This is a genomic window from Desulfovibrio sp. JC010 (assembly GCF_010470675.1).
In the GTDB taxonomy this organism is placed as follows: Bacteria; Desulfobacterota; Desulfovibrionia; order Desulfovibrionales; family Desulfovibrionaceae; genus Maridesulfovibrio.
The window spans coordinates 1-56,676 of record NZ_VOIQ01000019.1 but is presented as its reverse complement, the minus strand read 5'-3'; the positions used below and the strand labels follow the sequence as shown (position 1 = coordinate 56,676).

The 56,676-nt window shown below is 49.2% G+C and carries 58 protein-coding genes and 1 pseudogene (1 of these 59 only partly in view); 36 read left to right on the top strand and 23 right to left on the bottom strand.

Going from position 1 to position 56,676, the window contains the following annotated elements:
- Nucleotides 1-136 carry the final stretch of a thioredoxin family protein gene (locus FMR86_RS18330; RefSeq protein ID WP_373682503.1) on the top strand. The gene continues 290 nt to the left of window position 1, outside the view, so 136 of the gene's 426 nt are visible here — the last part of the coding sequence; the start codon falls outside the window, past its left edge; it ends in the stop codon at nt 134-136.
- A 3-nt stretch (nt 137-139) separates the two neighbouring features.
- On the top strand, nt 140-847 hold the full coding sequence (locus FMR86_RS18325; protein WP_163352853.1) for a cytochrome c biogenesis protein CcdA: 708 nt from the start codon (nt 140-142) through the stop codon (nt 845-847).
- A gap of 65 nt (nt 848-912) precedes the next feature.
- Here FMR86_RS18325 and FMR86_RS18320 read toward each other — a convergent pair whose 3' ends face one another.
- Entirely contained in the window at nt 913-1,929 is a 1,017-nt protein-coding gene (locus FMR86_RS18320; protein ID WP_163352852.1) for a substrate-binding domain-containing protein, read from the bottom strand.
- 95 nt (nt 1,930-2,024) lie between these two features.
- The gene (locus tag FMR86_RS18315; RefSeq protein WP_163352851.1) at nt 2,025-2,657 is read right to left on the bottom strand and encodes a phosphatase PAP2 family protein; all 633 of its coding nucleotides are present in this window, start codon (nt 2,655-2,657) and stop codon (nt 2,025-2,027) included.
- A 468-nt stretch (nt 2,658-3,125) separates the two neighbouring features.
- On the opposite strand from FMR86_RS18315, the gene FMR86_RS18310 reads away from it, so the two are divergent.
- The 4 genes from FMR86_RS18310 to FMR86_RS18295 all read left to right on the top strand — a co-directional run bounded on the left by FMR86_RS18310 (nt 3,126) and on the right by FMR86_RS18295 (nt 6,351).
- A complete protein-coding gene (locus tag FMR86_RS18310) occupies nt 3,126-4,031 on the top strand; it encodes a hypothetical protein (protein WP_163352850.1) in 906 nt (301 codons plus the stop codon).
- Nucleotides 4,028-4,813, top strand: a complete 786-nt coding sequence (locus tag FMR86_RS18305) for a hypothetical protein (RefSeq protein WP_163352849.1) — start codon at nt 4,028-4,030, stop codon at nt 4,811-4,813. The genes FMR86_RS18310 and FMR86_RS18305 overlap by 4 nt, the downstream gene beginning before the upstream one ends.
- 10 nt (nt 4,814-4,823) lie before the next feature.
- Entirely contained in the window at nt 4,824-5,150 is a 327-nt protein-coding gene (locus tag FMR86_RS18300) for a hypothetical protein (protein ID WP_163352848.1), read from the top strand.
- A 100-nt stretch (nt 5,151-5,250) separates the two neighbouring features.
- A complete protein-coding gene (locus tag FMR86_RS18295; protein ID WP_163352847.1) occupies nt 5,251-6,351 on the top strand; it encodes a Fic family protein in 1,101 nt (366 codons plus the stop codon).
- A gap of 28 nt (nt 6,352-6,379) precedes the next feature.
- On the opposite strand, the gene FMR86_RS18290 is transcribed toward FMR86_RS18295, so the two are convergent.
- The 3 genes from FMR86_RS18290 to FMR86_RS18280 form a co-directional block, all read right to left on the bottom strand.
- On the bottom strand, nt 6,380-7,300 hold the full coding sequence (locus tag FMR86_RS18290; protein ID WP_163352846.1) for a hypothetical protein: 921 nt from the start codon (nt 7,298-7,300) through the stop codon (nt 6,380-6,382).
- Nucleotides 7,301-7,364: 64 nt separating this feature from the next.
- Complete coding sequence (locus FMR86_RS18285; RefSeq protein WP_163352845.1) at nt 7,365-8,015, bottom strand: hypothetical protein; 651 nt, start codon at nt 8,013-8,015, stop codon at nt 7,365-7,367.
- Nucleotides 8,016-8,219: 204 nt separating this feature from the next.
- Nucleotides 8,220-8,543 (bottom strand): helix-turn-helix domain-containing protein, encoded by a 324-nt coding sequence (locus tag FMR86_RS18280; protein WP_163352844.1) that lies wholly within the window; start codon nt 8,541-8,543, stop codon nt 8,220-8,222.
- 190 nt (nt 8,544-8,733) lie between these two features.
- On the opposite strand from FMR86_RS18280, the gene FMR86_RS18275 reads away from it, so the two are divergent.
- From FMR86_RS18275 to traI, 4 genes are all read left to right on the top strand, one after another.
- Complete coding sequence (locus FMR86_RS18275; RefSeq protein ID WP_163352843.1) at nt 8,734-9,270, top strand: AHH domain-containing protein; 537 nt, start codon at nt 8,734-8,736, stop codon at nt 9,268-9,270.
- On the top strand, nt 9,261-9,749 hold the full coding sequence (locus tag FMR86_RS18270; RefSeq protein ID WP_163352842.1) for a hypothetical protein: 489 nt from the start codon (nt 9,261-9,263) through the stop codon (nt 9,747-9,749). The genes FMR86_RS18275 and FMR86_RS18270 overlap by 10 nt, the downstream gene beginning before the upstream one ends.
- A 324-nt stretch (nt 9,750-10,073) precedes the next feature.
- Nucleotides 10,074-10,391, top strand: a complete 318-nt coding sequence (locus FMR86_RS18265) for a conjugal transfer protein TraJ (RefSeq protein ID WP_163352841.1) — start codon at nt 10,074-10,076, stop codon at nt 10,389-10,391.
- Nucleotides 10,388-12,016 (top strand): TraI/MobA(P) family conjugative relaxase, encoded by a 1,629-nt coding sequence (gene traI / locus FMR86_RS20635; protein WP_239057290.1) that lies wholly within the window; start codon nt 10,388-10,390, stop codon nt 12,014-12,016. The genes FMR86_RS18265 and traI overlap by 4 nt, the downstream gene beginning before the upstream one ends.
- A gap of 92 nt (nt 12,017-12,108) precedes the next feature.
- Here the strand turns inward: traI and FMR86_RS18250 are convergent, their stop codons facing one another.
- The 3 genes and pseudogenes from FMR86_RS18250 to FMR86_RS18240 form a co-directional block, all read right to left on the bottom strand.
- Nucleotides 12,109-12,333: a hypothetical protein gene (locus tag FMR86_RS18250; RefSeq protein ID WP_163352840.1), complete on the bottom strand. Its 225-nt coding sequence runs from the start codon at nt 12,331-12,333 to the stop codon at nt 12,109-12,111.
- A complete protein-coding gene (locus FMR86_RS18245) occupies nt 12,326-12,964 on the bottom strand; it encodes a ParA family protein (protein ID WP_163352839.1) in 639 nt (212 codons plus the stop codon). The genes FMR86_RS18250 and FMR86_RS18245 overlap by 8 nt, the downstream gene beginning before the upstream one ends.
- A gap of 208 nt (nt 12,965-13,172) precedes the next feature.
- Nucleotides 13,173-13,432 (bottom strand): annotated as a pseudogene (locus FMR86_RS18240) (YnfA family protein); the annotation flags it as partial.
- Between the two features lie 338 nt (nt 13,433-13,770).
- On the opposite strand from FMR86_RS18240, the gene FMR86_RS18235 reads away from it, so the two are divergent.
- The 4 genes from FMR86_RS18235 to FMR86_RS18220 all read left to right on the top strand — a co-directional run bounded on the left by FMR86_RS18235 (nt 13,771) and on the right by FMR86_RS18220 (nt 18,599).
- Complete coding sequence (locus FMR86_RS18235) at nt 13,771-14,004, top strand: FeoA domain-containing protein (protein ID WP_163352838.1); 234 nt, start codon at nt 13,771-13,773, stop codon at nt 14,002-14,004.
- A 3-nt stretch (nt 14,005-14,007) separates the two neighbouring features.
- Nucleotides 14,008-16,197: a ferrous iron transport protein B gene (feoB, locus tag FMR86_RS18230; protein WP_163352837.1), complete on the top strand. Its 2,190-nt coding sequence runs from the start codon at nt 14,008-14,010 to the stop codon at nt 16,195-16,197.
- 122 nt (nt 16,198-16,319) lie between these two features.
- Nucleotides 16,320-17,279: an ABC transporter substrate-binding protein gene (locus tag FMR86_RS18225; RefSeq protein ID WP_163352836.1), complete on the top strand. Its 960-nt coding sequence runs from the start codon at nt 16,320-16,322 to the stop codon at nt 17,277-17,279.
- Nucleotides 17,280-17,417: 138 nt separating this feature from the next.
- The gene (locus FMR86_RS18220; RefSeq protein ID WP_163352835.1) at nt 17,418-18,599 is read left to right on the top strand and encodes an OprD family outer membrane porin; all 1,182 of its coding nucleotides are present in this window, start codon (nt 17,418-17,420) and stop codon (nt 18,597-18,599) included.
- A gap of 56 nt (nt 18,600-18,655) precedes the next feature.
- On the opposite strand, the gene FMR86_RS18215 is transcribed toward FMR86_RS18220, so the two are convergent.
- Nucleotides 18,656-19,456, bottom strand: coding sequence for an ABC transporter substrate-binding protein (locus FMR86_RS18215; RefSeq protein ID WP_163352834.1), 801 nt, complete (start codon nt 19,454-19,456; stop codon nt 18,656-18,658).
- Nucleotides 19,457-19,701: 245 nt separating this feature from the next.
- Between FMR86_RS18215 and FMR86_RS18210 the strand changes: the two genes are divergently transcribed.
- From FMR86_RS18210 to FMR86_RS18185, 6 genes are all read left to right on the top strand, one after another.
- A complete protein-coding gene (locus tag FMR86_RS18210) occupies nt 19,702-22,725 on the top strand; it encodes a hybrid sensor histidine kinase/response regulator (protein WP_163352833.1) in 3,024 nt (1,007 codons plus the stop codon).
- Nucleotides 22,722-23,819 (top strand): HD domain-containing phosphohydrolase, encoded by a 1,098-nt coding sequence (locus FMR86_RS18205; protein ID WP_239057289.1) that lies wholly within the window; start codon nt 22,722-22,724, stop codon nt 23,817-23,819. Before FMR86_RS18210 ends, FMR86_RS18205 begins: the two co-directional genes overlap by 4 nt.
- A 93-nt stretch (nt 23,820-23,912) precedes the next feature.
- Nucleotides 23,913-25,061, top strand: coding sequence for a sensor domain-containing diguanylate cyclase (locus FMR86_RS18200; RefSeq protein ID WP_163352832.1), 1,149 nt, complete (start codon nt 23,913-23,915; stop codon nt 25,059-25,061).
- The gene (locus FMR86_RS18195) at nt 25,058-26,236 is read left to right on the top strand and encodes a PP2C family protein-serine/threonine phosphatase (protein ID WP_163352831.1); all 1,179 of its coding nucleotides are present in this window, start codon (nt 25,058-25,060) and stop codon (nt 26,234-26,236) included. Before FMR86_RS18200 ends, FMR86_RS18195 begins: the two co-directional genes overlap by 4 nt.
- A 13-nt stretch (nt 26,237-26,249) precedes the next feature.
- Entirely contained in the window at nt 26,250-26,807 is a 558-nt protein-coding gene (locus FMR86_RS18190; RefSeq protein ID WP_163352830.1) for a SiaB family protein kinase, read from the top strand.
- Nucleotides 26,808-26,817: 10 nt separating this feature from the next.
- Complete coding sequence (locus FMR86_RS18185) at nt 26,818-27,204, top strand: DUF1987 domain-containing protein (RefSeq protein WP_163352829.1); 387 nt, start codon at nt 26,818-26,820, stop codon at nt 27,202-27,204.
- Between the two features lie 124 nt (nt 27,205-27,328).
- Here the strand turns inward: FMR86_RS18185 and FMR86_RS18180 are convergent, their stop codons facing one another.
- Complete coding sequence (locus FMR86_RS18180; protein ID WP_163352828.1) at nt 27,329-27,676, bottom strand: hypothetical protein; 348 nt, start codon at nt 27,674-27,676, stop codon at nt 27,329-27,331.
- Nucleotides 27,645-28,043 (bottom strand): hypothetical protein, encoded by a 399-nt coding sequence (locus FMR86_RS18175; RefSeq protein ID WP_163352827.1) that lies wholly within the window; start codon nt 28,041-28,043, stop codon nt 27,645-27,647. The genes FMR86_RS18180 and FMR86_RS18175 overlap by 32 nt, the downstream gene beginning before the upstream one ends.
- Nucleotides 28,044-28,311: 268 nt before the next feature.
- On the opposite strand from FMR86_RS18175, the gene FMR86_RS18170 reads away from it, so the two are divergent.
- The 16 genes from FMR86_RS18170 to FMR86_RS18095 all read left to right on the top strand — a co-directional run bounded on the left by FMR86_RS18170 (nt 28,312) and on the right by FMR86_RS18095 (nt 41,628).
- On the top strand, nt 28,312-30,492 hold the full coding sequence (locus FMR86_RS18170) for a methyl-accepting chemotaxis protein (RefSeq protein ID WP_163352826.1): 2,181 nt from the start codon (nt 28,312-28,314) through the stop codon (nt 30,490-30,492).
- A gap of 232 nt (nt 30,493-30,724) precedes the next feature.
- Complete coding sequence (locus FMR86_RS18165) at nt 30,725-31,174, top strand: Fur family transcriptional regulator (protein WP_163352825.1); 450 nt, start codon at nt 30,725-30,727, stop codon at nt 31,172-31,174.
- Between the two features lie 308 nt (nt 31,175-31,482).
- Nucleotides 31,483-31,773 carry a FeoA family protein gene (locus FMR86_RS18160; RefSeq protein ID WP_163352824.1) on the top strand — a complete coding sequence of 97 codons (291 nt, stop codon included), beginning with the start codon at nt 31,483-31,485 and terminating at the stop codon, nt 31,771-31,773.
- Nucleotides 31,774-31,797: 24 nt separating this feature from the next.
- Nucleotides 31,798-34,326, top strand: coding sequence for a ferrous iron transport protein B (gene feoB, locus FMR86_RS18155; protein WP_163352823.1), 2,529 nt, complete (start codon nt 31,798-31,800; stop codon nt 34,324-34,326).
- Nucleotides 34,327-34,420: 94 nt separating this feature from the next.
- The gene (locus tag FMR86_RS18150) at nt 34,421-34,738 is read left to right on the top strand and encodes a hypothetical protein (RefSeq protein WP_163352822.1); all 318 of its coding nucleotides are present in this window, start codon (nt 34,421-34,423) and stop codon (nt 34,736-34,738) included.
- A gap of 88 nt (nt 34,739-34,826) precedes the next feature.
- The gene (locus FMR86_RS18145) at nt 34,827-35,654 is read left to right on the top strand and encodes a DUF4198 domain-containing protein (RefSeq protein ID WP_163352821.1); all 828 of its coding nucleotides are present in this window, start codon (nt 34,827-34,829) and stop codon (nt 35,652-35,654) included.
- A gap of 96 nt (nt 35,655-35,750) precedes the next feature.
- Entirely contained in the window at nt 35,751-36,563 is an 813-nt protein-coding gene (locus FMR86_RS18140) for a DUF6162 family protein (RefSeq protein WP_163352820.1), read from the top strand.
- Nucleotides 36,563-37,474 (top strand): metal ABC transporter solute-binding protein, Zn/Mn family, encoded by a 912-nt coding sequence (locus FMR86_RS18135; RefSeq protein ID WP_163352819.1) that lies wholly within the window; start codon nt 36,563-36,565, stop codon nt 37,472-37,474. Before FMR86_RS18140 ends, FMR86_RS18135 begins: the two co-directional genes overlap by 1 nt.
- Nucleotides 37,474-38,193, top strand: a complete 720-nt coding sequence (locus FMR86_RS18130; protein WP_163352818.1) for a metal ABC transporter ATP-binding protein — start codon at nt 37,474-37,476, stop codon at nt 38,191-38,193. Before FMR86_RS18135 ends, FMR86_RS18130 begins: the two co-directional genes overlap by 1 nt.
- A gap of 9 nt (nt 38,194-38,202) precedes the next feature.
- Nucleotides 38,203-39,108: a metal ABC transporter permease gene (locus FMR86_RS18125; RefSeq protein WP_163352817.1), complete on the top strand. Its 906-nt coding sequence runs from the start codon at nt 38,203-38,205 to the stop codon at nt 39,106-39,108.
- The gene (locus tag FMR86_RS18120) at nt 39,108-40,007 is read left to right on the top strand and encodes a metal ABC transporter solute-binding protein, Zn/Mn family (protein WP_163352816.1); all 900 of its coding nucleotides are present in this window, start codon (nt 39,108-39,110) and stop codon (nt 40,005-40,007) included. The genes FMR86_RS18125 and FMR86_RS18120 overlap by 1 nt, the downstream gene beginning before the upstream one ends.
- A 271-nt stretch (nt 40,008-40,278) precedes the next feature.
- Nucleotides 40,279-40,518 carry an HMA2 domain-containing protein gene (locus FMR86_RS18115; protein ID WP_163352815.1) on the top strand — a complete coding sequence of 80 codons (240 nt, stop codon included), beginning with the start codon at nt 40,279-40,281 and terminating at the stop codon, nt 40,516-40,518.
- Nucleotides 40,518-40,865, top strand: a complete 348-nt coding sequence (locus FMR86_RS18110) for a hypothetical protein (protein ID WP_163352814.1) — start codon at nt 40,518-40,520, stop codon at nt 40,863-40,865. Before FMR86_RS18115 ends, FMR86_RS18110 begins: the two co-directional genes overlap by 1 nt.
- Nucleotides 40,866-40,896: 31 nt before the next feature.
- The gene (locus FMR86_RS18105) at nt 40,897-41,229 is read left to right on the top strand and encodes a magnetosome protein MamC (protein ID WP_163352813.1); all 333 of its coding nucleotides are present in this window, start codon (nt 40,897-40,899) and stop codon (nt 41,227-41,229) included.
- 16 nt (nt 41,230-41,245) lie between these two features.
- Nucleotides 41,246-41,467, top strand: coding sequence for a hypothetical protein (locus FMR86_RS18100; RefSeq protein WP_163352812.1), 222 nt, complete (start codon nt 41,246-41,248; stop codon nt 41,465-41,467).
- 14 nt (nt 41,468-41,481) lie between these two features.
- Nucleotides 41,482-41,628, top strand: a complete 147-nt coding sequence (locus tag FMR86_RS18095; protein WP_163352811.1) for a hypothetical protein — start codon at nt 41,482-41,484, stop codon at nt 41,626-41,628.
- Between the two features lie 320 nt (nt 41,629-41,948).
- On the opposite strand, the gene FMR86_RS18090 is transcribed toward FMR86_RS18095, so the two are convergent.
- The 12 genes from FMR86_RS18090 to FMR86_RS18035 form a co-directional block, all read right to left on the bottom strand.
- Nucleotides 41,949-44,033 carry a heavy metal translocating P-type ATPase gene (locus tag FMR86_RS18090; protein ID WP_163352810.1) on the bottom strand — a complete coding sequence of 695 codons (2,085 nt, stop codon included), beginning with the start codon at nt 44,031-44,033 and terminating at the stop codon, nt 41,949-41,951.
- Entirely contained in the window at nt 44,034-44,777 is a 744-nt protein-coding gene (locus FMR86_RS18085; protein ID WP_163352809.1) for a FeoA family protein, read from the bottom strand. It lies immediately after the preceding gene.
- Entirely contained in the window at nt 44,778-46,913 is a 2,136-nt protein-coding gene (locus tag FMR86_RS18080) for a heavy metal translocating P-type ATPase (protein WP_163352808.1), read from the bottom strand.
- 11 nt (nt 46,914-46,924) lie between these two features.
- Nucleotides 46,925-47,281, bottom strand: coding sequence for a YtxH domain-containing protein (locus tag FMR86_RS18075; RefSeq protein WP_163352807.1), 357 nt, complete (start codon nt 47,279-47,281; stop codon nt 46,925-46,927).
- 21 nt (nt 47,282-47,302) lie between these two features.
- A complete protein-coding gene (locus tag FMR86_RS18070; protein WP_163352799.1) occupies nt 47,303-47,914 on the bottom strand; it encodes a magnetosome protein MamC in 612 nt (203 codons plus the stop codon).
- 33 nt (nt 47,915-47,947) lie between these two features.
- On the bottom strand, nt 47,948-48,613 hold the full coding sequence (locus tag FMR86_RS18065; protein ID WP_163352806.1) for a hypothetical protein: 666 nt from the start codon (nt 48,611-48,613) through the stop codon (nt 47,948-47,950).
- Between the two features lie 26 nt (nt 48,614-48,639).
- Nucleotides 48,640-48,951, bottom strand: coding sequence for a hypothetical protein (locus FMR86_RS18060; protein WP_163352805.1), 312 nt, complete (start codon nt 48,949-48,951; stop codon nt 48,640-48,642).
- Nucleotides 48,951-51,185: a cation-translocating P-type ATPase gene (locus FMR86_RS18055; RefSeq protein ID WP_163352804.1), complete on the bottom strand. Its 2,235-nt coding sequence runs from the start codon at nt 51,183-51,185 to the stop codon at nt 48,951-48,953. Before FMR86_RS18055 ends, FMR86_RS18060 begins: the two co-directional genes overlap by 1 nt.
- A 384-nt stretch (nt 51,186-51,569) precedes the next feature.
- Nucleotides 51,570-51,860: a hypothetical protein gene (locus FMR86_RS18050; RefSeq protein ID WP_163352803.1), complete on the bottom strand. Its 291-nt coding sequence runs from the start codon at nt 51,858-51,860 to the stop codon at nt 51,570-51,572.
- Nucleotides 51,861-52,005: 145 nt separating this feature from the next.
- Nucleotides 52,006-54,321 carry a zincin-like metallopeptidase domain-containing protein gene (locus tag FMR86_RS18045; RefSeq protein ID WP_163352802.1) on the bottom strand — a complete coding sequence of 772 codons (2,316 nt, stop codon included), beginning with the start codon at nt 54,319-54,321 and terminating at the stop codon, nt 52,006-52,008.
- A gap of 2 nt (nt 54,322-54,323) precedes the next feature.
- Nucleotides 54,324-54,518 carry a hypothetical protein gene (locus FMR86_RS18040; protein WP_163352801.1) on the bottom strand — a complete coding sequence of 65 codons (195 nt, stop codon included), beginning with the start codon at nt 54,516-54,518 and terminating at the stop codon, nt 54,324-54,326.
- A gap of 14 nt (nt 54,519-54,532) precedes the next feature.
- On the bottom strand, nt 54,533-56,676 hold a 2,144-nt coding region (locus FMR86_RS18035; RefSeq protein WP_163352800.1), incomplete at its 5' end, for a DNA topoisomerase.

The window sequence follows — 56,676 nt, the reverse complement described above, 5'->3', positions numbered from 1 at the left end:
AGGTTCCAAATACGGCATCCGGTCCATTCCTACCCAGATTTTTTATGATGCGCAGGGTAGGGAACAATATCGGCATGTGGGTTTCATGGACAAGAAGAGCATCGTTGCCAAACTGACTGAACTGGGCGTCAAATAAGCCATGGATCAATTTCTGATAGCTATTAATGAATGGATGGTCAGCGGCACGGCCTTAGCCGCTCTGGGGTGTCTGCTCTGGGGGATGGTCAGTGTGCTTTTTTCGCCATGCCATCTTGCTTCCATACCGCTTATTGTCGGCTATGTAGGCGGGCAGAATGAGCTGGTGGAAGGGCGCAGGGCATCTGTCTATGCCGGCCTGTTTACGCTTGGTCTGTTCATTACCATTGCCGTTATCGGTACAGTCTGCGCAATGCTGGGCAGGCTCATGGGCGATGTGGGGCCGTGGTGGACAATTATAGTCGGTGCGGTGCTCATCTGGGTGGCAATGGATATGCTCGGTCTCACCAGCTGCTCCATGCCCGGTAGCCTTATGGGCAGGCTCAAACTTAAGGGATACGCCGGAGCTTTTGTGCTCGGGCTGGCATACGGAATTCTTTCCGGCTCATGTACATTCGGTTTTATCGCGCCTATTCTGGCGATAATTACCGTGCAGGGTCAGGTTGCAACCGGGATTCTGCTGATCCTTCTTTTCGGCATCGGTCATTGTCTGCCTATTGCCGTTGCCGGAAGCTCCACTGCATTGGTCCGGCGAATGCTGGAAAGCAGCAGCTGGCAGCAGGGCGGAAATATCTTTCGCAAGCTGGCCGGGGTAACAATCGGCTGTCTGGGGTTATATTTTGTAGTCCGGCCATTCATGACGCTGATTTAGATCTGATAATAAAAAAGCAGCGCATCCCGCCAAATGGTGGAATGCGCTGCTTTTGCTTTTGAGATTTACATAGTGCGGTCTTTCAAGCCCAGTATTTCCTGAATTTTAGGCTGCGATAAATTTTCTTTGGTTACCAGATAAACTTCGGTCATTGTCTCTGCGGGAATTTTATGCCCTCTGGCAGCCATTGCCGCCTGTTCAACTGCAAGCCTTCCTATTTCGTACGGGTCCTGTGCGATGCCTGCGGCAATTACTCCATTTTTAATTTCCTGAACCATGTTCGGGTCGGGATTGAATGAAACAAAAGTGTAATCATTCATCTTGCCCATTTTTTTGAGGATATTGATTAATGTTTCGCAGCTGCTTTCGCTCATGCCGATAACAGCAGCGATTCTGGATTTTTTACGCAGGCTTTCTCTGTCGCCCCACATGGCAATACGGATTTTTGCCCGGTTGTGTTTTGCATGTTCATCTAAATAGAAAGATTTGGCGATTTTAATTTTTGATCCGGATTTTTCAAGCTGGTGTTTAAATCCGTCCACCCGCTGAACAACAGGTGAGTTGCCTCTTTCAAACATACCCAGAACAACAGAGCCTTTGCCTTTCAGCTTTTTATCCAGATACTGGGCGGCCAACTCTCCGCCATGAAAATTGTTGGAATGAATATAGCTTGTATTCTCACCGAAGGTAATGCGGGAAACCATCTGAATTACAGGTATTCCGTTGCGTATGGCTTCATCTATCACCGGTTTCATTTTCAAGCCGTGCAGCGGTGAAACAACAATGGCATCAACTTTGTTCTCAATGCACCATTCAACTTTTCTTTGCTGGGCCTTAAGGCTTCCTCCCTTGGGGCTGATCCAGAGAACCTTGACGCTGCCATCGTCAATTGCGGCTTTCCTGACACCTTTTCTAAGTAATTTCCAGAAGTCCAGATCAGGACGTTCCGGGATTACCGCGATACGTAATTTTTTGGATGCAGCACTGTCGGTTGCATCGGCAGCATGCGGAATCCAGAGGATCGATATGAGTAAAAAGAGTATGGTCAGGAATTTTATTCCGTTCGAATTGCGTATTTTCATCTTGGCTCCCTTGGAAGTTGGCGGGTAATTTGTAGGTTGAGTTTAACTCTATGCGGTTGTTCATTCAAGTGGGGCTGTGTGTCTATCTTTCGTTTTTAGTTGCGGCTGCTTTTATCCGACAGGGCGGATGCGAAAAGGTGCCAGCCGCAGACAGCAGTGGTTATACCGATTGCCGCTCCGAACAGGACATCAGAGGGGTAATGCTTGAGTGCAAATACCCGGGAAGCCCCCACAAGCACGGCCAGAGTCAGGGCCGGAACGCGAAGTCTCGGCAATATGAAACCAACTGCGGTCATAGATGAAAATATGCGCAGGGTATGCCCGGACGGGAAGGAATGGTGCAAATAGCCGCCCGACATGGGAAAGAATCCGTAGATCCCTTTTTCAAACAGCAGCGGCGGTCTGGCCCGACCGCAAAGTTCCTTGAAAGTATCACCGATGATCATGGCGCAGGCCACAGTAGCGCAAATATAGATGATGGATTTGGAGCGGTGTGTCAGGCCGTTTTTGATTCCGTCCCAGCTTGCGTAAACCAGTCCTGCCGCCACGAGCACATTGGTCACAAAGTGGTTGCTGAATTTTGAAACATTAACGGCCAGAGTGTGCCAGAAAGTATCCCGCAATTCATAGGCTACCAGCGAAATAGGGCGATCCAGAAAGAAATATCCGATGGATATTAACGCCAGTATAAGTCCTGCGTAGATGATGGGGGAGGGTGTTTTTTTCATGTTTGATTCCTTTAATTAATTATATTTCCATTACTTTGAATTGGAATCAAGCTTTGGGGGCAGGGTATAGAAATAAAGTTAATGTGGGACAGGATACATAGTTAAGGGTATTACCGTATGTTTCGTTTACTGATTATGATCAGTAGAAAATCCTTTAGGGCAACAAAAATCCCGGCCTTTCCAAGAAAGGTCGGGATTTTTTCTCGGGCGAAATGAAACGGTGGAGGCGGGGGACATCGAATTGATGGTGTATGATGTCGGGATGTATTGATTTTTTGTGTTTGAAAAATTGGTGTACTCGTGTGGGTACTCGTGGTGGAGGAAATTCTGAATAAAAATTTGGTTTTTTGTCCTATGTGGTTCGGTATTGGATTTTGGTGATAAAGGGTATATTTATGACGCTGACGTTCTTTCGGTTGGTTGGCTCAAAGTCGATTCGTATGCTTGATTAAATGTAGTGAGATTGTTTTGAAGAAAATATTTGTGATCACTAGCTCAAATGATCGTACAGTGGATTATCTTGTAGGTAAATATAGTGATATTTCTTTTTTTAGGCTAGATGTGGATTTGTTTTATGAATTTGAAATATCAATTCTAATTGATAGTATATCAATCAAATCTAAAAATGATCATTATGATTTCAAGCATTCAGATTCGATATATTATCGAAAACCTAGTCTTCCTGACCTAAGTCCTTTTTTAAGTAATGAATATCATGAATTTGCCTACAGAGAAATTTTTTCTGTAATTGATGGAATTATAGAATCACATACTGGAAAGTGTATAACAAAGCCAAGCATACTTAGAAGAGCGAATAATAAAATATATCAGATTGAAATTGCCCGTAAATGTGGATTGAGTTTGCCTTATATGGCAATAACTAATTCTATTTCTACTGTACAAAATGTATGTGCTACAAAATCGATAGTGAAACCTATCGCCTATGGTGAAGTTATACATTCTGATGAAAAGGAGTTTGTGCAAACTAATTTGTTTGACCATTCTATTCCTTTAGATCAACTCAAGTGCTGTCCTGCTTATTTTCAACATTTTGTTGCTAAGGATTTTGATGTACGAATTGTTTTTGTGGGCAGAAAGGCTTATTCATTTGCAATACATTCAACTAATCATATCGATTGGAGAAAGCCGGAAGCTAAGAATAAGTATTCTGTAGTAGAGCTACCTAATGATATTTATTCGAAGTGTTGTCAGATGCTGGATGAGGTAGATATGCAATTTGGCTGTTTTGATTTTGTTGTTAAAGATGATGAGTACTATTTTTTAGAGCTAAATGCGAATGGGCAGTGGGGATGGTTAGAGTTTGAAACAGGGATATGTATTTCAGATGAGCTGATAAAGGAATTAATGAAGTGAGCCTAGTCCAAAAAATTATTTTGATTTTGCTACGTGCAGTCCCATTCATTTCCTTCACTTGTGACAGTTGTTATGATGATTATAGGTTGGGAGCAAAGTTAAGAATCTCTTTATTAAGATTTTCCTTTGGCACTAAAATATATTACTTTTTTTCTTTTTATGAAAAAAAGTTTTCGCTTTTTAAGGGCCTAGCATTGGATGATATTAGCCCTTGGCCTAATTTGTCTAAATTTGATCAGGCCATTTCTGATTATCGGGAACATTCTAAAGGATTGGGTGATGAAGGGGTTGAAGTGGAGCTTGATTACATCAAAGATTCCATTGGTCTAGCTACAGATACCAAGAATCATTTCCATACAAAGGTATCTATATATCTCGTTATTCTTTCAATTTTTATCCCTCTGTTTATTAGTTTGTTGCCTAGTGCTTTTGGACGTAATTTCGATTCTGTTTGGGGTTTCATTTTTGCTGCACTATCAATGTATGGAGTATATTTTTTAGTAGGCATAATAAATATTCTAATTAAATACATGGCTTCCAAAAGCTATGAAAAGCCAACTTTCAAAGAACTGAAAACAAATCCTTCTAAGCAAAAGCTCTTAGAAATGTATTACGCACACAAAGTAATGAATGAAGCTCAGAATTATTGTATTTCAAATTATGTTTTAAATTTAGAGCAAAAAATATTTTGGTTTTTTATAACTGCGGCAGTCTCATATTTAGTTAAAAAAATATTTATAGCTGATTTTAACAACACATTTAATGTTATTTTAAATTTTTAGGAGATATATTATGAAGCCTTATATTATGAACTATTCACAGACAATAAAGTTGGCTCCTTCAAACCAAGCTAACTCAAATTATGAAACTACAGTAACAAAAACGATTGAAGGAACTGATCCAGATTTATACTTGAGTGATTCAACAGTTGAGACTCGGACAATTGAGCCTGGAGATCCTGATTTAATGTTTGCTGAAGGAACTATGCAGACCTTTACGGTTGAACCAGTAGATCCTGATATGTTTTTGTTAAGTCAGTATACTGAAATGCAAGGTCAAGATACAACTTGGATTACTGAGTCTCTTGAACCAAGTGATGAGGATTATTACACGAACTAGTGATATTTTGTTCATTGCCTTTGCGGTAAATAAAACTTACAATCACCGCAAAACCTGCGGCGAATAACACCCACATTCCCCGCAAACAAGGGCAAAAGCAATGTGGATACACGAACATCAAGACTGGCCGAACTTCTCATGGAACGCTGAAAAGCTCATTTCCAAACTGGCAGACGTGCGCCATCGGCAGGGCGTGCTGCTGGGTAAGATTGGTAATCTGGGCTTTGATCTGAGAAATGAGGCGGGCCTGAAGACTCTTACCAATGACATCGTTCATTCATCAGCCATAGAAGGGGAACTCCTCAATCCAGAAGAGGTACGGTCCTCTATTGCCCAGCGACTGGGAATCGACATTGCCGGACTGAAACCCGCAGGGCGGGATGTGGACGGCATAGTTGAAATGATGCTCGATGCCACGCAGCGATATGCGGAACCGTTGACCAAGGATCGGCTTTGTGACTGGCACGCGGCTCTTTTCCCAATGGGGCGCAGCGGCATCAAGCGGATTACCGTTGCAGACTGGCGGCCTGCGGAAGTTGGAGCCATGCAGGTTATTTCCGGGCCAATGGGACGCGAGAAAGTCCATTTTGAAGCACCGGATGCTGATCGCCTTGAAGATGAGATGGCAAAATTTCTGGAATGGTTCGAGAGCGAAGATGATACTGATCCGGTTCTGCGTGCCGGAATAGCCCACCTGTGGTTTGTTACCATTCACCCCTTTGAAGACGGTAACGGACGTATTGCGCGTACAATCGCGGATATGGCCTTGGCTCGTGCTGATGGCGCGGCAGAGCGGTACTACAGCATGTCCACGCAGATTGAGCTGAAGCGCAAGGATTACTATTCCCATCTGGAACGGCAGCAGCGCGGCACGCCGGAAATCACCAAATGGCTGGAGTGGTTTCTGGATTGCCTGAAAGAAGCCCTGATCAATGCCGAATCCACACTGAGCCATGTGCTCCATAAAGCCAGCCTCTGGGAACGGATCTCCCAGCAATCACCGATTAATGACCGTCAGCGGTCCGTGCTTGAGCGTATGCTCGACGAAAACTTCAAGGGATACATGAACTCTTCAAAGTATGCCAAGTTGGCCAAGTGTTCCACAGATACCGCTCTGCGTGACATTAAGGATTTGAAAGAGCGCGGAATACTGGTCCAGAACCCCGGAGGTGGGCGGAGTACTAGTTATCGGCTGAGCTAGTGTTTATGAAAAAATAGTATAACGCATTTTACTTCAAGCCATAATATTTTAAAGCGGCTTCTGTTATGAGGCTGTTTGCTGCGGTAAATCCAATTTTCCATGCACCTTTTGCCGCTTTGTCTAAGTTGGAAGTTAACCATTGTTTGGTTCTGGTACCAAGAGGTTCTTCTGTACTTTCTGGAGTATCATTCTGCATAATACCCGCTAATTCTGTAGCGTCTTTAGTATTGATTCCAGCATGTCTGAAATGATCAATTAAGGCTTGTATATCTCCCTCAGGAAGGTTGTTTGTTAGTGATGAATTTGTTCCTGAGACGGCATTTGTTACATCCCCATATATTATTTGTTGTGATATATGTGTAACTTTATTTGAGTCAACGTCCTTATTGCTTCGCGCTCCAAATGTTATGTTCACTGATTCCGGTACTGATTTTTCTAGTTCGATTGTTAATTCTAGTATTTTGTTTTTAACAGCTTGCTGTATGTTTGAAAGGGCAGAGCATGAAATCGAAGCGATGATCTCATTGCATGCATACCCTTCATATATTTTATTTTGCATTAGCAAAATTAAGTCTGAAGCATCTATACGCAATGAACCACCACCCTCTTTGCTTTGTTTAGCTAAATCGTCAATTGTGGCTATGCTTTCCCTAATGCTGTACTTTACCCAGCTTTCACCTGCGTATTTTTCGATTATATATGGGGCAATCTGAGCATTTTGAATACCAGAACCAAACGGTCCAGAAAATGTTCCTCGGTACGTTAGGTCAGTCGTTCTATATGGGGGGACTTCTACGTTTTTAGGATAACCTTCCGATTCATAATTAATCCAGTCTGCTAAGTCGTTACTCCCAAGTCGCGAAGCTAAAAATCTAAGTTTTAAAAGAATAGGACCTAGGTTTGCGTCATTCTGGACTATGGATTCCTGAATTTCATAAAGAAGTGTCATAATTTTATAGTATACCTTAGTTAGATGTCAGTGAGTATTTGGAGAAAATAAATTATGGTGTGGGCTACGAATGTTTTTTCTTCCAACTACTCAAATATTGATTGTAGCTTCGGTAAAGCAGGTAATTCATTTTATACATGTGATATACGGCTGTAGCTCCATTCAATAGTAGTTCATTTTTGTCTACATCCATAGGCCACATTACTTCTATTCCTCCTAAGTCTCCTGAGCCTTCGCCATATATTTCAAGTAAAAGATAATTTTTTACGATATTAAAAATATTGCTTTTTGAAGATGTATATTTTTTTGAAATTTTACCGCCTTCTCCACCTAGGCCCGCGTTTTCAATAAATGAACAATTTCCGCATTTGTCCAATTCAATCAAATGGGCCCAGAATTCGTCACTCATATACTGAAGACGATATGGGTGTACAAAACTGATATCAAGGTACAGTTTTCCGTCATACAGACCAAAAGTGAAGTCTTCTTCAAATTTCTTTGATCTAGCGGTGCCATAGTAGTATCTAGTATTCTCTGGGTTGCTTAAGTAAAACTCCCATTCATCTTTCACTTTTATGCTACTGACCCAAAGCTGGAGTATGGTTGCAAAGACTTGATCGATACTTCGCGTTGAGTCAGATTTTTCAAGGCCGTCAGCTGCGTTGTTATAAGCTGTTTGAAGAAGTTCGCCCCATTCCTGTTTCCAAATATCCATCACTGCCTACCTATTTGAATTTGATGAAAGATTTTCGCATGTCTGAACCTATAATCAATTTGGATGAAAATATATACCTGTTGCCCAAATAAAAAGGACTCACGTTTGGTTGACGCAAGTCCTTGAAATTTAGTTAAGCATATGCATTGTTTGGTAGATGTTTTGTTGCGTATCTACCTAGTTCGCTTTTAGTTCTGCCATCAATTATTTCAATATCTCAGTAACAAGCTTATGAAGAAATATAATTTGTTCATCGCTTGTTTTCCCGATCATCCACGCCAAATCTTCTTCGAGTTCTTTGCGCGTCGGTTTGATTGTGTCGAAGTCCAGAATGTCTTTGGCAGATACTTTCAGAGCAAGGGCAATCTTATTTAAAGCATTCACAGTAAGCTTGCTCGAACCTCTTTCTATTTCGCTGATATATTTATCATTTATATCAGCTTCACTGCCTAATTGGGCTTGAGTCAGCCCTTTTTTCTTACGTAGCTCTCGTATCCTTTTGCCAACTAATATCGAAATTTCAGCCATATATGACTCCTTGAATCATATAATGGCCGTGTCGTTGACTTATTAAAACATGCTAATTTTGGAAAAATAAAGCCATAAATTCTTGCTAATTCTTGAAAATGAGTTAGGAAAATCATGTTTTTAACTCATTAACTGCCTCCGTTGGGTTGATTTCATTATGTTAGTGCGAACAAAGATTCTATCTCTGGTCATGGCGGTTTTCATACTGCTTTTGACTGGCTGCGGCACAGTTGAAAATTCAAATGCAGATGTCCTATCGGTACATGAAAAGATAGCTAAATCGTTTGCTTCAGCAGCTAACAATACGGCGAATATTAAAATAAATTCGATAAGCCGAGGTCTAGGTAGAACCTATGGAGGATCGAGTGATGTTTTAAGGCGTAGGATTGGCTGCGATTTTATGAGAAACTATGCTGCACACCACATTATTCCCCTTCAGCTAAGAAACCATAGGGCACTAAGAAAAATTGGGATGGATATGGATGAAGAAGCAAACGGTATTGCTCTGCCAACTAAACCGGGGGTTGATCCAATTTTGCCTCTTCATCGAGGCGGGCATCCATTATACACTGCCGCTGTAAAGAATGAGCTTGATAAAATTCCTCCAAATGCTTCTGCGGCTAAAACAAGAGAACTAGTATCGAAGATTCAGTCCAATTTCCGTGAACGGCTTGAAGAAGGGGAGCCATTGCATGAAAAATATGGAGCAAAAGACCCATGGTACTAATTTATAGCGAAGTCCTTGAAAAAATAGACAAGACCCATTGGTTTAAAAATTTAGGTCAGCAGAACGACTTTTATACAAGTGCCGTTTCTTTGGAACAAGCTGTGGGCTTATGGAGGTCGGCTGAATTTGAAGAGGCTCATTCCGTTGCATGGGAGGCATTCAAGAGTAATATCCCTCGTGACAGAAAAGGGGAGTGGGCTAGATGTTTCTCAGAATGTAAAGACTCTTTGCTGAAGAGCCTTGGCAAGGCTCCTGGGGTGCATGAACTGCTATCTCAATGTCAGCAGGATATTGATGATTTTATTCTGCTACTGCCTCATATCGGAGCGATCGGCGAATCTCTGACAGAGAATGCAGATTTTAATTTTTTTACAAATCAACTCGAAGTTTATGACGCTGGGCATTGGGTTTGCGGTTGGTTAGGTGATCTGTATGAAGATGAATTTGTCTATCCGAAGTCCAATTTTATCGTGTTTTGATATTTTTTAAACCAATACTTTAGGTTTTTGTTTGGCGAGCAATTCTTAACACTGACTCATCCCTTTTTGCTGTATTTTAGTTTATTATGCTTTATTATCGTTTGTGATAGTTTACTATACGATATTATTGTGTATTTTTTTAATTTCTTGCCCAAATAAAGCAAAATCAATTATATACCACTGGCGTCCGAAGGCAGGACAGGTAAGGTAGGCCCACTTTTTCAAAGCGGCGTACCTTACGTCCTGCTCAACCTTGGGGTTGAGGGCACTTATTCGTCTTCGCTCAACGCAATTTGCAAAGACAAACAGCAGGAAGTGGAATGCGTGCCCAGTAAAAAACAAATCATTAAAGTCTACGTTTCCATAGAGGAATATGAGCAAATCTATGCAAGCGCAGAACAGTGCAGTTTGTCGCTGTCTGCTTTTGCCAAGGCCGTATGTCTGGGGCACGAAATTAAGAGCAGCACTGATCAGCAAGTCCGCCGGGAGCTTTTGAAACTTAATGGAGATCAGGGCCGTCTGGGTGGGCTATTGAAGATGCTGATTCTCGATGATGACGATAACCGAAATGCAGCCGAGAAACTGCTCAAAGAAATCGGTCAGATTCAAAAAGAGATAGTTCAGAAGGTGAGATCTATATGATTAGCCGCAGGGTTGCCTGTAAGCCGCAAAATGACAATTACCGGAGGCTGGCCCAATATATTGCTGATGCCAAGCACAAGGGCGAAAAGAGCCTTATGTCATGGTGTGCTGGTTGCTGGGCCGGTGATGATTACGAGTTGGCGATTCAGGAAGTGCTCGATACTCAGGATCTGAATAAACGAACCCGTAAGGAAAAGACCTATCACTTGATCGTGTCCTTCAGGCCGGAAGATGAGTCCGTCCTTACGCCTGAAAAATTTAAAGAGATTGAGCAGGAGTTTTCCAAGGTTTTAGGTCTTGAGGAACACCAGCGGCATTGTGGAGTGCATGAGAATACCAACAACCTGCATATGCACATCGCATACAACATGATTCACCCGGAGAAGCTGACCCGACATGACCCTTACCGGGATTTTCATAAGCGAGACCGGCTGCACCGTTATCTGGAACAAAAGTTTGGTCTGAAATCCGATAACGGCAGGCAAAAAGAATTGCAGCCCAAACGAAATAATGACCGTGCGGCTACTTATGAAGCCCATTCCGGCCAGCAGTCCTTTGATTCATATGTAAAGGAGCGCAAGGATTTTATTTTGGAGTCCTTGCGCTCTGCGCATGGGTGGCAGGAGTTTCATAAGTCATTGGCACAGATCGGTGTCGAGGTCCGGCTGCGCGGGAACGGCTGTATCATCAAAGACAGACATTCCAAAACGGCCATCAAGGCCAGCCGACTTGATCGTGATTTTAGTAAGCCCAAGCTTGAAGCCCTACTCGGCCACTATCAAAAGCCTGTAGGGTTCATGGTGAATGAAAAAGATAGGTACGTAGCCCGTCCTCAGCATAAACAGCGGGGTGAGCTTTATGCTGAGTACAAGACCGCTGTAGCCAAGAGGAAAAAGGTTTATGAGGCTTTGCGCGAAGAAGAGGATGGCCGCTGGAAGCAGATTAATTCTGATTGGGATGCCAAGGTCAAGGCCATAAGAAAAGACAACAAGCTGAGGCCCAAAGACCGAAGCCGGTTGATTGCTATGGCTACCAGTAGGAAAACGGCGGCTATGGAAGTTTTAAAAAGAGACATGGCTGAAAAACGTGCGGAGTTGCGCCAGCAAACACCTTTCAATCGTTGGAATGATTTTTTGAAATGGAAGGCTGAAAATGGTGATGAAACAGCTTTGCAGATTTTACGGTCAAAGAAGGAGCCGATTCATAGCACCCCCTCACCTGAATTTGCTGGCACGGCATCAAACGTTTCAGACCTGAAGATCAAGCAGAGCCAATTCAAATCAGATTCAAGCCTCGCTTGGAAAGACAAACGCAGGCTGCTGTCCATTTCCAAAATGCTCCAGTTGCAGGCAGAAGAGGCCAAGCGCGTAAACGATCCTAATCAACGTAGTCTGGATCAAATGACTTGGCGTGTGGATTCGTCTGGAAATATCCTCTACACGCTCAAGAGTGGAGCCATGGTTAAGGACAATGGCGATAAGATTTTCTTCAGCGTGAATGATTCAGGAGCAAGGCAGGTGGCGCAGGATTTTGCACGGGTAATGTTTGGGAGGAAGGCTGTTGTTTCAAGTAATATGATCGAGCGGGGGAGGGGATTGTCCCCCAGTCTGGGAAGTTTAATATAATTTCCCGTTGACAGATTCATCTGAGATGATTGGACGAGTGGCCTTCACTGTACATAAGAATAAGTAAATTTAGATAGAACCATTCAAAGATCTTAAAATATTTTTCGCCTGAAAATAACCACCGAAGCAATGGTCAGCCCGGCGAAAATCAAACCTTTGACGAGGGTTCCACTTTTGGAGGGGGCGTGAGCAGCTTGCTCCTGTTTAGACTTGGGAGCGTTCTCCACAAGATCAATTTCCGGGTTCGCAGCCTCAATTTCTGGCAGTGCAGACTCTTCTTTTTTGGGGAGCAGAGTTAATTTTGCTCGATTAGCCACGGTCCAACTCCTTTTTCAGCCATTTCCAGAAAGTTCGCACTTCGCCTGCCGCTTTTCCCTTTGCTTCGAATTCCGTCACCGTCCTGCCGTCGATAAGTGCATGACTGAACGCGGCCCTCTGGGATATGGCTGTGGGGGCTACATTCATACCATATGTTTCTAAGGCTTCACGTGCTTCCTGCACAATGGCGGTCTCACCGTAGCGGGTCGGGGGAGGACAGCAGTTGAGGACAATGGCACCGGGTTTGCCTACCTTGTTGGCAATGGATACGGAGTCGCCGATTGCTGCCAGATCGAGAATTGCCGGACGGCTTGGAATGACAATGAAGTCAGCCATGGAAGCGGCAATGGTTGCGTTCTCGGTCGAGTGCGGCGGGGTATCAATGATGAGGAATTCCGTTCCGGCTCCGGTGAGGGCTTCGATGTCTTTTTTCAGGCTTTGCGCAGTATATTTATGAACTTCAGGCAGAATTTTTGAACGGCGTTCACTCCAGACAGAAGAGCTGCCTTGAGGGTCGGTGTCTGCGATGACAACTTTACGGTTCCCCCCGGCTGCCACGGCAGCAAGGTGGATGGAAAGGGTTGTTTTCCCTGTTCCGCCTTTTTGCGCCAGCATAGTTATGATCTTCATTGCATCCCCCTGATAAAACGTATACTTGGGTCATTTTTCATGGAGATACCTTTTTCCCCTTCGGATCGCAAGTCTTCACGGAATAGAACCGTTCTTTTAAGTAATGCTAAACTGATTTATTCCTTTCAGATCAAAGAACAGCCTTTCCCCAGCCGCTGATAATAATGAGCATTCCCAGCAAAGCAACAATTCCCCCGACTATATCTGTTATTGACAGGGACATTCCGTCTACGAATTTAAGCCATGCAAGGGCGGTTGCCACATATACACATCCATAGGCAGCATAGACACGTCCGCTGGCTGCCGGGTGTAGGGTCAAAAGCCATGCGAAAACAGCCAGACTCGCGGCGGCGGAATCAGCAGCCAGACTGGGCCGTCCTTGCGCAGCCAGTAGTAGGGTAAAAAGCAGCCTATGATCTCGGCCAGCGCAGTAACAACAAAGAGAAGAAATGTTTTTGCTATCAGCATGGTAATCTTTTTTATCCTTCAATTGTTTTGTCTTCATTTGGCAATAATGAAAAGACTATTATCTGTCCGTGAAGCTTCTTGACAAGATCAGCATATTTAGTAAATGCCTGCGGTCGGTTGCATATTCAGGCATGGCAAACATTTTAGTGTTGTGAGCCGGGCAAAAATTGCTGACCGACTCTAATACCGGGTTAATCTTGATATTGTTTGCAGTAAACAAAGAAGATTCTTTATCTATGATTGTAGATATTGACATTCATTTTCATTTCAGTAATGTCCTCATGCATCATAGGTCGAGGGAATGTCAATTTTTTTGATAAAATAACAAAAGGATAGTTATGTCTATTTCACTCAGAAAAATGCCAAAAAATCAAAAGGGAATTGTCTCTTCTGTCAACGCCAGCGGTGAACTGGGACGCAGAATCAGGGATATGGGACTTGTTCCGGGAACCGAGCTGGTTGTCGTTGGCCGTGCGCCTCTGAAAGATCCGGTAGCCCTGCGCATGAAGGGATTTACCCTGACCCTGCGCAATAATGAGGCTGACTACATAACAATTGACGTGGAGAATTAATCCATGGCTAAGAAATATTATGTAGCCGTATCCGGCCAGCCCAACTGCGGCAAAAGTACCATGTTCAATGCCCTGACCGGGGCTACTGCCCGTGTGGGGAACTATCCGGGTATCACCGTGGACCGCACTGAAGGACATTATGAAAAGGGTGATTTCCGGGCTGATCTGGTCGATCTTCCCGGAACTTACTCTCTGACTTCCTATTCCATGGAAGAAGTTGTCGCCCGTGATGTGATTGTTGACGAGATGCCGGATGTGGTTATCAACATGCTGGATGCGACTTCTCTTGAGCGGTCACTCTATCTTGCGGTGCAGTTTATGGAAATCGGTGTTCCGGTGGTTCTCGGCCTGAACATGATGGACGAGGTGCGCAAAAAAGGCATCCGCATTGATTCCGAAAAACTTTCCGAACTGCTCGGCGTTCCGGTTGTGGAGTGCGTGGCCCGCAAAGGCGAAGGCCGCGACGAACTCATGGAGCACGTCAAGGAAGTCGCTGACAGGACTGGCGGCAAATGGACACCCATGGATATTTCCTACGGCCATGACCTTGATCAGGCCATTGAGGAAATGAGTGAGCTCATCAAAGAGAACAATTTTATGACCGACCGCTACAATCCGCACTGGCTGGCGGTCAAATATATTGAAGAAGATGAAATCATTCTTGAAAACGGCCAGAAAGTAAATCCTCAGGTGGCCCTCTTGCTGGAAAGCAAGGTCAAAGAAGTTGCGGAACACATCAAGAAAACCATGGACACTTATCCTGAAGCAGTGCTGGCCGACTACCGCTACGGGTTCATCAACTCACTGCTCAAGCAGGGAGTAATCAGCCGCGAAGACAACCTGCGTTTCGATAACTCCGATAAAGTGGATATGATCCTGACCCACAAACTTCTCGGCCCCCTGATCATGCTGGCGGTGATGTACGGTATGTTCTACATCACCTTTAACGTGGGTGCTATCCCGCAGGGCTGGGTTGAAGACGGTTTCGGCTGGATTTCCGGTGTGGTTGATACGCTCATGCCGGATGGACTCCTCAAATCCATGATTATCTCCGGGGCCATCGACGGCGTGGGCGCGGTCATGGGCTTTACCCCGCTGATCCTGATCATGTTCGCTATGCTCGTTTTTCTGGAGGACCTCGGCTACATGGCCCGCGTTTCTTATATGGTTGACCGGGTTTTCCGGGCCTTCGGCCTGCACGGCATGTCCATCATGCCCTTCATTATGTCCGGGGGACTTCCCGGCGGCTGCGCTGTTCCCGGAGTCATGACCTGCCGGACCCTGCGCAGTCCCAAGGAACGCATCGCCACCATCCTCACCGCACCGTTCATGGTCTGCGGAGCGAAAACCACCGCCTATATCCTCATTGTCGGAGCATTTTACCCTGATAACGCCACGGATGTAATGTTCGGTATTGTCCTGCTTTCGTGGGTGCTGGCCCTGTGCGTGGGCCGTCTGCTGCGCTGGACCGTGCTCAAAGGTGAGGCCACTCCCTTTGTCATGGAACTGCCGCCTTACCGCATCCCCACCCTGCGCGGGGTTGCCATCCATACCTGGGACCGTGTCTGGGAATACATCAAAAAAGCCGGGACCGTCATTCTGGCCATTTCTGTGCTCATGTGGGCTTTGATGACATTCCCGCAGCCGACTCCGGGTCAGGTGGCGGCTTTCGATACCCAGCGTGCGCAGGTCACCGAGCAGAGCAAAACATGGAGTGGGACTCCTGAAGAGGTAAAAACAAAACTTGATGACGCCCTTGCCAGGATCAGTAACAGAGAAGGCGAGGAAGCCCTGAAAAATTCCTACGCCGGACAGATAAGTGAGGCTATCACCCCTGTAACTGATCCCGCAGGATTTCCGTGGCAGGCCAACATCGCCTTTATCGGGGCGTTCGCGGCCAAGGAGGTTTTTGTCTCGACCATGTCAACGGCTTATTCTCTTGGCGAGGAAGATCCCGAGGACGCGACTTCGCTCAGTGCCAAGCTGGCGGCGGACCCGGCCTGGACACCTGCGGTCATCTGGTCGGTAATCGTCTTTCTGCTGGTTTACGTGCCATGCATGGTCACGGTGGCGGTAATCATCCGCGAAACCAATTGGAAATGGGGGCTGTTCTCGGTCTTCGGTTCACTCGGTTTCGGTTACGCTCTGGCTGTCATTGTCTATCAGGCTGGCACCTCACTCGGTTTCGGTTAAATCAAGAATGCTGAAAACCGCATGCTTTGCTTGGGCAGGGCATGCGGTTTTTCTTTATTTTGATGCACTACTATACTGTCTGATTGATTTTGAAAGTTAAATTCATTTGAAACGAGGTTAAAATGAGTAAAAAATCGTACAAACACGCAACTTTGTTCAGCCTGCTTATCGCAGGGCTGTTTATGCAACTGAGTGTAGTAACAGCCCATGCCGGACCTACCTACGCTCCTGAAAAAATCGCAGCGGTGATGGTCGGGGACCGTGTGGTTGATATTGCTCTTGGTCTGGGAGTTATTCCTCAGGCTATGGTGATCAGGGGATCACAATGGGAAAAGGGAGCACAGTTGAAACTGGCAACTGACATATTGGGTTGCCCACTATACGCAACTAAGAAAAAGCCCAAAGCCGTTGCCGCATATATGAAAAAGTATGGTTTGAAGAAAATTATTGTTGAAAAAAGTCCGCAGTTCTGCCTGCACAAGAAAAAAGTTAACCCTGTGAATATTGTTGGTTTGGTAGCCGACGTTCCCGGAGTGCAGGTTGAATATGTGGATTTTTCCCAAGGAGTAGCTTCAGCCATTAAGCAGATAGCTTTAATACTGGATAAAGAGCAGCTGGGAATTGACCTTGTCCAAAAATATGAAAAGGGCATGGAGTCAATTAAAGTTGCAAATCTTGGAAAGCGGGTGCTTGTGCTCAAAGGGCTGAACATGGCTTCAGGCAAATATTTTGTTCAGGTTGAGGCCCCCGGAGGATACTCTGACCACTACATACTTTCCAAACTCGGTTGCGAAAACATTGGCGCAAAAATTTTCAGTAAAAAAATGAAGGTAAGTAAAGGTTTTGCGACCAAGAGAAAATTTACCGATCTCGATCAGGCCAATCCCGATGTTATTGTCATCACCGGTGATGCTGATGCCGTTCAGCGGGCTATAGCCAAGGCCCTAAAGGACAAACCGTCCCTTGCTGAAGTTCCGGCAATTAAGAATGGGGCCGTAATATGCCTGCCCATGTACGTTGATTCCAGTGTGTTGGAGTATCCGAAAATATTCAGACAATGGAAGAACGCGCTGTCCATGTAAAAAAAAATCTGTCCCTATATCGCACAGGTATGAGAAATGACAATGAAATTAAAAACGATACAGTTAATACTATTGATTCTGCTATCGAGCATGGCCTTCCCCACATTGGGATCAGCGGAAACCGACGAGGATTCCTCCATGACAAAATACGGCAGCCTCAAAGCCAATTTCAGGGCCTATTATCTGACCCACCGGGACAAGGAAGGTGAGTTTTTTGACGCCAACATTTCCGAGTCGCTGGCCCTTGGCGGCAGCCTTGAATACGAATCTCCCAAGTTCGGGGATATTTTCAGCTTCGGACTGACCGGATACGGGGTTACCCCGGTGGGCGTCTTCGACCAGAAAGACCGGGGCGGCACGGAATTGCTGGACGACAACAATGAAGGCTACGCCGTACTCGGTAAGGCTTACGCCCTGCTCGAACATTGGGATTCTTACATTAAAGTTTATCGGCAGGACCTTGAAACCCCGCTCATCAACGGTGACGACGACAAGATGGTCCCCAACCTGTTTGAAGCCTATACCGCCGGAACCTCCCTTCTCCCGGATGTAAATTTTACCCTCGGTTATGTGGATAAAATGAAGGCCAAAAATTCGGATGTTTTTAAAAGCATGACCAGGCTGGCTGATGATGACGGAGTGCAGTCCCGGAACAGCGGTGTAATCATGGCAGGTCTTGAATGGACTCCGGCAGAATTTATCTCTACTCAGATTTGGAACTACAATTCCCCGGACTACATTAACATGGCCTTTGCCCAGATCGACCTGACCCACAGCATTAATGACGACCTTGAGATACACGGTTCAGTCATTGGGCTGGACCAGCGCAGTTCAGGTTCTCAGGACGGTGGAGACTTTAATTCCGCTGAGTTCGGGGTGCTGGCCGGATTTGTCTGGAAGGGCTTCGGCATAGATGTGGGTGGAACATTTGTGGACGACACACGGGACATTACCTGCCCCTGGGGCGGTGTGCCTTTCTTCACCTCCATGACCATTGCCGACAATGACCGCGCCGGAGAGCAGACTTTCTTTCTCGGAGCATCTTACGATTTCAGCGAAATCGGGGTGGACAATCTTAACGTGGCGGCCATGATTACCTTGTCTCAGACCCCGGATTCAGGACCCAACGCATCCCCGGATCAGAACGAATATGACTTTGAAATAGATTACGCATTCGACGGTGCGCTTGATGGGCTTTCCCTGACCAACCAGTACGCCTACCTTGATCAGGATGAGGGGCAGGGCGGCCAGGACGGTATGGAAGTGCGTTTGAAGTTTGAATATGAGCTGGATATTTTTAATAAATTACTTGCGAAATAAACCAATATTTAAATGGGTTGAAAAAGGCGCATCCTGATTTCAGGGTGCGCCTTGATTTATTCTCCCTGCGGCATGACCAGTTCAAGGGGAAAACCGTATTTTTGTGCCAGCCGGTCAAGAAATCCTGTTGATTTCAGCTGGCGCAGATTTGTGTTGAAAATATCAACCAGCTTATGCGCTTCAGGGTATTTTCGCGAGACCATGAGGTGCATTTTGTTGTTGCTATATGGGGTCCGGGAAAGACCGATGTTTTTTCCGATTTCCGGGTGTTTCCTGAAATATTCCATTGCTGCGAATTCATCAAAAACAGTCAGCTCGGCACGATTCAGATTGATCATCTTAAAGGCTGAATCCTGATTCTTGACCGTTTTGTATTTAATGCCTGCTTTTTTCCATGCTTCGAGATAGGACCAGCCGAGGAGGCCCAGCAGCCGGTAGTTTTTCAGGCTTTCCTGTCCCTGATAATCGTATGCGGGATTAAGCTTTTTGTTGAACACAACCGGATTGCGGGTCATGAACAGCGCATCGCTGAACAGTGCGAATCCTTCACGCTCTATTGTCTTGGTAAACGGGATTCCGCCAAAAGTTCTTCCGCTTTTTATTTGTTGAACACATCTGGCCCAGGGGAGTTCGATGTAGCGCACTTCTATGCCGGAGAGGGCAAATGCTTCAGTTACCACCTCATTGAAAAAAGCGGGTTCTCCGGGGCTTGTGCTGGCAAAGGGAGGCCAGTGGCTGCTGGCTATGGTCAGCGGCTCTGCGGCAGGTGCCGGGCTTGAGAACAAAAGAGCAGACAGCAGGAAACACAGCAGCAACATGCTTTTTAATTCCACTGGCGGACATTCTTGCTTTTCCATGTAAAGTGCTCCCCTGTATTTTTAGTCCGGATTTTAATATCCCGCTACAATTAATATTAAAAGTATTTATTCTGCAATATGTCTGTTTTCATGAAATCCTATGGTGATTTTGAAATTCTTTATCATTTAGATTGATGTTTAGGCAAGGTTGAAGTAGAGGCGTTGTATCAAACGTTAAACATGCAGGGAGAAATGTTGTTCTGTCAGGCTTAAGCTGTCTGCTGTCTGGATAGCATTGTGCCGTTATGAGAAAAAAATATTCCGTGACCAGAATTGTAGTGCTGATAATTGTTTCCACTACAACCGTAGCCTTAAGCCTGTTCGGTATTCTTGATTCTCTGGACTTGCGAGAGAAAAGCAATTCCCGGTTGCAGGATACGCAGGTCTTTTTGGCGGACAACCTGAGCATGACTCTGGCAGAGCCGTTGTGGTCGCTTGATATGGGAATGGTCCGTAAGCTTATGCTGGCGGCAATGGCTGAAAAACAGATCTGCACCATTCGTTTGAAATCTTCTGACAAGCTGCTGACCCTTAGGCGTGATTCCAATTGGCGACCACTGTTTGTTGATTCAGAGCAGAGCCGGTGCCGACTTGAACATGTGCGCACAGAACGGGATATCTGGACGGACAGCAGGCCCATTGCCAAGCTTGAAATTTGTTCCACGGATAAGTTTATTCATGAAGAGTTGCGCCGGATTTTTTTTGCTACCGCGTTGCGGGTGGTTGTTACGAATTTGTTTTTAATATTTTTGCTCTATTTCAGCCTGCGCCGGGTCATAATTCTGCCGCTTAAGTCTATTGAGAATTATGCCCGTAAAGTGCAGCAGGGCAGGAATGCCTATGTCCAAACCGGTCCCGGCGAAGAATTTGTCAGCGTTAAGAATTCCATCAAGGATATGGTTTGGGAACTAAGTGAAAGGTACGAAGAATTAGACAGGAGCACGGCGGAGTTGGCGCAGTTGAATTCCACTCTGGAGCATAAAGTCGGCAAACGCACTTCCGAGTTGCATGATGCCAAGGAAGCGGCAGAGCTGGCCAGCAGGGCCAAGAGTGATTTTCTGGCCAATATGAGCCATGAAATTCGTACCCCCATGAATGCTGTTCTCGGCATGGCCTATCTTGCTTCCAAAACCGATCTGGACAGTTCTCAGCGGCACTATATTGAAAAAATTGACAGTTCTGCCCGTTCATTACTTAAAATAATTAATGACATTCTTGATTTATCCAAGGTGGAAGCCGGAATGCTGCGTGTCGAGAAAACGCGCTTTCGTATTGACCAGATTCTGGAACAGGCTTGGACCGTGGTTTCATTCAAGGCCCATGAGAAAAAGCTCGAATTCCTGATCGATGTTGCCAGGGACGTTCCGGTAAGTCTGATGGGTGATCCTTTGCGCATTTCCCAGATACTCATAAACCTTTGCAACAATGCCGTTAAATTCAGCGAGCATGGTGGGATTCTGCTGGGCATAGCGGTTGTCCGGCGCAGTGATGAACGGGTAAAGCTGCGTTTTTCAGTGCGCGATGAGGGGATCGGCATGACCCCGGAGCAGATGACCGCTGTTTTTGAGCCATTTGCGCAGGCAGATATTTCCACCACCCGCAAGTTCGGCGGCACAGGGCTGGGCTTAAGTCTTTGCCGCCAGATTGTGGAGATTATGGGCGGTGAAATAGGGGTGGACAGCATTTACGGCGAAGGCAGTACTTTCTGGTTTGAAATGGATTTTGAGGTTGCCGGGCAGGAAGAAGAAAAAGAATATTTGGAAAGTTCATTCAAGGGGCTGCGTACTTTAATAGTGGATGATAATCCCACATCACTTTCCATTCTCAGGGAGATGTTTGAACAGGCCGGTCTGGAGGTTACTACGGCAGGGTCCGGGAATGAGGCTTTGGAGATTTTACGCAACATTCCTGACCGGGAATCATTCGGATTAGTGGCAATAGATTGGCGCATGCCCGGTATGGACGGTCTTGAGCTGGCGGCAAAAATTTCAGATGACGAAAATATTAGCAAGGTCCCGCCCATGATGCTGGTTTCCGCATACGCAGATAGATACCTTCTTGAGAGAATGGAGAAGTACGATTTTATAGGTCTTTTGTATAAGCCTGTGAATCCGGCATTGCTTCATGAACTGCTGGTGGCGAACTTCGGAACCCGGCATGAAATGCTGGCTTTGCAGGAAGAGTGCGCAACTGTCCCGGTTCCGTATCTGGAAGGGGCCAGTGTTCTAGTTGTGGAAGATAATGAAATAAACAGGACAGTGGTGCGCGAAATTCTGGCCGAGACAAGGGTGCGGGTTCATGAAGTTGAGGATGGCGGACAGGCCTTGGAATTTCTGGAAGAAAATGAAGTTGATGTTGTTTTGATGGACATTCAGATGCCCGTGATGGACGGCTATGAAGCCACTACGCGCATCAGGGAGCAGGAAAGATTCCGGGAACTGCCCATTGTTGCCATGACCGCCCATGCCATGACCGAGGATAAGGCCAGAAGTAAGGCAGTGGGTATGAACGGGCATGTTGCCAAGCCTTTTGATCCTGAAGATCTGTTCAAGGTTCTTTCCGGTCTTGTCAATGTAAAGACAGCCCCTCCGGCATCGTGGGAGTCCGGTGTGCGTGAAAAGGTCGCGGATTCCATAGAAAAATTTTGCAGCATCAGCGGAATTGATACCGCTGTCGGACTCAGGCGTGTCCGGGGCAATGAAAAATTGTATCGCCGCATGCTCGCCGACATAAGCGAGAACTTTTCCCATGCAGACCGGGAATTCCATAAATTGCTGGATTCTGGCGAGCGGGAGAAAGCCGTGATGCTGGCTCATACCATCAAAGGGTCCGCTGCGATGTTGGGTGCCTCTGATCTTGCTGAATCTTCCGGGATTCTTGAACTTGCAATCGCTCATGGAGATGACGATACGCAGGAGAAACTTGCCCAGTTCAGTGAAAAGCTTGCTGAAGTGATGGAGGGGCTTGAGACATTACGGGTGGAAGAAGCAGATTGCAGTTCGGTTTTTGTTTCAGAGTTTTCGAAGGGTCTGATTGATATAGCAGAGCTGCGCAACGGTCTTGCTGAAATGGAACCGCTTCTGGTTAAAGGTTCTCCGGTGGAGAGTATGGAAAAAATTAACGGACTGCGCTCCCTGTACTGGCCTGACAGCCTGTCCGTTGATTTGGAAAGCCTGTTTAAACATGTCTCCGGCTATGAATTTAAAAAAGGGATTGAACTGCTTGGTGTCATTGACCAAAAGCTTTTTGATATGGAGAGAGTAAAATGAATATGGCTTTGAAAAAAAAGGAATGTCCTGAAACTTTTGAATTGACAACCAAAGATCCGGGACAGCCTGTGGTACTCATAGTTGATGACAATAATCTCAATATCGACCTGATGGTTGAGGTCCTTAAGGATCAATACAGTTTGCAGGTCGCCCTGGATGGGCAGAGGTGTCTGGAGCTTCTGGAAAATTTTACCCCGGACATCATCCTGCTCGATGTAATGATGCCGGGCATGGACGGATATGAACTATGCAGGAGGCTTAAAAGCAACTCCGCTACGGCGAAGATTCCGGTCATCTTCATCACCGCCAGAACGCAGGAAGATAATGAGGCCGAAGGATTTGCCTGCGGTGCTGTGGATTATATTGCAAAGCCGATTTCACCGCCTGTGCTTCAGGCCAGAGTTGCCACCCACATTGAACTCAGCCGCAAGCAGAGTGCTTTTGAAGAACGCATAAACCGGCAGGTGCTGGAGATCAGGAATTCTCAGGAGGATGCGGTCTTTATGCTCGGAACTGCCGGGCATTATAATGACGACGATACCGGAGTCCATATCTGGCGCATGGCTGATTATTCCAAGGCTCTGGCTAAAGCGGTGCTCTGGCCAGTTGAACAGCAAAGGCTGATTCAGCTGGCGGCTTCCATGCACGATACCGGTAAAATAGGCATTCCTGATGCTATTTTGAAAAAGCCGGGCAAGCTGACAGAAGCGGAATGGGTGGAGATGCGCAAACATTCCGAACTGGGCCACAGGATACTTTCAGTTTCGAGCTGTCCTTTGTTCCAGATGGCTGCGGAGATCGCTCTGCACCACCATGAACGTTGGGACGGCGGCGGCTATCCGCATAACCTGAAAGGAGAAGAGATACCGGAAGTTGCCAGAATAGTAGCCGTGGCCGATGTTTTTGACGCACTGACCTCCAGCCGTCCTTACAAGGAGGCGTGGCCGGTAAAGAAGGCTTTTGAATATATAGCCGACAGCAAAGGTCACTTTGAGCCCAGACTGGCTGAAACATTTCTTTCCATTTCTGATCGCATACTGGAAATCAAAGAATACTGGGCTGCTGATGAATCGAAGATGCGTATTCTGAAATAACTGATTTTGCACATTGCTATATGCGATGAATGAAAATGATTTTTATAGTCGCTTAGGAGGAGAGGCCCGTCAGGCCTTGGAGGTATGTAGACTATGGTTAATGATCCCTTTCATAAAGAACAGCGTTTGCTGGATAAAGCCGCAGCAGCCTTAAAAGACGGAGAAGGCAGCGAGGCGGCGGCAAAGGGTGTTTTGAATTCTCTGCTTAAGGGGTACCGCAAGCTGCTTCGCCAGAGCAGGCGTCTGGTCACCATGGGTGATCGCATGCAGATGACCCTGAATGAAGTAAACCGCAACCTTACGGTCAGTGAGCAGAAATTTCGCGGTATATTTGAAAATGTTACCGAGGGAATTTATCGCTGCACCGCAGCCGGGGAGATTGTCGAAGCCAATCCGGCTCTGGCCGCCATGTTCGGCTACGACAGCCCTGAATCTTTTGTGGGTGAAGTAAAGAATATCAAAGCCCTGTTTTGTAATTCCAAAGATTATGCCCGTTATCAGAAGTCTCTTGAAACCGGGTTTTCCAGACGTTTGGAGGTGACAGCCTGCACCCCCGCAGGGAAGACCATCTGGGCGGAGATCAGTGCCAGTGTCATGCATGATTCCGATGACAGTGAATGCTCGGGTATTGTCGGTGTCCTCACAGATATAACCGAGCGCAGGAGCATGATGGAAGAACTCTGCCGACTGGCCCGCACCGACAGCATGACCGGCCTCTGGAACCGGGGCTATTTTATGGAGCTGGGCAACCGGGAGGTCCTGCGCAGCATCCGCAATATGGAAGCCTGCTCCCTGCTGCTTATCGATGTGGATTTTTTCAAGAAAGTCAACGACCGCTACGGACACGATGTGGGTGACAAGGTCTTGATAGAGCTGGCAGGCATCATGTCCGATTCGGTGCGCGAGACTGATCTGGTGGCCCGGATCGGGGGTGAGGAATTCGTTGCCCTGCTTCCGGGGACCAGTATGGGTGAAGCCCGCAATGTGGCCGGGCGGATGGCTCAAAATGTCCGTAATACCGTCATTGAGGCCGGAAAAGATGAATTCGGCATCACGATCAGCATGGGCCTTTCAACGCTTTGTCTTGGAGATGATCTTGAGCGGCTTATGAAGAACTCGGATATCGCCCTTTATGCCGCAAAGAAAAAAGGCCGGGACCGTGTAGAGGAGTATCGGGACAGCAGCACCCGGCTTTCCGGTATTGTACAAAGTGAAGCGGGCGGGGAGGTCCAGCCGCAATGAGTCATATTGTCAGTTTTCTGAATTACCTGATGAATTGGTCCGTGCAGCGCAAGATGCTTATCATTATGTTTTTTTTGACCATTATCGGCCCGCTCGGCCTGCTTGCAGCGATAGAAATGAAAGGGGCCAGATATGCCAGCGGTCTGCTCATGGGCATTCTCAGCCTTACGGTCCTGTTGCTGATCCCTTTTTCCCGCTGGATCAGCCGCATTGTGGCCTTGAAGCCCATTACTGAAATGAATGACCATTGCAACAGGCTTAAAAGCGGTGATTACTCTTTTGTTCAAGAGCCTCCGGCGGAAGTGGAAGGTCATGATTTCATCAACCTCAAGCGTAATATGTTCTGGATGGGCCATGCCATTGCGGCCAGAGAGCGGAAATTGGCCGACGCAAAAAGCAGGCTGGCTGAGGCCAAGCAGCAGATTGATGAAAGTATTGAGTATGCGAGTTTTATCCAGACCGCCTTTCTACCCGGTACCAATCGTCTGCAAAAGTTTTTACCCCGGAGTTTTCTGCTTTGGCAGCAGCGTGACAGTGTCGGCGGTGATTCGTACTGGTTCAAGGAATGGGGGGAAGGTTTTTTTGTCGGGGTTATTGATTGTACCGGGCATGGTGTTCCCGGAGCTTTCATGACCCTGATTGTGCAGTCCCTTTTAGACCGTTCATCCACTGTGCAGTCGGCCAGCCCGGCTGAAGTTCTGGGCAACATGAACAGGCAGATCAAGGAAGCTCTCAGCCAGCACGATAAAGAGTCCGGGTCCGATGACGGTATGGATTGTGCGCTTTGCTATCTGGACCCGGTAAATGGAAAAATGACCTTCGCCGGGGCCAACAATCCTCTCTACATCGCAGACAATGAGGGTGTCCGGCTGATTAAGGGAGACCGTTGCGGACTGGGCTATGTCCGCTCACCCGGTGATTTTGTTTTTACAGATCATGAACTGGAGTTGCGTCAGGGCATGCGTTTTTACCTGACCACTGACGGGATTACCGACCAGATCGGCGGGGAAAAGGGCTTCCCGTTTGGGAAGCGCAGACTGATGCGTTTTTTTGAAGAAAATTTTGATTCGCCCATTGCAGCGCAGGGCGAGTCTCTTGGAAGGGTTCTGGTTGGCTATCAGGGCCGTGAATCGCGCCGGGACGATGTTACCGTTCTGGGCTTTGAAATTATCTGACGGGAGCACAAGAATGTCGATGGAATTATATTCATATTATCAGGAAATGCAGAAACAGGGGACAATCCTTTACTTCAACGGCCCGGTTTCCCAGACAGTGGTTGAAGGGATTGCCGAACTGCTGCGGGACAAGCTGCGTGCGGATGAGACCGGCATGGGCTCTGTGCAGAGGGTCTTTGCCGTTCTGGTGGAGCAGATGCAGAACATCGTGCGTTACTCTGCTGAAAGGATTGAAGGCAATAAAGGATTTGACGGCGAAATAGCCTTTGGAACACTCATGGTCGGTCACGAGGAGGAAGACGGCAGCTACTATATCGCCTGCGGCAACCGGGTGAAAACTGCCGAGAGTACGGAAATCGCCAGAAGAATTGATATTCTTCAGGGGATGAACAAGGACGAGCTGAAGGCCTACTATAAAGAGTGCCGGAAAAAGAAAAAAGCCGACAGCGTTAAAGGAGCCGGGCTCGGTTTTATCGATATGGCCCGCAAATCCTCCCGTCCTCTGGATTATTCAATAACTCCCATCGACGGCGAAAATTCTTTTTTCATGATGAAAGTCGTGACTGTTTAGGATGGCAAAGATGAAAAAATATATAATAGAAGGGACAAAGTCGTCTCCGGCAATCAATCTGGACCCGGCAAGGAACCTTTTTGAAATCCGTGGTGAATCATACCCGGAAAATTGCTGGGCGTTTTACAAACCCATGTTTGAATGGCTGGAAAATTATTTTGCAAATGCTGCCCATGCTCCAATAGTGTTTGATATGGAGATTTTATATTTCAACAGTTCGTCCTCCAAGACGTTTATGGATTTCTTCGACCTGCTCGATGAACAGTCTGAAAACGGGCGTGAAGTTATCGTGAACTGGCGTTATCACGAAGAAAATGAGACTGCCATGGAATGCGGGGAGGAGTTTATGGAAGATGTATCCTCCATACAGTTCAATCTGGTGGAGTTCGGTGATTAAACTGAACAAATGAAAACCCCTCCTTAGTGCCGATGGCCGCTAAGGAGGGGTTTTCCGCAGGGATGGTTCAGTGAGGAGATGAGGGCTTTACTGAGAAATTTGGAAATGTTGACCCTGTTTTTAATCAGTGCAGGAAAGTAGCCAGATCAAAATGGGCGGCATCGGCCAGTTCCTGAGCTGCGTGTTGGAATTCATCTTCGCATTCACAGGTGAAAAGTTTTTGCAGGAGTTCCGGTTTGAGGATCTCTTCATCATAGGAAATGGTCATGCAACGGGTCAGCGGATTAAATCTGGTTCCGGTCATGCCGGGCATTTCCTCTCCCTTGGGTGGTCCGAAACCGTTGACTTTAACATATTTAACCACTTTGGGATTAACGATCAGCTCCATGCCGAATTTAAGTTTCAAGCTGCCCGGAGTATGTTTTTCAATATTTATATGGTCACGAAGACCAAGCATGAGTTCCAGATCCATACGTTTTTTCCCTTTTGAACAGCATAGTTAAACGTTTTAACGGTTGGTAGAAGCTTATGGTTTTATTCGTTTCAGCCTGTTCCTGATTTGAGTGCTCAATCGTTAACGGGCCACCATCACTGACAGGAAAGAAGGGGGGAGCCTCTACCTGTTTTTTTGAATACAAAAATACCCCGCAGCCGAAATCAAGGCGGCGGGCCATGCCGTAGGCGACCAGTAAATCCAGCACGCGCTGAATATCTTCGTGATCGACATCAGGAAAATCCGGCTTTGCCCGACTGAAGAAATCATCCACCGCCAGATATCCGTCAGTTCCTGCCAGTGCTTCGGCAACAGCGGCTAACGGGAGGGAAGCGATTTTTTTCATGTTGGTAGTCCCCTTGAACTGGGCTTTTTCATTTGCTTCGGACATGGCGACAATGAAATTCATTGTCAGAACAATGTCAAGGAAAAATATATTTTTAAATTTAATTTTTGGGTTAAATCAGATTTTTGTTTACTGAATTTAATTATGTTTTTACTGAGTCTTTCCCTGCTATTTGCATAATGCATAAATATTGATTTTTTGGATTCATTGACGGAATGAATCTGATAATGAGTGTCGTTTGCTTTTCGGAGCTATAGGAGATTCCAGCATGTTTAAATTAAGACTTGCCCATAAATTGACCGGTGCTTTCGCCGTCCTGCTTGCATGTGCTTTGATGCTTGGCGGAATGGGACTTTACAGTCTGCATACACTTTCCCAAAAAATGGAAGCCCGCAGTTCTCTGGATGAAATTATTTCAACCGGTCAGGAGGCTCAGTCGGCAGCCTTTGACTGGTTGATAAACCGCGAAACTTTTGCTGTGAGCAAAGACGGTAAGCACCCGGAACCTCTTCTTAAGTATGACGAGCTGTTCAAGAATCTGGAGGGGCAGATAGTTCTGATCAGCGGAAAACAGGATCAGGGGGCTGATGCACTGGCTGCCGGAAAATACAAAGCGGCATTTGAGTCCTTTCATAAAGCTTTTATCTCCTATCAGTCTCATTTCAATAAAGGAACTGAAATGGTCCGGGGGCTACGGGAAGCCTCTATAGGCATTCTCGCTAAAGCCCAGTCTCTGAACAAGGCTGTAGCCAGAAAATCACGGAAGCTGAAAAAGAAACTGGCTGCCGGACATAGCGATGCGGCTGCGTTGCAGTCCATTATGGTGGAAATGAATTTGCTTGCAGAGCAAAAAGAGATTGCCGCCATCCTGCTGAACAAACCTCTCGGCTTTCAGGAAATGGCCAAGGATTTTATTCTGTACAAAGATGAAGACAGCGGACGCGGCCTTATTGTTGATATGGAAAAACTGCTTGGAATCGACAAGGAAGCTACCATGGGTAAAAGTCTGCCTATGATGTCCGCAACCTTTCCTAATGGTCGTGAAGCCAAGCTTTTTAAGCAATTGACGGATTTAACTGCTGATTACCTGAACTCCTTTAAGGGATATTTTGCCGAGAACGGCAATATGAACAAAGCCATGGCCCAGATGGTTCAGGCGGAGATCGCGCTGCGTGATCTGGGCACCTCCATCAGGGAAGAGAGTGCCGGGGATTATGCAAAGGCGCAGCTTGCTGCGGAACAGCTTATGTGGTTGCTCTCCATATTGGCTGTTGCTGTTTCTTTTGTGTTGATTGCGTTGAATATGTTTGGTGTTGTCCGACCGATCAGGAAGATTGTCCGGGATATTAAACGGGTCGGCGATTCCATTGCTTCCGGCGGGGAAGATTTTAAATATCTTGAGAGCAAAAGCACCGATGAACTCGGTGATCTGGCCGGTTCATTCAACAGTATGCTCACTGCTATTGGAAGCAGCAATGCCGAAACAGCCAAGGCTTTTGCCGTGGCTGAAGGCGAGGCCGAGTCTGCCCGCAAGGCTCTTTCCAGAGCGCAGGAGGCTGAAGCAAAAGCGGCTGAAGCACGGAAAGAGGGTATTCTCCGGGCTGTGGCTTCCCTTGAGCGGATTGTTGAGTCTCTGGTGGGGGCCTCGGAAGACTTGTCAGACCAGATAGCCGGAGCGGCTGCCGGTTCGGAAGAGCTTCAGCAGCAGACCGCTTCGTCTTCCTCTGCATTGACCGAGCTTGGAGTCAGCATTCAGGAAGTTTCCAACAACAGCTCCGGCGCGGCGGAAAGTGCGGATCAGGTCATGCGTACTGCCAGAAGCGGGGCCGAGGTGGTGGATGATGCCAAGCAGGCTATTTTCGGAGTCAGGACCGAGACTGACACGCTCAAAACAAGTCTTGAGGATCTGAGTTCCCGTGCTGATGATATTGGGCAGATTATGACTGTGATCAACGAGATCGCGGACCAGACCAATTTACTGGCCCTTAACGCGGCTATTGAGGCCGCCCGTGCAGGCGAAGCCGGGCGCGGGTTTGCTGTTGTGGCTGATGAGGTGCGCAAGCTGGCGGAGAAAACGCTTCATGCCACCACTGATGTAGGCGATACCATTAAGGCTATCCAGCAGAGTACGGCCAAAAACATGAAAGGCATGGAAAGTGCCGAGCGGGCAGTGGCCAAAAGCACAGGGTTTGCAGAAGATGCCGAGCAGTCTTTGCGTGAAATAGTCAAGCACGCCGAAGAGTCCAACACGCAGGTGCATACAATCGCTTCGGCAGTGGATGAGCAGTCTGTTGCAGCGGATAATATCAGTATGGCAACCGAGAACATAAACACTTCCGCTATGGATATGGCTGAGACTATGTCCAGGTCAAGTTCTGCGACACAGGCTCTTAAAGAACTGGCAGCAGAACTTGATGATTTGATCGATTCGTTAAAGAACGAAGAGTGATTTGTGCCGAAGTATTCATACTAATTTAGGAGGTTGACTCTCCTGTCATAAATATATTATCGCCCACAGCAAGAGAAATAGACAATCGTTTTCAATTGCAATCGCATGTGTATGTCTTTTTTGGAAGATCAAAGTGCTTCCCTGATTACGTACCCCTAGGGGGAGTGCTTTGGTCTTTTAATGAGCGGACATACGGTACATTTATTAAATCCATCAAAAAGAAGGTTCCGCCATGCAAAAAGAACCGCAAACCGTATTCATTGAATATCTGAATAAAAATGGTTTGAACATCACCCCGCAACGCAGGGCAATTGTAGAGACATTTCTGGAGACCGAAGGTCATTTCACAGCTGAACAATTAGCCTCATATGTGCGTGAACGCACGCCTGAGATAGGTATGAGCACTGTATACCGGACATTGAAGCTTTTAGTGGACTCCGGGGTGGCCGACTGTCTTGATCTTGGAAACAAAGTAGATTTGTACGAGCATGCATACGGACATACCCATCACGATCATCTGGTCTGTACCAAGTGTGGAAAGAAGGTTGAGTTTACATGCGAATGTCTTGAGCGTCAGCAGGGTGTTTTTGCGGCAAGGCACGGATATGAATTGACCCGTCACCGGGTGGTCCTTTACGGCATTTGCTCCGAGTGTCAGGAAAAAGGTATTCCCACAGCCTGATTTTTTAAGAACAGCCGTCACGTGAATTTAAAATTTGAATTTTATTGATGAATTTATCCGCGAAAAATAATTTTTTTGCTTTTTTTTTGAAAAAAGAAAAGAAAATCCTTTAACTTTAACCAAAGCAAGAATGATAGGCAAATTTTATTTGTAAATTTATCCTTGCTATTTTTCACTTAAAAGAGCAAAAAAGATTTTCTTTTGGGTAATTGAGAAACGTATTCAAATTCATAATCGCCGATAACTGTATTCAACTTCAAAATCGTCGATAAATGAATTCAATTTCAAGATCATTACGGAGGGCGGATATGCCGGGACGTGGAAAAGGTCATGGACGTGGAAAAGGGCAGGGGCATGGCAGGAATTGCAAGTGCTGCACACTCAGGGAAGTAAGCTCTGGTAAAAAGGTAAAGATTCGCTGCCATCATGCCAAAGGTGCGGTTCGCCAGAGACTGCTTGATCTCGGCTTCGTACCTCAGACCGATATTGAAGTGATTCGCAGGGCTCCCCTTGGAGACCCCATTGAGTGCCGTGTTGCCAACTACAAGGTGGCACTTAGAAAATCAGAAGCCTGCCTCATTGAAGTTGAGCAGTACTAAGCCGGAATATACAGGACTAAAATAATGAGCAGCAGCAACGAGGCCCGCAAAGATAATCTTCTGGTCGGGCTGGCCGGACAGCAGAACGCCGGTAAATCGACGACTTTCAATATGCTTACCGGGGCGAACCAGCATATCGCCAACTATCCCGGTGTAACCGTGGACAAGAAGACAGGTTTCTACCGCTACAAAGATGTGCGGGTGGAAACCGTTGACCTTCCTGGAACTTACAGCCTGACTTCCTTTTCACTGGAAGAGCGGGTTGCCCGCGACTTTCTGCTTACCGAGCAGCCTGATGTCATTGTCAATGTTCTGGATTCCTCATCCCTGAAACGCAGCCTGTATTTTACTTTGCAGGTGCTGGAAATGGATTTTCCCATTGCCGTGGCCCTGAACATGATGGACGTTGCCAAGCGTAACGGAACCCATGTGGATGTGGAGAAGCTCAGCCACCGTCTGGGTGTTGACGTCATCCCCACTGTGGGCCGCCGGGGCAAGGGTAAGAACGAACTCCGTGACGCCATTATCGCCACCGCCAACAGGAAGGAACATAATGTTCTGCGCGTGACCTACGAAGAGCTGGAGCCCGAAGTTGCCGCTCTTGAAGAGGAGCTTGGCAAAACAAAGATGCAGGGCAAATATCCCCTGCGCTGGATGGCGGTCAAACTCATTGAGGGCGACAGTGAAGCGCAGCGCATTGTGCGCGAAGAGCTCGGCGAAAACAGCGCAGCGCAGACCAAGGCGAACGAGATCAGGGACAAGTTCGAGGAAGACCATTACATGGATGTCGCCGATTTCATGCTCGGCTGCCGTGACCGCCTTGCCACCGATATTGTCGAATCCTGCGTGACTGAAGAGAAAGAAGGCCGCGACACAATTACCGACATGATCGATAATATCGTCCTGAACCGCTTTGCCGCTCCTTTTTTTCTGGTGGCTACTGTTTTCGTCATTTACCAGCTTGCCATTGTGCAGGGCTATGAGCTGACCAACTACTGGTGGCCTTACCTCGCCAAAGTGAGAAGTTTCATCGCTGATCTCCTGCCCGCTGCCGGATTGCTGGAAGATCCCTATGTCCGTTCCATGGGCTTGTGGATGGTGGACTCCGCCAACGGTCTGCTCAACTATATTCCTATTTTTGTGATCCTCTTTTCGCTGATCGCCATACTGGAAGACAGCGGATACATGGCCCGTATCGCTTTTATTCTGGATAAACTTTTCCATTCCTTCGGTCTGCACGGGCAGTCGACCCTACCTTATATTCTGGGCGGCGTATTCGCCGGGGGCTGTGCGGTTCCCGGTGTTATGGCTACCAAAGGTATCCCGGACGAGCGTTCCAGAATGGCTACTATTCTCACTGTTCCGTACATGAACTGCCTGGCCAAGATTCCGTTTTATACTTTGCTGATCAACGTATTTTTTGTTGAGTATAAATCGTGGGCCATGCTTTTTCTGTCCACTTTTACCATCTTCGCGGCCCTGCTGATTTCAAAGCTTTTGACCTCCACGGTGCTCAAAACCATGGAGACCGCTCCCTTTGTCATGGAACTGCCCAAGTACCATCCCCCTACCCTGTTCGGAGTAGGGCAGAGGGCTGTTGAGCGCACATGGCAGTACATCAAGAAGGTCGGTTCCATTGTTGTTGCCGTTTCCGTCTGCGTGTTCACCCTGCTTCAGTTCCCCGGCCTTCCGGCTGAGAAGATGGCTGAATTCGAGGGGCGTATGGATCAGGCTCTGGTGACCTTCCAGACCAAAATCAAGAAAAGTTCCTATGCCGGACAGTTTGGCGATGTTCAGTCTGTTGTGAACCTGCTCAACCTGTACCACGACTACAAGAACGACAAGATGTCCATCCGCGGCAAGGAAGCTTCACTGGCTCTTAATGACAAGTACAAAGCTGAATATCCGGGCATGTACATGTTCCTCAAGCCCGGAGCGGATAAGGACGCCAAGGTTGTGAACCGTGCTTTGCGTAAACTTTCTTCCTCCCGTAAGTCATTGCGCCGTGAGATGAAGGAAGTCCGCATCAGCAACAGCTTTCTGGGCATGGTCGGGCGCAGCCTTGAACCTGTGACCCAGTGGGCCGGGTTCAACTGGAAAATCAACGTGGCGATCATGTCATCCTTTGCGGCCCGTGAATCCAGCGTTGCCACCATCGGTGTGCTTTACCAGCAGGGCGCGGATGAAAATAAAAGCCTTGAAGAGCGCGTGGGCAGCGAGTCCGGCGAAGGCGGATTCACCCCGCTGCACGCTCTGGCGGTCATGATTTTCTTCGCCCTTTACCCGCCTTGTCTGGCGACCACCATCATGATCAAAGTCCAGACCGGATCGTATAAATGGATGACCTTCTCCATTCTTTTTCCTACCGCCCTCGGCTTTCTGGCTGCATCGGTGGTTTATACCGGCGGCAGTGCCGCGAACCTAAGCGGAATCCAGATGATGGGGATATTCTACGGATTCACGGTTCTGCTGACCATTGCGCTGGGGCTGTTCAACAGCTGGCGCAAGGACCCGGAACCGCTGCCTGATTTCAGCGGACGGGTGACCGAGTAATAAGTCTGAAAACAGGGGGTCGGGGATGGGGTTTCCGTCCCCGGATCACCCTGAATTATAAAAGTTCCATAAATCGTTCACAGGAGAGATTGAAATGAAAAAGATTACAGTAGTTCTGGCTTTGGCCGCACTTCTAGCGTTCGCCGGACAGGCTTTTGCCCACACCCCGCTCGTGAGTTGTTTCGATAATGGTGACAACACCATCACCTGCGAAGGTGGATTCTCTGATGGTTCTTCCGCTGCAGGCGTTAAGATGTACGTTAAAGACGGCAACGGCAAAACCATCCTCAAGGGTGCGATGAGCGAAGACAGTGAATACGAATTTAACAAGCCCGCTGGTGCGTACATGGTAATTTTTGATGCTGGCGAAGGACATCAGATCGAAGTCAATGGCGCCGACATCGTAGAGTAAGGTTTTGATTAAGCATGGGATGGTCCTGTGCTTAATTTTTTGTAGTAATATTGAGATTAGTACTCAAAGTCAAAAATGGAGAACGATGATGAAAGCTCGTTTTATTCTTCCTTTGGCCGCACTTTTCGTGCTCGCATTCGGCAGCAGTGCCTTTGCCCACTTCATGGTAATGTACACTCCTGAAATCGCTATGGATAAGGGGCAGGAAATGGACATGCGTATCGCATTCACCCACCCGGCTGAAGCAGGGCACATGATGGACATGGGCGGCATTGAGGAATTCTATGTCATCAGCCAGCGCGGTGATTCCAAAGCGAAGAAAAAAGACCTCAAGCAGTACCTGAAAGAAATTACCTGGAAAAACCCCCACTCCAGTGCTCCCGCTTATGAAGCTAAGATCCCCAAGAAGCTCGTTCGTTCTATGGGTGACTATGTTTTTGTCATGAAGCCCGGCTACTACTTTGAAAAAGAAGAAGACGTTTACATGCAGCAGATCACCAAACTCATCGCTAACGTTGGCGGCGTTCCCGGTAACTGGGCTGAGCCTGTAGGTCTTCCCTGCGAAATCGTGCCTCTGATCAAGCCTTACGGCGTATGGACCGGAAACGTGTTCAAAGCTCAGGTACTTTCCGAAGGCAAGCCTGTTGCTGGTGCTGAAGTTGAAGTTGAGTACATGAGCCACATGCCCAATCTCAAAACCAACTCCATGCCCGCAGAATCCTCTGTTGATTACCCCCACGATTCCTTCGTGACCCAGACCATTTTCTCCGATGCAAACGGCTACATCACCTTCGGTATTCCCAAGGCTGGCTGGTGGGGCTTCGCAGCTTTGGGCGTAGGTCCTGAAAAAGAATACAAAGGTAAAGAACTCGGTCAGGATGCAGTTATCTGGATCAAAGCCGAAGACATGAAATAAGATTCCAAAGCGTACTCTACCGTAACAGAGTATCCTCCATAACGGCGGGCCGTTTCTCCCCGGCCCGCCGTATTTTTTTTGTGACGAGGTTTCCACATGGGCCATACAGATAATGCGGGTTGCGTAAAAGTGATCCGTCCCTCCAGTTCCGGCACGGAAACAAAATTTGTTTTCGCGGCCATGCTGCTTACGCTTGTTGTTTGTGCTTCCAGCATCGCACTCAGGCATATTTCCAAAAAAGAATATTCCCTTCCCGATTGGCAGATCAATGCCTTTGATTCACTCAACCCGCAGGAACTTGCGGTGTACAACGGACTGGTAAGTGCCGGGGCCGAAATCGATGCCATCCACGCGGATGATAATAACCGCTGGCCGACCGTTGCCGAGTTGGAAGAAGATTTTATTCCCCCTTTTACTAAGGACAGCGGCTGGGAAAAAGATGGCCGTATCTTTTGGCAAAGAAAAATTTTGGACAGCGGATATTCACATTTGGCCCTCTACCGGGGCATTTCAAAAGAGAGTGATAAGATCAGGGGAACTTTCCTGCTGGCTATGATTCATGACCATGTAAAAAAGCAGGGTAATGCCGTGTCCGATGCACAGGCGGAACTCGATTCTTTTAAAATAGATTCCTATGAGACAACTCCGCAGCCCGCAGAGAAAAAATTTCCTGCCATGACCACAGGTATGGAGGAGATGGATTCCGAGCAGCCGCATGTTCACCCGCAGGGGGGGCATAAGGTCAAGCAGGGCCACGCTCCTTATGAAATCTGGTTTCATGCTGCAAACGATAAATCTTTTCCCACCATAATTACGGATCAGGCCTTGATTAACGCTGGCTGGAAGGAAATAGTCTCCCGCAGCGGAGAAGACGAAATGAAACGCACCAAGGGCGAGGAGTTCAATTAATGCTTAGAAAAATAATTTTTACACTGCTTTTTGTTTGTCTGCTCCCGGCTGCCGTATTTGCAAACGCCAAACCGCGTATCGGGGTGACCCTGCATCCCTATTACAGCTTTACCAAGGCCGTTGTGGGTGACAGTGCCGAAGTTATTCCACTCATCGGAGAAGGGTTCAACCCCCACAACTACCGCCCCCAGCCCGAAGACATTAAAAAATGCATGACCCTTGACGCTCTGGTGGTCAACGGCATCGGCCATGATGAGTTCGCTTTTGAAATTGTTGAAGCTGCGGACATGAAGGGCAAATTGCCTTTGATCATGGCCAACAAGGATGTCTCGCTTATCCCGGTCAGCGGCACCCTGGACGGGCGCAAGATCGTCAACCCGCATACTTTTGTTTCAATCACTGCTTCCGTGCGGCAGGTCTACACCATCGCCAAGGAACTCGGTAAGCTTTATCCCGAAAATGCGGCACTTTACCGCAAGAACGCCCGCAACTACGCCCGCAAGCTGCGCAAACTCAAGGCCGGTTACATGAAGCGCATTGCCGGTTTGCCGACTATGGAATTCCGCTGCGCCACCATCCACGGCGGCTACGATTACCTGTTTCAGGATTTCGGCTTGCAGGTCACGGCGGTCATCGAACCGGGCCACGGCTTGAAGCCCACCGCCAGCCAGCTCGCCAAAACCATTGACGAGATCAAACGGCTGGGCGTGGACGTTATCTTTACTGAGATGGCTTTCCCGGACAAATATGTGGACACCATCCATAAGGAAACCGGAATCCGTATCCGCCATCTTTCCCACCTGACCAACGGCCAATACACAGAAGAAGGGTTTGAGCAGGGCATTGAGGCCAACCTGAAAGCCTTGACCGATGCCCTTGTAGATGCCCAGAAGTTGAAGGAAGGCAAGTAATGAAGACTGAAATCAGTTTGGAAAAAGGGCCTTCCATTCATTTTAATAATGTAGGCCTGAAGCTGGGCGGCAATCAAATTCTGGATAAAGTCGCGTTCAAGGTTGAATCCGGTTCCATTCATTGCATTATCGGTCCCAACGGCGGCGGCAAGACCTCGCTCCTGCGCTGCCTGCTGGGCCAGATGCCGCACAGCGGGGATATTACGGTCTGCTGGAACGGCAAATCCACCGTAGGTTATGTGCCGCAGGCTCTTGATTTTGACGATACCCTGCCCATGACCGTAGTCGATTTCATGACCATGGTCGGTCAGAAAAGGCGTCCCGCATTTCTGGGTTTGAAAAAGGACCGGAGCGCGGAAGTTTTGCAGGCCCTGAAAAGGGTCGGGATGGCTGAAAAGATGGAGCGGCCTTTCGGCTCCCTGTCCGGCGGTGAGAGGCAGCGGGTGCTGCTGGCCCAGTCGCTGATGCCCAGTCCCAAGCTGCTCATCCTTGATGAACCCGCCACCGGGCTTGATAAGGCCGGAGCGGCTATCATGCATAAGATCATCGAAGACCTCTGTGCAGCCGGGACCACCGTGCTTATTATTCACCACGATCTCGCAGTAGTGCGTGATATGGCCCACGGGGTGACCTGCATCAACCGCTCTGTGCTCTTTTCCGGTGATCCGCAGCAGGAACTTACTACCGAACGTATTTTTACTGTTTTTTCTTCTAATTAAGGCACAAACATGGAATACATATACGATTTGATCCGTCTTCCTATTATGGAATGGGCCAAAGCAGGTCTGCTTCCCGAATTCTTGCAATACGCTTTTGTTGTTAATGCTTTGATCTGCGCTTTAATGGCCGGGCCGCTTCTGGGCGGCATCGGGACCATGGTTGTGGCTAAGCGACTGGCTTTTTTTTCGCAGGCAGTGGGGCAGGCCGCTTTGACCGGGGTGGCCATCGGTGTTCTGCTGGGTGAGCCTGTTACCGCACCCTATGCATCGCTTTTCGGGTTCTGCATAATTTTCGCGCTGGCAATGAACTATACCCGCAACCGGACCCGCATGACACAGGATACGGTCATCGGGGTTTTTCTTTCCATCTCCCTTGCGGTGGGGGCCTGCGTGCTGCTTTATGTGACCGGTAAAGTGAATATGCATGTGCTGGACAACATCCTTTTCGGTTCGATTCTGACGGTCAATGATACCGATATGAACGTGCTGTTGATTATCGCCGCCCTGTGTATCGGCATCGGGTTTCCGCTCTACAACCGCATGCTGCTGGCCAGTTTCAATCCTTCGCTGGCCATGGTCCGGGGAATCAACGCCAAGCTCTACGACTATATTTTCGTGCTCATGATCACTGTTATTACCGTGGCTTGTTTGAAAATTGTCGGCGCGGTGCTGGTGGAAGCTTTGCTGATTATTCCGGCTGCGGCGGCGCGTAACGTGAGCCGTTCCATCAAAGGATTCTTTTTTTACAGTGTTCTTTTCGCCACCGTGAGCTGCATTCTGGGGATTATTATTCCCATGCAGTTTGAGATTCCGGTTCCATCCGGCGGTGCGATCATCCTTGTGGCTTCGTTCATTTTTGCCGGAACTGCGGCTCTGCGTTCTGTTTCCGGTTCATTCAAACAGGCTGGTGCGTAATGAAGAAATCAGTGTTTATCTTTTTGTTGGCGGTGGTTTTGTTCGGGGCAGGTTCTGTCGCTCAGGCAGAAGAAAGGCCAACTGTGCTGACCTCACTCGATATTACGCAGGTGCTTTGCGAAGTGCTTTGTGCGGATACATATATTAATGTAGAGAACGTGGTGCCGGGAGTTTATTCCATGGCCGGACACAAGGCCTATTTCAAAAAACACCAAAAGAAATTTTTTGCCAAGGCAGCTAGAGCCGATGCTGTAGTTGCTGTCACTTCAGTCTGGGCTGCCGACCCCCTTTACCTGTGGGCCAGAAGGGGCAATATCCGTATTGTGGACATTGATGCCGGGAAGCCTCTTGACGGCTACGGTGCCGGGGTGCCGCTCACGGAAATTAACGGAACCTATGTTCCTTACGTTTGGCGCAGTCCGGCCAACCTGACCCGCATGGCATCCATCGTGACAGATGATCTGGGCCGGATGTACCCGGATCAGGCAGAGAAGATTAACGGTAACTTGAAGAAATTACAGGCTGCTTTGTTCAAGTTGCGGGCTGAATATGAGGATAAATTTCTTGATCTGGAGTCCAACGAATTCGGCGCGTTGACCGCCGGTTACGTTTATCTTGCTGATGAATTCGGTCTCAATGTGCATTTTCATTTCCTGAAACAGGAAGATTACTGGACCGAAGGCGATGCGCAGAACCTCGGTGCATTGATCAAACAGGATGAAGTCAAAACCGTGATCTGCCCTTGGGAACCGGGCGAATTGGCTGCCAAAGTAATCGCTGATTCCGGGGCGCGGGCGGTGGTGTTGAATAAATTTGTTTATTCAAAAGGAGCGGCTCCCCTTGAGCAGCTTTTAAAGTGGTATAAGAGTAATCTTTCGGCTCTTGTTGGAAAGAGTTGACGCTGAATTTGATTTTATTATACCAAAAAAGATTTAAAAAAAATTATGAAAGATAACCCTGTCTATTTCGGCAGGGTTATCTTTTTTTGTTTTGCTTCCCGTAAGTAGTTGAATTTAAATGTATTTGATTTGGTAATGTATATCAATTTCGATCTCACGTGAAAATGGAACTCACTGTCCACGTTTTACTAAAAGATTTTGCGGCGTATAATGGGCTCATATTAATTGTCCATAATTGATTTAGAATATTTGCCATTTAAGGAGTCTAGCTATGGAAAAAGTTAGAGTAAAACACAGTTTGCCCCACCGAGTGAGAATTAAGCTTCCCGCTGTGCGCAATGCCAAGACTGCCAGCAGTCTTGAAAAATACGCTGAAGATATTGAAGGCATCCACTGGGCACGGGCAAACAGGCTTTGCGCCGGACTCGTGGTCCGTTTTGACGGTTCTGTATATACTGAAAAGGAAGTAGTCGATATGTTTAAAAATCAGGCTACTCAGAGGGTTATGTAATGGATCTTGATCTCATGCTGGGCCTGCGTGACCATATCACCGTAGGCAGTCATGTTCCCGGTAAATTGAAACTCAAATTCGACCTTGGCGTTATCGGAAATCCCAAGGTAATAAAGTACGTAAAGGTGAACGGGTTCGGACCGCCCAAGGGGCAGGATATGCCCGGTATCGGCAAGACTTCGTTCAACCCGCTGACCCGTTCCATGACCATGCAGTACGATGATGAAATTATCGATCCTCAGCTTATGCACAGGCTTTTTACCTGTGAAAGCGCGGACGAGTTTCAGGAAACCGCAGTGGAACTGGCCGACGTAGTGAATTTTGATTTGTCCACATTTTTGAACTAGCCCCGGTTTCCGGGTTTTAAGGAGTTCCGTTATGGCTGTAGATTCCAGAGTATTACTCCCTGCCGCAGTAAGCGCGTCAGGTACTGTGGGTGCTGTTGTCGGTGCTACTGTCGCAGCAGCCAAAGATATTAAACGTATTAGCGATGGCGAAATGACCAAAAGCGAAGCCGCAGCCGACATCGGCAAAGAAGCGGTTGGAACCGGCCTTTCCACAGCCGCCGGAGTCGCCGTGACCGGTATTCTCGGCCTGACCGGGCTGCTGGGCGTGGTCAGCATCGTGGGCGTGGCCGCCGGGACCAAACACCTTTGGGACAAGAAATTCGCTTTCAAGCCCGAACCCAACGCTGAAGAAGTTTCAGCTTAAATATAAGGAGAAAATTATGAGTCTCGGAAGAGTAGCTATTTTTGCAGCAGGTACTGTTGTCGGTGGAGCCCTCGGATACGCAGCCACCAAATCTGAAACAGTTAAAAAAGCAACCCAGTGCACCATCAAGGCCGGTATCAAGGCTAAAGACTGGACCGTTGACACTTTTCAGAAAGCAAGCAACGAAATGAAAGAAATGATCAAAGACGCCAAGGCTGAAGCCGAGGTTGAAGCTTAGATCAGGGAGGGATTATGAATTCTCTGTTTACCTTTGCATTGGGAGCTGTTTCGGCTCTTGTTTTGGTCCCCATGATATTCGGCGGCAAGAACCGTCATCGTCATACCCATAGAAAGGGCGGACCTGTCGCGAAAAAAGGCGGCGGCAAGCGCGGTAAATAGTTAGTCCCTAAGAGAAGATCAAAAAGCCCATGTTTCCGGTAATGGAAACATGGGCTTTTTTTGATGCCTCCGGCGGCTGGGGAAGGGGAGAGAAAACTTTGCTAACGCCCAAAGCTTTTCTCTCCCCTTCCCCAGACCCCATCCCCTCTCTTTCAAAGACGTTTTAGTTAGCTATCGCATATAGTTTATTAAGACGATCTTTGAAATCCAAAACGGCGAAGCCGTAATAAAAGGTTTTGGGATTCTTAAACCCTTTTGCAAAAGGGTTTAAGCCGCCGGAGGCAAAATCTTTCAATCAAAAAACGCGAAGCGCATCCAAACTATATTCTTCGAGAAGAACTCCAAGCTGCCGCGCCGAGTATGGCGAAGGTGTTCAGGTTATGCAGGGCTGCTGCTGCGGTGGGCTTAAGCAGCCCGGCAGTGGCCGCGCCCATGAGTCCCACATTGACTCCCACTCCGGTCCTGAAGCAGTTCTTCAGAATAGTATTAACCCGCAGTGAAATGCTGCGTGCATCAAGCAACCCGTGCAGGGAATTCTTGGTCAGGACAATTTGTGCGGATTCACGGGCCAGTCCGGTACTTTGGGACATGCAGATGCCCACGTTGGCTACAGTGAAGGCCGGGGCATCATTTACCCCGTCACCCACCACCGCGACTTTGTATCCTTCGTCCTGAAGTCTTTTTACCTCGGCTGCCTTTTTGTCCGGGGTTAGTTCAGCCCTGATTTCATCCACGTGCTGGAACTGCGCGGCAAAGAAATCTGCGGTCCCTTTATGGTCCCCGGTAAGCATGATTACTTTTTTGATGCCGTTTTCCTTTAATGATTCAACAATCTCTGCGGCTTCATCACGGATGGTGTCCATGAGTGCGGCAATACCGATCAGCTCTCCGTCAGCGGAAACATAGACAAGGGTTTTGCCTTCAGCGCGTAGTTCTGCTGCTTTTTCGGAAACAGCGGAGCAGTCCACCCCGCAATCATCAGCAATAAAATGGCGGTTGCCGACCCGGATCAGTTTCCCGCCCACCATGCCGCTGACACCGTGGGCTATGGTCAGGTCGATTTCCGTGGCCGGGTGCGGTGTCAGGTTCCGCTCCTCGGCATTGCGGATGATAGCCAGACCGACAGGATGCCCGTAGCGGTCTTCCACCGCCGAGGCCAGCCTGATGAATTCATCTTCATCATAGTCGGCGCAGAGTTCGATGTCTGTGACTGCCAGTTCTCCGCAGGTCAGGGTCCCGGTTTTGTCAAAGACGACGGCATCAACCTCGGCCAGATATTCAAGGGCAGATCCGCTCTTAAAGAGTATCCCCTCCTTGGCGGCGGTGTGCATGGAGGTCTTGATGACCACCGGAGCCGGGAATTTTACCGCGCAGGCGAAATCAATGGTCAGTACGGATAAAGCCCGCTCCATGTCGCCGGTGACAGCGTAAAGTGCGGCTCCGAGTCCCAGTGTTATGGGAGTCAGTGCATCGGCAAGGCGGTCACTTTGTTTTTCGGCTTTGGATTGTTCCTGCAATGCGCGGGTCATGAACTCGGCAATGCGGGCCATGCTGGTGTCGGCACCGGTTTGTGTGGCGGAAATCTCCAACTTACCTTCCACAACCACGCTGCCCGAAATGATTTCATCACCCGCAGTGACAGTGACCGGAGTTGATTCCCCGGTGATGGAGCTTTTATCGAGCAGGGCTTCACCTTTTGTGACCACCCCGTCCACGGCGACCAGATCTCCGTTGCCGCAAAGGACTGTATCGCCGATTTTGACTTCATCGAAGCTGATGCCCTGTTCTTTGCCGTCCTGTTTGACCCAGACCTTGTCCACCGGATCGGCGGTCAGGCTTTTGAGCAGGGAGTTGGATTTGTCGTCAGTCATGGTGCGCAGATAATCACCGACCACCACCATGGCCGCGATTGAAGCGGCGGTGGTGAAATCGGTTCTGAGCAGACTGGCTCCGATGGTGGTCATATCGAGAACACGGGCCGTAAGCCCTTCGTTGATCAAAGAATCGAGTCCGCTGAGAACCACCGGTCCGCCCATGGCAATGGCTACCGGGGCCTGTACAGCCGGAGGCACGAAGGGCAGGACTGCGGCAAGATGTGCGCTGAAGGCGGCGTCAATCAATCTGCGCCTGCGCCCGGCAGGTTCCTTTTTACCGAAGGCATCACTGGGAATGCGCTCAAACCCGGCGAGAATCTGCTCGCGGTTGTCCGCTGTGCCATCATATTTAATGACCAGACTGCGGGCCGGGGGATTGATCCTTGCCGCATCCACTCCGGGCAGATTGCTGAGCCATGCTTCCAGATAATCCGGGTCAAGCTCCGGGCTGAGAAGTCTGGACCATTTGAAGCGGATACGCTTGGCAGTCTCATGGACTATGCGCGGTCCGTGAGCTTTTGCTGTGCTCATTTATGCTTCTTCCCCGGTCTCGTCTTCATCGTCATAGGTGACGATGACCATGTCGGACTGGTCGTGGCGCAGGAATAAACGCAAGCCTTCATGGGTGCTGATGACGCAGCGGCTGCGTCCGGTCATCTGATAGCTGGGGGCTTTTTCCACGGATTCAAGACGCAGGGTCAGTCCGGGGGTGATTTCAAGGGAACCGATGGCCCGCTGGGCGCGTTTGCCGCCGATGATCTTGTCGACCACAAAATCAACCCCGGCCTGGGCATTGGCGAACTGGCATTCAATATCGCCCATGTGTCCGAGAATTTTGGCGGCCATGCCTTCGGCAAGGCGGATGCGTCCGCGCCCTTCGATTACGGCGACAAATTCCATGGGCGGCAGGATACGGATCATTTCAATATTATCGTCATCCTTCAGGCCAAGGGCGGCCATGCCTTCGCGCAGGGGGCCTCCGGCGGTGACGCATTCCACGTGCCCTGTTTCGCCGGGTTTCATTTCCAGCAGGGGAACCATGCGTCCGTCATCAAGATGGGCGATAACCTTGCCGCCCATGCCGCCGCCAAGGACAACTTCACCCTTGGGGCCTTTGACCCGGATGGTTTGCAGGGCTACTTCTTCATCAAGGCGGGTGATTTCCCCGCCGATGAAAAGGCCCATGCGGCCCATGCGGGCTTCCAGATCTTCATCGTTGATGCGTGATATCTTGAGCGGAACCCCGGTGGGGGCATTGAATAAGCTTGTATACATCTAGTTTTTCTCCAGAGTTGCGGCAGAGGAAATCAGGTCTGCGGAAGCCGGTTTCTTATTGCCTGCTGCGGCAGCGTAGCCCAGAATGCCCAGTGTGCTGGCGTTGTGCAGGAATGCGGAGACAACCGGGGAAAGTTTTCCGGTGGTGGCTCCGACGAGCACTGCGGAGTTGATGCCCACAGCGGCTTGAAAACATCTTTTAAGCACATGCTGAGTGTTTTCGGCTACATCGCGGGCCACGGCCAGAATGCGCAGGTCGTCTTCTAGGAGCACAACCTGTGCGGATTCGCGGGCAAGGTCCGCTCCGCCGGGCATGCAGATACCCACATCGGCGGAAACCAGTGCCGGGGCGTCGTTGACCCCGTCTCCGGCAAAGGCGAGGAAATCGCCGGATTCCTGAAGCTGCTTGACCAGATCCGCTTTGTCTTCGGGTTTGAGCTCCCAGTGGACTTCGTCAATGCAGCCCAGTTCGGCGGCAATTGCTTTGGCGGTATCCTGATGGTCCCCGGTGAGCATGACGATCTTTTTGATGCCCCGTTCCTTGAGCATGGCAAGGGCTTCGGAGGCTTCCTCGCGCAGTTCGTCGCGCAGGGTAATGATACCGAGCAGCTTGCCTGCACGGGCCACGTAGAGCAAGGATTTGCCGTTGGCGCGCAGTTCTCTGCCTGCTTCTTCAACGCCGGAACAGTCAACGCCTTCGTCATCTTCAAGGAAGTGGCGGCTGCCTACCAGCACCTGCTTTCCTTCAACATAGGCGGAAACACCGTGGGCCACGATAAAGTCAACCTGACTTATGGGCGGCAGTTCCAGTTCGCGGGATTTTGCTTCGGCTACGACCGCACGGGCTACCGGGTGGGAATAATGTTCTTCAGCCCCGGCGGCCAGCGAGAGCAGTTCTTCAGCCGACATGCCCGGCTGGGGTATGACATCGGCAACCTGTAAATCGCCACGGGTCAGGGTTCCGGTTTTGTCAAAAACAATGGTATCGATGCGGGCAAGGTTGTCGAGAGCCTGCGCACCCTTGAGCAGTACGCCGCTGTGTCCTGCCGCGTGCATTCCGGTCTTGACCGCTACCGGGGAAGCCAGCTTGATGGCGCAGGAGTAGTCAACGGTGAGCACGGAAGCCGCACGGGTAATGTCGCGGGTCAGGGCAAAGAGACCGAGGCCGAGGCCGAAGGTGATGGGCACCAGCTTGTCGGCCAGTTCGTCACTTTTTTTCTGGGAGGTGGACTGGGTGCGCAGGGAGTTTTCAAGAAATCTTCCGATGCGGGCCATGCTGGTTTCGCCGCCGACATTGCTGGCCGCGATTTTGATGCGTCCGTCTTCAACAACCGCGCCGGAAAGGACTTCGTCCCCTTCGGTAACGGCAACAGGCAGGGATTCCCCGGTAATGGAACTCTGGTTCAGGGCCGCGTCGCCGTCCACAACCACGCCGTCTACGGGAATCAGTTCCCCGGAACCGCAGATGACCAGATCGCCGACGACAAGGTCAGTGAACTCAATCTGGACTTCCTGAGCATCACGCTCAACCCAGACCATTTCCACCTGCGGGCGGAGCAGACTTTTAAGCAGGTCATCTGATTTTTTCTCGGCCAGACTTTCCATGTAGGAGCCGAGACCGAGCATGGCGACAATGGCGTTGGCCGTAAAATAGTCCTGTCTGAGCAGGGAAAATGCGACAGCCGAAGCATCGAGCACTTCAACTTTTACGCCGTCATAGAGCAGGGTATGCAGACCTTCGAGCATGGTCGGCATGCCCATGAGCCAGCTTGCCGGAGCCGCTGCCTGCGGAGGCAGGAAGGGGGTCAGGGCTGCTGTGGCACCCTGCGCTGCCACTGTGGGCAGGGAAACTTCTTCATTCTCCACTCCGCCGGGCATGTATGCTTCCATGGGAATATTTTCGAGCAGGTTGAGGATGCGTTCCCGGTTTTTCCGGTTGCCGTCATATTCAATGACAATGCTTGAACCCCATTTATTGGTCCTGACACTGGATACGCCGGGAAGGTTTTCAACCATTGCTTCAAGATAATTGAGGTCCAGCGAGGGATCGAAAAGTCTGCGACTGCGCAGTCTGATCCTTTTTTTCACCTCATGGGCAATGGAGAAGGCTTTTTTGGGTTCCGTTTTCACGGTCATGGTTTGCCTCACTAATCCTGCTGGCTGATTTCAGCTTTTGCGTCCTGAACCTGTTCTTTCAGCTCTTCCACTCCGCCCTGAAGGGCAGCCCAGAGCTTGACAGTGCCGGAGACCACTGCTTTCTGCACGGTGGGGTTGGTTGCAACAAGGGCGATGCCCGCGCCGAGAGCCAGACCTTTGAGGTAGTCCGTATTGGTTACATTTACCCATGAAGTCAAGGAGGAATCAGTCGTTGCCGGAGCAGCTTCCGGGGCTGCGGCTACTGCGGTCTGGGTAGGTTGCTGTACAACAAAATTCTCGGTGCTGGACTGTGAAACAGTTTCGTCGGGAGACGTGCCGGGCTGGGGCTGATTGATGTAGTCGTTCATTTTTTATTCCTTCTATTCGTCTTATTTTTCGGTTGGTTCGCTTTTGCTGGAATCAATATTAACGACTTCTGCTTTTTTAGCAGTTGTCTTCTTCGCGGTGGTTTTCTTGGGTGCGGCTTTTTGGGTTGTTTCTTTTTTGGCTGTAGTCTTTTTAGCTGTTGTTTTCTTTGTCGTGGTTTTCTTGGCAGCAGCTTTGGTTGTTTTTTTAGGTTTTTCTTCCTTTGATTCCATTACCAGAGGGGCGTGTTTTTTCTTCGGCTTGGCCTTGGGTTCCATGACCAGAGGAGCGTGCTTTTTCTTGGCCGGAGCCTTCACTTCCGCAAGGGCTTCAGCAGGCTTGAGCACGCTGTCCATGGCGTATTTCGTTCCGGTTGCCACGGCGATGATGCCCACAGTGGAGAGGACCGGACCGAGTTTAAGAGCACCGACTGCCGCAGCGGATACACCCGCCGCAACAGCTGTTGCCCCGGCTTCCTTGGCAACGTCGATTACAGCTTCTTCTTTGCTTTTCTGCTCGTTGCTCACTTCACGGATTGCTTTTGCTGCCGCTCCGGTGCCGCCGATGATTGCACCGAGGAATGCGGTGCCGAGGGTTGTCTGGAGCAGGGTTGTTTTATCGTTGTTTTGTGCCATGTTAAAATCCTTCGATTATGGTAGAGAATAGTATTAAGATTCGTTTTCAGTGTCGGTGGGTACGGTTACTTGCGGCCCTTCGGGATCTTTTTCCCCGCCGAGCATGGAACCGACTACTCCGGCCACAGTACCGCGTACAGTTTCATTGCTGGCCAGGAACCCCACTGCGGCACCGACAATGGCACCTTTCCAGAAATCACCGTCAGTATCCTGAAACAGGGACATGATTTTTTCGGGATCGGCTTCACCGTTCATGATGTCGGTCATTACGCCGTACATCTGGCCGAGTTTGTTCTGGTCAACTTTGGTCTGGGCGGTTTCGGGTGCGGCTTGTGCTGCTGCGGCACCAGCAACGGGCTGGGCAGCGGCCTGAGTTTTTAAATCAGGCTGAAACGTCTGGGCTGACTGCATGGTCGGCGCGGACTGTTGTACCGGTTGCTGCATCGGCTGAACCTGCACGAATCCTGCTCCGGGTACATACTGGTAAAATCCCCCGGCCTGCGGCTGGGTGTACTGCACTGAGCCCATGGCGGGCTGAGCGTACTGGGCAGAGGGCTGCTGGGGGGCAGTCATCTGGGGCTGCGCTGCCTGTTGCGGCGCAGCCGGTTGCTGTGGTGCGGCCTGCTGGACACTGGGCTGGGCCTGAGCATTCTCAGCGGGATCGCCGGGGGCGGCGTAGGCCTGTCTGGTGTCTTCCATCTTTTCGTCTCCTTTATTAAACATGGTTATGCGGTCATGATTGATTCAAATTCCGCAGCCAGTTCCTGAAATCTTTCCGGGTCGTCGGTGGTCAACGCCTCATGCAGTTTTTCCGGGCTAATTACTTCCGGGTCGTACTCAATGACAGCGTTGCGGGTAAAAAAATTGAACTTGCTGCTAATAATACAAGGAGGCGGGGTTTCCCCTGCCTCCTCTTTCAGCTTTTTAGTCCTTGGATCAGCCAGCAGTTTTGCGGCTAATTTTATGCGGATGCGTCCGGGAACATGATGTTTTATCGTCAGGTAGTCCCGAAGTTCCATCAACAATTGAAAATCCATTATGTCAATTGCTCCTTTGGAGTTACGTCTATCGGAGTTGTTTCTATTGCCAGCGCGGGCGGCTCATAGCGCAGCAAACGTGCTGAGTTTGCCAGTACTCCCAGAGAATGTCCAATGTGGATCATACCGGCCATGATCGGGGTCAGCATGCCTAAGGCACCGAAGACAACCCCGGCAAGGTTTGATCCGGTGGCGATCCAGAAGTTCTGGTGAACCACTTTCAGGGTCTGCTGGCTTAAAGACTGCACATAAACCAGTCCGTTTAAGTCATCATTTACCAGAGCGATGTCCGCCGCTTCAATGGCGACTTCGCTTCCCCCGGCTCCCATGGCGACGCCGACGTCAGCGCGGGTCAGGGCCAGAGCGTCATTCACGCCGTCGCCGACCATGAGCACTGCTGCGCCTGCGGCCTGCATTTCATCGACAATATTTGCCTTGTCTTCAGGCATTACCGAGGCATGAACCTTGGGGATGCCCAGACGTCTGGAAAGCTCTTTGGCAGTGTTCGGTTCATCGCCGGTGATGAGAACGATATTTTCAGCACCGTTGTGTTTCAGTTGCTGCAATACTTCGGTGCTTTCGGGCCTGATCAGGTTGTCGAAGGCCAGCAGTCCGATGATTTTTTTGCTTTCTGCTACGAAGAGCACTGTGCGGCCCTGCCTGCGCAGGGGAGCTGTTTTTTTCGCCGCATCCGCAATTTCCACCTCATGTTTATCCATGAGCTTGCGGTTACCGACCAGAATTTCGTTGTCGCTGACTTCCGCACGCATGCCCATGCCCAGAAAATATTCGCATACTGAATGTTCTTCAGGCGCGATTTCGCGGGCATCTGCTTCCATTTTAATGGCCTGTGCCAGAGGATGATGGTTGTGCATTTCCACTGAAACAGACATTTGCAGGATGCGCTCTTCGTTTGAGCCGTTCAAAGGAACAATCTTAGCCAGCACCGGTTCGTTGGTGGTCAGGGTTCCTGTTTTGTCAAAGCAGACGGTATCTGTTTTACCGACCTCTTCAAGGTAACGTCCGCCCTTGATTAAAATGTTGCGTTTGGCTGCCGCGCTGATTGCTGCGGAAACCGCAGTGGAGGCCGCCAGAACAGTTGCACAGGGGCAGGCCATGACCAGCAGCACAGTGAATGCCCGGTAGAGGCTTCCGGTAATGAGCCATGTTCCCGCAGTGGTCACAAAGCCCACTTTGATAAGGTTGGCGGCCAGCTGGTCGGCGATGCCTTCAATGGGGGCGCGGTTTTCAAGCGAATCTTCAACCATTTTCAGAACCCTTGAGAGGTAGGTACGATCGCCCACTTCATTGGCCCGTACATAGATAACACCCTGACGGACAAAGGTTCCGGCCAGAACTTCATCACCTACCTGACGGGGCACGAAGTCTGAACGCCCGGAAATGGGAGATTCGTCCATGAGGGCCTCGCCGTCGATGATTTCGCCGTCCACGCAGACCTTTTCGCTGGTGTGCAGGACAACGATATCGCCTTTGCGCAGGTCCTTGACTTCCCGTTCAACTTCCACTCCGTCCACCAGCACAAAGGTGTGATGGGAAGTCACTTCCAGAATACTGCTGATGGATTTGCGGGAACGTTCGGTAATCCACGCTTTGACCAGCTCGGCACCGGAGTTGATCCAGAGCACTTCAAAGGCGGTCAGGGCTTCTCCGGCAGCAACAGCGGCAACACAGCTGGCTCCAAGGAAGGCTTCAAGTGTGAACCGTTTCCTTTTCAACTGGTCGTATGCCTTTTTAAAGAGCGGCAGCGAAAGTCCCATGGCAATGATGCCCAAGGGGCTAAGCGCGGTTTCAGCCACAGTCAGTCCCAGAATGGATGTGCGTACAAAGACAACGCCCATGACGGCACTGACGGCAACAAACCGTCTGAAAGCTGATTTTACCGGATTGCATCCGGCATGGGTCACTTCACAGGCGTTGCATTCGCAGAGGTCGGAAGCACAGGCGGGACCGCCGATGCCCAGCGGTCTGTTGATTTCAGCCGAGCCGAGCAGCTCATTAAGAAACGCATAAAGCTGTTCCGCACTGGTTTTATCTGCCTTGAAACGGATGATGAGGCTTCCGCAGCGGATATTGGTGCGCACATTTTCAACATATCCGGTCCTGCCCAGTTCCAGGTCAAGATTCTGGGCAAGGTGGTCATTTCTGACAAGATTGCGGATGTTGAATCTTACTCTGCCGCGAGTGGAATGTCGTAATACAATATTTTGTTTCACAGTTAATCCCAACTAATTTTAATAGTCATATTTGGTTTTTATACAAATCGAGAACGTGATATTCATTTTCAATGCAGAGCTCGATTTGTTCAATTAAACAGGGTTTGCCTTGTCCGGCTATAATTCACAAAGTCTCGCAGTATAATTGCGGGGTGGAATTATAAATAATGTATTAAAAGCCGAACATGAGGTTGATAATGAAATTCCAAGTCATTGTCACGAGTTTATTATAATTGATAGAAGAGAATTAAAATAAAGAGGGTGAACGTGGAGATATTGCAGCAAAATCACCCACGCGCAGACGGAAATCAGCGCATTTGAATCTGGAAGTAGTGACTTATGAATGACATTTTTAAGAAAATAATTCACTGAATGGCATGAGTATTATTTCGCAGGCCTTGCCGGTCTGGCTGAAACCGCCCAGTGGAGGGCAGTGAAGCCTAGGAATGCAACTGATGCCCAAATGTGTAGGGGTTTTGCTGCTTTGAATTTTAGCACGCCAGAAGCAGCCGAAGCACCAAGTGTGGCAACCATGCCGACTTTGGAAACAGTCTTGGTTGTGCTGGGCTGCAAGGGACAGTCTTTACACTGGCGGAACTTTTTTGTTTTGGTTTTCTTCTTTTTAATTTCCACTTCGGGGAAAGAATATTTTGAATTTTCGGGGAATGTATTCATGATTGTTGCTCGTGTTTTTTTGTTGAGTTTGAAATTGAATCTCAATTTGAGTCATGGATACAAATTCAAATAGATTTTGTCAATTGGTATTAATTGCAGTCTAAGCATCCTGGATGGTCCCCCCTCAGAGCCCATCTATTAATCCTTACATCGCCATAGCCAACGGCAATTCCCCGGCCTTCATGGATTTTGCCATCTTGATAGTCTGGGAGAGCTGTTTCTGTACTTCTCCGATTCCACGAGACTGGTGCAGATCATTGAAGTCTGACAGCCCCTGTGTCTTTTCTGCCTCGTTGAATTTGGGTGTTATCAGCAGGCCACCGACAGCTTTGGCTGCGGCCTCGGCTTTTTCTACCCCGACATTGTTTTTGAGGTGATGGTCGTTGTCGCTGACCAGCACGATGGTGCTTTTGGGGTATTTGGTTTTTAGGGCCTTGGCGACCGGTTCGAGATTGGAAGCGTCAAAGGCTGCGACTGTGGGCATATTGCTTGCCATGTGTGCGCTGGCTGCTGTGGCATAGCCTTCGGCAATGAGGATCGGCCCGCCTTTGGCGATCTTTTCGCCGGGGTCGATGGTGTGGAACATGCCTGCTTTCAAGCCGCCTTTTTCGAATAGCTTGCCGTCCGGGGTGATGGTTTGCAGTGTGTGGATGTGGCCTTCGACGTCACGGCCCGGTACGAGCAGATCCCCGCGTTCGTTTACCTTCACCGCGTAGTTGGGGACTTCTTTCTTGCTCAGGTATTCCTGCTGTTTGGTGGCCCATTTGGCGTTGGTCCACTTGGCGTAGGAACGTTTTGAGGCCTTTTCTCGCTGTTCGGCGATGGCCTTTTCCCGTTCCATCTTTTTCTGGGCAGCTTGTGCTTTGAGCTGGGCTTTCTGTTCTTCTGTCAGCTCTGTTCCTTCAGCCTTCCAATTCATTTTCAGGCCGGTTTTGTGATTCTGGATGAACCCGGCGGGGTGGCCGTCAAGGAAACCCTTGTATGCGCCGTCCTTGGAATTGGGTTTGCCGTCTATGACAGGCACGCGGTGCAGAGTTCCGTCCATGATCGGCATCTGGCCCTGAAGATCAAGTCCGGCTTCCTGTATGGCCTTGGCGAATTCCTGAATAGCGTTTGTTTCAGGGGTGATGATCCTTTCTTTCGGCAGCCACTCGGCAAGCGGACCAAGATCGGTTCCCGTGGGCGCAAACCAGAGCTTGGAGGTTTTGTCCCAGCGTGCTCCGTGCTTTTTCGCCAGCCATTTCTGTTTATACGGCACGTTCAGATAGGTCTTTTCCGTTGCAATATTTTTCACGGTGTTTTCTTTCTGCTGTTCAGGTTTGGTGGCAGGTTCTTGCCCCTTTGCGTTAGGCATCCAGCGGGCGAGCTGATCAAGGTCGGTGCCTTCGGGAGCGAACCACATTTTCTTGTCCTTATCCCATTTGGCCCCAAGCTTTTTAGCTTCATTTTTTTCTGAGAATGGCACTTTGAGATAGGTCCGGCCTTTGGTCGGGAGTCCATACATTGATTCCCGCTGCTCAAGCTTGGCCTTGTCCGAAGCGGAGATTAAGATACCTTCTTCTCTTGTCTTTTGCTGGCTGCGGTCCTTTTCAAAATCCAGCGTGTAATCCTTGATCTTTTCCGCGCTCTGGCAGGCCCGGATAATTTCAAAGGGATCTTCCTCAAGCACTTTGACCCAGTTATCAACGTAGCTGAGATGCTGGCTGGGATCGTGACTGAGGCCGAGTTCCGCGCTGATCATCCAGCTTGCAATCTCGGCACGCAGTTCCTCTTTGGCGTAAATCTCGGAACCGAAGGGGCCGAATTCCCGGTCGAGACGTGATTCGTGTCCGGTCCAGTGTCCCAGCTCATGCAGGGCTGTGCTGTAATACTGGTCAGAGTTGCCAAAGGCCGCGTGCGGCGGCAGGTGAATCTCATCTGAGGACGGCCTGTAAAACGCCTTGTTGCGCTGATCATGGGTGATGCTGGCCCCTGAGTTCTGGAGGATGATTTCGGCCCGGTCATCCGGGTTCCATGTGATCTCCCGGCCTTCCCATTCCGGGATTCCGTCAATCTGGCTGGCGTGGAAGACATTGGAAAAGCGGATAATCGGCTTTGAGAGCATGACAGTCTGCGTCTGGGGGGTGCCGTCTTCATCCAGAATGTTCTTGTCGTCATCATCCTTGAGCGCGATCTGGCGGGACATCTGCCAGAAAACAATGGAGCGGGATTTTGAACCCTTGCGGACCTGCCAGCCTTTGGATTCCGCCTGTCTGTAGGTCAGGAATCTGGGGTCATTGAGATCATCCAAACCAAGCATGAGCTGGTTGATTCCACGATAGACAGTGCCGGAAACCGGATTGAAGGCGGGCTGATATTCACCGGGCTTCCAAGGCTTGATCCACGGTGCAGTGCCGTCCTTCAGCTTCTCGATGATTTCTTCAGCAAACCGTTGATAGTATGGAGTTTTGTCTTTAGCCATGTCTATTCCTCCTCAAAAGGATCGAAGGAAGCATCCTCAGCATCTTCAAGGCTGAGTGCGGTTTCCTCAAAAGCACCCATGTGGTCGGCCAGCTCCTGATCTACTTCCATGGCCGCACCGGGGTTCTCGCTTAGTTCGCGGTCAATCTGCCGGGCCTGTGCATCCATGTGTTTTTTGATTTCATCGTTTGTGTGCATTTTTTCTCCTTGGTTTAGTTTTCAAGTTTGGGGTTTCCTTTCTCGTCAAAGCAGCGGAATTTGCAGTCCGGGAATCCGCTGCATCCCCACCAGAACAACCCTTTGCGTTTGGCCGGTCTGCGGATCAGGCCCTTGCCGCATTCAGGGCATTTGTGTTCCGTGGAGGCTGCCAGCTTTTTGGCAGGCTTGGCCGTGAGATCCGGCGTGCCGGACTTATCAGGGAAGGTTGTTTTGCAGTCGGAATAATTTGAGCAGCCCCAGAATTTTGTCTTGCCTTTGCGGGAGCGCAGAATTCCGGTTTTGCATTTTGGGCATTGCACCCCTTGAATCCTGATGTTCAGCCCCTCGCGTTTAACGCGCTCAATTTCCCTAGCGACCGAACTCTCCACTTCCTCAATGAACTTGAGATGGTTCAGTTCTCCGACTTCAATCTGTTTTTGCTTCTCATGCCAGAGCGCGGTCATATCCGGTTTCACAGCAAATTCCGGCAGGGCATCGTGGAAATTGCGACCCAGCTCGGTGCTGACGACCTTCTTTCCGTCCTCGCCCAGAAAGCCGCGCCTGAAGAGCGTATCGATATGAGCGTCACGGGTGGCCGGAGTTCCGATTCCGCCAGCTTCGTCCTGCTTGTCGCTGTCCTTGTCCAAGAGCAGCTTCTTGATTTCCGGGTCGGTCACATACTTTGCAATCGAGGTCAGGTCTTTGAGCAGGGTTTTCATGGTGTAACGTGCCGGGGGCTTGGTGAAAGCCTGTACGGATTCGGCTGATTCCAGCGGACCGGAATCTCCTTGTTGAAGCCGGTACAAATCCCGTTGCCGTTCAGCCTTTTCGTATTCCTTGAGGGCCAGCTCATCTAGCAGCCTCCAGCCCGGAGAACTGTTAACCCTGCCTTCAGCCCTGAAAGTGTGACCGGCAATTTCCAGTTCAACCTTGGTGCTTACAAATTTTGCCGGGGGATAGAACTGGGCGATGTAAAGCTTGGCGATCAGCTCATAAATGCTCAGTTCATCCTGCGTGAGCTTGTCCAGTTCCGGCACGTTCATGGTCGGGATGATGGCATGGTGCGCGGTGACTTTCTTGGAGTTGAAAGCCTTGGATTTGAGCTTGGGTGCGGCATATTCAGCCATGTCTCCGAAGGCCGGAGTCAGGGACAACAAGAGTTCCGCAGCTTCAGCGTGCCGTTCGTCGTTGAGGTAACGGCAATCACTGCGGTTGTAAGTGATTGCTTTGTGCTGGTCGCGCAGTCGCTGGGTGATTTCCAAGACTTTTTTGGGCTTGAAATTCCAGAGTCCGGCAGCATCGGCCTGCAAGGCCAGCAGGTTGTATGGCAGGGGCGGATCGTTCTTGCGCTCGGTGGTCTGCACGGAATGGACTGTTGCCGATTTATCCTGAATCTCGCCCACAATCTTGAGAGCAAATTCAGCATCAATAATCCGTCCTTTGTCGTCCATGGGTGCATCTTTCGCCGGAATAAACTCAGCGTCCACCGATTGCCCCGCCATAGCAATCCGGGCTTTGACGATGTGGTAAGCCTGCTTTTCGTGCCCTTCATGGGCGCGATCACGGGCAACCACCAGCCCCAGAATAGGAGTCTGGACCCGGCCCACGGACAGAACGCCCTGATAGCCCTTTTTCTGGGCCATGGTGGAATAACAGCGGGTCAGGTTGTAACCGACACGCTGGTCGCAAACCGCACGGGCCAGCGCGGACATGGACAGCCCGTGGTACTTGCGGTTGTCCTCCATGACCTTCAGGGCCTTCAGAATGGCCGGGCCGTTGTTGTCGTTGATCAGGAGGCGTTTGGTCGGCTTACTCGTTAATCCGGCAAACTCGATGACCTCATCCACCAACCGCTGACCTTCCGGGTCCGGGTCGCCTGCGTTGATCAGCTCGTCAGCCTGATGGGCCATTTCGATGATTTTTTTCAGATGGGCGGCGTGCTTTTGTTCCGGGACATAGCTGACCGGCCATCGCATGGGCAGTGTTTTGAGATCCCAGAGCTTGTAACGATCATCGTGTTCTTCTGGATCAGTGAGCCGCAACAAATGACCCCAGAGCCATGTGATGCTGTCGCCGTTGACATGGAAAGCCGCTCCGGTCGGTCTGGCAGGACCGCCGAGGGCTTGAGATATGGCTTCCGCCACATCCCGTTTTTCCG

Excerpts from the sequence above, each read along its gene's own strand:
- FMR86_RS18325 (WP_163352853.1), top strand. The coding sequence starts at position 140 with ATGGATCAATTTCTGATAGCTATTAATGAATGGATGGTCAGCGGCACG.
- FMR86_RS18320 (WP_163352852.1), bottom strand. The coding sequence starts at position 1,929 with ATGAAAATACGCAATTCGAACGGAATAAAATTCCTGACCATACTCTTT.
- FMR86_RS18315 (WP_163352851.1), bottom strand. The coding sequence starts at position 2,657 with ATGAAAAAAACACCCTCCCCCATCATCTACGCAGGACTTATACTGGCG.
- FMR86_RS18300 (WP_163352848.1), top strand. The coding sequence starts at position 4,824 with ATGAAGCCTTATATTATGAACTATTCACAGACAATAAAGTTGGCTCCT.
- FMR86_RS18295 (WP_163352847.1), top strand. The coding sequence starts at position 5,251 with ATGTGGATACACGAACATCAAGACTGGCCGAACTTCTCATGGAACGCT.
- FMR86_RS18290 (WP_163352846.1), bottom strand. The coding sequence starts at position 7,300 with ATGACACTTCTTTATGAAATTCAGGAATCCATAGTCCAGAATGACGCA.
- FMR86_RS18285 (WP_163352845.1), bottom strand. The coding sequence starts at position 8,015 with ATGGATATTTGGAAACAGGAATGGGGCGAACTTCTTCAAACAGCTTAT.
- FMR86_RS18280 (WP_163352844.1), bottom strand. The coding sequence starts at position 8,543 with ATGGCTGAAATTTCGATATTAGTTGGCAAAAGGATACGAGAGCTACGT.
- FMR86_RS18275 (WP_163352843.1), top strand. The coding sequence starts at position 8,734 with ATGGCGGTTTTCATACTGCTTTTGACTGGCTGCGGCACAGTTGAAAAT.
- FMR86_RS18270 (WP_163352842.1), top strand. The coding sequence starts at position 9,261 with ATGGTACTAATTTATAGCGAAGTCCTTGAAAAAATAGACAAGACCCAT.
- traI (WP_239057290.1), top strand. The coding sequence starts at position 10,388 with ATGATTAGCCGCAGGGTTGCCTGTAAGCCGCAAAATGACAATTACCGG.
- FMR86_RS18245 (WP_163352839.1), bottom strand. The coding sequence starts at position 12,964 with ATGAAGATCATAACTATGCTGGCGCAAAAAGGCGGAACAGGGAAAACA.
- FMR86_RS18235 (WP_163352838.1), top strand. The coding sequence starts at position 13,771 with ATGTCTATTTCACTCAGAAAAATGCCAAAAAATCAAAAGGGAATTGTC.
- feoB (WP_163352837.1), top strand. The coding sequence starts at position 14,008 with ATGGCTAAGAAATATTATGTAGCCGTATCCGGCCAGCCCAACTGCGGC.
- FMR86_RS18225 (WP_163352836.1), top strand. The coding sequence starts at position 16,320 with ATGAGTAAAAAATCGTACAAACACGCAACTTTGTTCAGCCTGCTTATC.
- FMR86_RS18220 (WP_163352835.1), top strand. The coding sequence starts at position 17,418 with ATGACAAAATACGGCAGCCTCAAAGCCAATTTCAGGGCCTATTATCTG.
- FMR86_RS18215 (WP_163352834.1), bottom strand. The coding sequence starts at position 19,456 with ATGGAAAAGCAAGAATGTCCGCCAGTGGAATTAAAAAGCATGTTGCTG.
- FMR86_RS18210 (WP_163352833.1), top strand. The coding sequence starts at position 19,702 with ATGAGAAAAAAATATTCCGTGACCAGAATTGTAGTGCTGATAATTGTT.
- FMR86_RS18205 (WP_239057289.1), top strand. The coding sequence starts at position 22,722 with ATGAATATGGCTTTGAAAAAAAAGGAATGTCCTGAAACTTTTGAATTG.
- FMR86_RS18200 (WP_163352832.1), top strand. The coding sequence starts at position 23,913 with ATGGTTAATGATCCCTTTCATAAAGAACAGCGTTTGCTGGATAAAGCC.
- FMR86_RS18195 (WP_163352831.1), top strand. The coding sequence starts at position 25,058 with ATGAGTCATATTGTCAGTTTTCTGAATTACCTGATGAATTGGTCCGTG.
- FMR86_RS18190 (WP_163352830.1), top strand. The coding sequence starts at position 26,250 with ATGTCGATGGAATTATATTCATATTATCAGGAAATGCAGAAACAGGGG.
- FMR86_RS18185 (WP_163352829.1), top strand. The coding sequence starts at position 26,818 with ATGAAAAAATATATAATAGAAGGGACAAAGTCGTCTCCGGCAATCAAT.
- FMR86_RS18180 (WP_163352828.1), bottom strand. The coding sequence starts at position 27,676 with ATGGATCTGGAACTCATGCTTGGTCTTCGTGACCATATAAATATTGAA.
- FMR86_RS18175 (WP_163352827.1), bottom strand. The coding sequence starts at position 28,043 with ATGAAAAAAATCGCTTCCCTCCCGTTAGCCGCTGTTGCCGAAGCACTG.
- FMR86_RS18170 (WP_163352826.1), top strand. The coding sequence starts at position 28,312 with ATGTTTAAATTAAGACTTGCCCATAAATTGACCGGTGCTTTCGCCGTC.
- FMR86_RS18165 (WP_163352825.1), top strand. The coding sequence starts at position 30,725 with ATGCAAAAAGAACCGCAAACCGTATTCATTGAATATCTGAATAAAAAT.
- FMR86_RS18160 (WP_163352824.1), top strand. The coding sequence starts at position 31,483 with ATGCCGGGACGTGGAAAAGGTCATGGACGTGGAAAAGGGCAGGGGCAT.
- feoB (WP_163352823.1), top strand. The coding sequence starts at position 31,798 with ATGAGCAGCAGCAACGAGGCCCGCAAAGATAATCTTCTGGTCGGGCTG.
- FMR86_RS18150 (WP_163352822.1), top strand. The coding sequence starts at position 34,421 with ATGAAAAAGATTACAGTAGTTCTGGCTTTGGCCGCACTTCTAGCGTTC.
- FMR86_RS18145 (WP_163352821.1), top strand. The coding sequence starts at position 34,827 with ATGAAAGCTCGTTTTATTCTTCCTTTGGCCGCACTTTTCGTGCTCGCA.
- FMR86_RS18140 (WP_163352820.1), top strand. The coding sequence starts at position 35,751 with ATGGGCCATACAGATAATGCGGGTTGCGTAAAAGTGATCCGTCCCTCC.
- FMR86_RS18135 (WP_163352819.1), top strand. The coding sequence starts at position 36,563 with ATGCTTAGAAAAATAATTTTTACACTGCTTTTTGTTTGTCTGCTCCCG.
- FMR86_RS18130 (WP_163352818.1), top strand. The coding sequence starts at position 37,474 with ATGAAGACTGAAATCAGTTTGGAAAAAGGGCCTTCCATTCATTTTAAT.
- FMR86_RS18125 (WP_163352817.1), top strand. The coding sequence starts at position 38,203 with ATGGAATACATATACGATTTGATCCGTCTTCCTATTATGGAATGGGCC.
- FMR86_RS18120 (WP_163352816.1), top strand. The coding sequence starts at position 39,108 with ATGAAGAAATCAGTGTTTATCTTTTTGTTGGCGGTGGTTTTGTTCGGG.
- FMR86_RS18115 (WP_163352815.1), top strand. The coding sequence starts at position 40,279 with ATGGAAAAAGTTAGAGTAAAACACAGTTTGCCCCACCGAGTGAGAATT.
- FMR86_RS18110 (WP_163352814.1), top strand. The coding sequence starts at position 40,518 with ATGGATCTTGATCTCATGCTGGGCCTGCGTGACCATATCACCGTAGGC.
- FMR86_RS18105 (WP_163352813.1), top strand. The coding sequence starts at position 40,897 with ATGGCTGTAGATTCCAGAGTATTACTCCCTGCCGCAGTAAGCGCGTCA.
- FMR86_RS18100 (WP_163352812.1), top strand. The coding sequence starts at position 41,246 with ATGAGTCTCGGAAGAGTAGCTATTTTTGCAGCAGGTACTGTTGTCGGT.
- FMR86_RS18095 (WP_163352811.1), top strand. The coding sequence starts at position 41,482 with ATGAATTCTCTGTTTACCTTTGCATTGGGAGCTGTTTCGGCTCTTGTT.
- FMR86_RS18090 (WP_163352810.1), bottom strand. The coding sequence starts at position 44,033 with ATGAGCACAGCAAAAGCTCACGGACCGCGCATAGTCCATGAGACTGCC.
- FMR86_RS18085 (WP_163352809.1), bottom strand. The coding sequence starts at position 44,777 with ATGTATACAAGCTTATTCAATGCCCCCACCGGGGTTCCGCTCAAGATA.
- FMR86_RS18080 (WP_163352808.1), bottom strand. The coding sequence starts at position 46,913 with ATGACCGTGAAAACGGAACCCAAAAAAGCCTTCTCCATTGCCCATGAG.
- FMR86_RS18075 (WP_163352807.1), bottom strand. The coding sequence starts at position 47,281 with ATGAACGACTACATCAATCAGCCCCAGCCCGGCACGTCTCCCGACGAA.
- FMR86_RS18070 (WP_163352799.1), bottom strand. The coding sequence starts at position 47,914 with ATGGCACAAAACAACGATAAAACAACCCTGCTCCAGACAACCCTCGGC.
- FMR86_RS18065 (WP_163352806.1), bottom strand. The coding sequence starts at position 48,613 with ATGGAAGACACCAGACAGGCCTACGCCGCCCCCGGCGATCCCGCTGAG.
- FMR86_RS18060 (WP_163352805.1), bottom strand. The coding sequence starts at position 48,951 with ATGGATTTTCAATTGTTGATGGAACTTCGGGACTACCTGACGATAAAA.
- FMR86_RS18050 (WP_163352803.1), bottom strand. The coding sequence starts at position 51,860 with ATGAATACATTCCCCGAAAATTCAAAATATTCTTTCCCCGAAGTGGAA.
- FMR86_RS18045 (WP_163352802.1), bottom strand. The coding sequence starts at position 54,321 with ATGGCTAAAGACAAAACTCCATACTATCAACGGTTTGCTGAAGAAATC.
- FMR86_RS18040 (WP_163352801.1), bottom strand. The coding sequence starts at position 54,518 with ATGCACACAAACGATGAAATCAAAAAACACATGGATGCACAGGCCCGG.